The sequence below is a fragment of the Ralstonia sp. 25mfcol4.1 genome (assembly GCF_900104095.1).
Lineage (GTDB): Bacteria > Pseudomonadota > Gammaproteobacteria > Burkholderiales > Burkholderiaceae > Cupriavidus.
In genome coordinates this window covers 1-50,336 of record NZ_FNJO01000024.1, presented here as the reverse complement: position 1 = coordinate 50,336, position 50,336 = coordinate 1, and the positions used below count along the sequence as shown (strand labels likewise).

Here is a 50,336-nt window from a genome sequence, read left to right as displayed (position 1 = left end):
GGACGTGGCGCACCACGCCCCACAGTACGCCATCAGGAGCGAGCTTGGCGACTGGACGGCTGGCCTTGAGGCGTTGCGTACGGCAGGCTTGCGCGCTCATTGCGACATAGCCGCCACGGGCGGTGGCATTGCGGCGAAGCTCCCGCATCAGTGTCGAAGGCGCGCGGCCAAGCCTGCGAGCCATGGCTCGCAGGCTGACATCTTCGGCCTTCCAAATCTCGATGCGCATGCGTTCTTCAGGTTGTAGTTGTTGGTACTTCGTTCTCGTCATTAATCACACCTTACCGAATGGCAAGGTGTTGCACTTCAAATTTGAGGCCGCCCCGGCAAGACTCGTCCCCGGCGCTGCGACCGTCGGGCGCGAGGTAACGTCGGCCGGGTCGGACACGCGGAGCACCCTCAGGCAAGTTCAGGCTGGCCGGCGAGGACTTGTCGCTGGATGCTCGTGCAAATGGGTTAATACTTGATCTCCCGTTTTTGCTGGCGGCCTTCCTGCTTTGTGTCGCGCTTGTCTTGCCTGCATTGGGAGTTACTCTTCTGGTTTTCCGCTCTGCAATCGACCTTCTCCGATCGCGCTTCCTGTTTGGCGGCTTGGTTAGCGTTCCTGCCTTGTTGTCGCTCCTGCGACTGATTGGTGGCCAGGGCCGCGCCCGATAGTGTCAGAAGTCCCGTGGCAGCCAGGATCGCCACCTCCAACCTCCAGCGTCCATTTCCTGATTCGGTCATTGTCTCGCTCCCCTGCAGTGAGTGGAAAGGGTGGTCTAAAGGACCGCTAGAACAATGACCCGATGGTGTCACGCGCCGATATGGCGTCAATTGGACCTTGTGCCTACAGCTGGCAAGGTCCTTTTACGCACATCGCGGTGTGACTGAGACGGCCGATTCCATACCAACATGGTCAGGCGAATACCTCCGCTTCGTCGAGGGTACGCCCGGCAGCGTCCTTGGCAGCCACCATCGGCGTGCCGGAAAGCGGCCATTCGATGGCCACACGCGCGTCGTTCCAATGCAGTGAGCGTTCGTGCTCCGGGTGCCAGGTGTCCGTGGTCTTGTAGAGGAATTCCGCGCAGTCCGACAGCACGAGAAACCCGTGCGCAAATCCTTCCGGAATCCATAGCTGGCGTTTGTTTTCGGCGGACAACACCTCGCCGACCCACTTGCCGAATGTTGGCGAACTGCTGCGGAGGTCCACGGCCACGTCAAATACCGCACCCGACACGACGCGCACCAGCTTGCCCTGGGGATGTCGAATCTGGTAGTGCAATCCGCGAAGCACGTTCCGGGCTGACCGGGAGTGATTGTCCTGCACGAAATTGCGCCTCAGCCCGGTTGCGGCTTCGAACTCGATTCCGTTGAAGCTTTCAAAGAAGAATCCTCGCTCGTCGCCAAACACCTTGGGTTCGACGATCAGCACATCAGGAATCCGGGTAGGAACAAGGTTCATGGTCATGGCGCACCTCTAGGAGGATGTCTCGGACAACATTTGCTTCATGACGAGGATTAATCCGTCTCGCCAGTGCGGTAGATGCAGGCCGAACGTCTCGCGCAGCTTCGTCGTGGCAAGCCGGGAATTCGCGGGGCGACGGGCAGGCAACGGATAGTCGGCTGCGCCGATCGGCTGGATGTTCCTGGGATCGACTTTGAGTACTACGCCGCGCTCGGCAGCCTGCCTCAGTACTTCCAGTGCATAGGCATGCCAGTTCGTGTCCCCGCCAGCGGCAAGGTGATAGAGGCCGGCCGGGAACTCAGCACGGTGGCCCAAGAGCCAGTGTCGGGCCACGATGTGCGCGGTGACGTCGGCCACAAGGCCGGCAGGTGTGGGCGCGCCAAACTGGTCCGACACGATGCGTAGCGTGTCGCGGTCACGACCGAGTTTCAGCATGGTTTTCGCGAAGTTGCTGCCATACGCGCCGAAGACCCAGCTGGTGCGCAAGACAAGCGACGTCGCCTTGGTTGCGAGCACCGCTTCTTCGCCGGCCAGCTTGCTTTCTCCGTAGACCGATAAAGGATTGGGTGCGTCCGATTCGGAATAGGGGCCATCCGCCGTGCCATCGAACACGTAGTCGGTGGAGTAGTGCACGAGCAGCGCGTCAAGAGCGCTGGCCTCCTCGGCGAGGATGCCGGGTGCATCACCATTGATGGCAAATGCAAGATCGGCGTTGTTTTCTGCCTTGTCGACTGCCGTATAGGCTGCGGCGTTGACGATAGCGCTGGGCACGATGTCCCGCACGAGATCGCGCAATCGGGCGGAGTTGGTCAGGTCGCATGCCGCGTGGTCTAGCGCGATCACGCGGCCGAGCGGGGCAAGGCTACGGCACAGTTCAAAGCCAATCTGGCCGTTGCAGCCCGTCACGAGCAGCGTGGGCACGCTGAGGTGGTCACGCGGCATATTGCGTCTCCACCCACTTGCGATACTCGCCCGACACGACGTCACGCACCCATGGCTGGTGGTTGAGGTACCAGGCGACTGTTTTGGCCAAGCCGGTTTCGAAGGTTTCGGCGGGGCGCCAGCCCAGTTCGCTTTCGAGCTTGCGGGCATCGATGGCGTAGCGGCGGTCGTGGCCGGGCCGGTCCTTCACGAAACGGATCAGGTCGCGATAGGAGCCGGTGGTGCGAGGCTGCAGCGCATCGAGCTGGTCGCATAGCGCGTGGACGACTTCCAGATTCGTTTTCTCGTTCCAGCCGCCCACGTTGTAGGTGTCGCCAACGCGCCCGCGCGCAAGCACTTCGCGGATCGCGGCGCAGTGGTCGCCGACATAGAGCCAGTCGCGCACGTTTGCGCCATCGCCGTACACCGGCAGCGGCTGTCCGGCCAGCGCGCTTGCGATCACCAGCGGCACCAGTTTTTCCGGAAACTGGTACGGGCCATAGTTGTTCGAGCAGTTTGTCGTCAGGACGGGCAAGCCATAGGTGTGGTGCCAGGCGCGAACAAGATGATCGGAAGCGGCCTTCGACGCGGAGTAGGGGCTGTTCGGTGCGTAGCGGGTGGTCTCCGAGAACGGCGCGTCAGCGGGCGCCAAGGAGCCGAACACCTCGTCGGTGGAGACGTGCAGGAAGCGGAAGGCCGCCTGTTCGGCGTCGGGCAGCCCGCACCAATAGCCGCGCACCGCTTCCAGCAGCGTATAGGTGCCGCCGATATTGGTATCGATAAAGGCCGCCGGCCCCCGGATGGACCGGTCGACATGGCTTTCCGCCGCAAAGTGGATGACCGCGCGCGGGCGGTACCGGGCAAGCAGGCTGTCCATCGCCGCCCGATCGCCGATGTCGGCCTGGACGAAGATATGGCGTGCGTCGCCATCGAGTTCGTCCAGACTGTGCCGGTTTCCGGCGTAGGTGAGCTTGTCGACGTTGATGACGCGGTCGGGCTCGGCGGGATGGCCAGGATGGGCGGGCGGACGCCGCAGCCAGTCGAGCACGAAGTTCGCGCCGATGAAGCCGGCCCCGCCGGTGACGAGTATGGATGACATGTGATCCCCTGGCGCCGGTCAGCGGCCCACGATGCGGCGCGCCAGGGCCTTGGCGTAAGGTGGGGTAATTCCGGTCAGGATGTCACGGGCCGTCAGCGGAAAACGGGCGCCGGGCGCCGCCTGGAAGCGCGTCGTGTGAACGTCTGCCACCTCGTCCTCGGGGCGGCCGTTCGAATAGTAGTAGAGCGCGATCGAACGCCGCGAGACGCCTTGCGGGCAGGCCAGCGGCACGGGGTGGCCGTGCCAGGAACATTCGTTCGTATTGAAGACGACCAGCCGGTTGCCGATGGGCGCGATCTTCTGCACGCAATGCTGCACGCTCTCGTCCCACAGTTGCAGGTGGCCGGCCCAGCTATCCTCCCAGGTGTCGTTCAGGTAGAGCAGTACGTTCACCCGTCGGTCGAGCTTCCATTCAAGGTGATAGTTGTAGTCGATATGCAGGCCCAGATGGCCGCCGGGCAGCGTCTGGTGCAGCCCGCCGCCATGCAGGTGAGGATCGGGCACCAGCCCGCGCACGCCGGTCAGCGTCTCCAGGAACCGGATGAAGCCAGGGCCGTTCAGTTCGACGATCAGGGCGCGCAGCGCAGGCGGAATGGCATAGAAGTCCTGGATCTGGAGCTTGAGGTTTTCGGCAGCCGACTGATACTTGAACCAGATGCCTTCCTTCCGGCTCGGGAACGCGTCGCTGGCCTCGCGGTAGATGTCCGGGTCGAGGAAGTCGTCGATACAGGCATGCGGAAAGGGCGGGGCGGATTTGTACGGCTCGGCGAGTTCGTGCGCCATCCAGTCGAGTTTGGCCAGGTCAAGCAGTTCGTTACGCATGCTCAGCACTCCTCAGGTTGCGGTGGGATCCGACCCAGGGCTCGCCGGCCCCTGGTTCCGATACTCGGTGGGCGACAATGCAAACCGCTTGCGGAAGATCTTGCCGAGCCGGTCGCCGTTGCCCATGCCGCAGCGGCGGGCAACCTTGTCCACCGGCAGCGTTGTCTTGACCAGCAACTGGCAAATCATGTCGAGCCGCGTCTGCAACAGGTATTCCGACGGCGTCATGCCCATCGTGAACTTGAAGCGGCGCAGGTAATTGCGCTCGCTCATCGCGGCAAAGCGCGCGGCGTCGGCCACCGAGATGGGCTCCATGTAATGCTCGGCGATCCAGCGCGCCGAAGCCAGGATCTTGTTTGCCGTGGCGGTCGAGAGGTCTGGCGTGTCGTCGGTGTCGTAGGGCTCGATCTCGGGCATCGTCTCGCGGCGCGGATCGAGTTGCCTGGCAACCTCGTCGGCTACCTCGGGGCCCAGGTCTGCCTCGATCTGGGCGAGTGCCATGTCGATGGCCGACGGCATGATTTCCGGCGCATGGTCTGCGCCGCCCCGGCACCAGAAGACCGACGCGGCAGCCCCGGCACCCCCTTCCTGGCCGCTAGCCGCCTCGGCACGCGACACCCGTGGCGACTGCAGTTCGCGGCCCCACGTGCTGCGCTCCAGCGCCGACGCACTGACTTCCATGATGGCGCTGGTCACACGGGCATCGCGCTCGCTTGCTGGCTCGCGCTCGCTGCAGGCGATGAACACGGCGCCAAAGCCTCGCTGGCCCGCCGCATCGAGACCCTGGGTCCAGATACGCACCGACGACGAGCACGCGATATTGCCGCCGCGATACGACAGCAATGACAACTGGTAGAACGGGCGGCCGCTGCGTTGCAGTTCAAGCTCGTTGGCCACGCGGAAAGCCTCGGCAATGATGCCCGCCGTCAGGAGCGAGCATCCGTCGAACAACAGCAGACCAATGCGTTGCGTGTGGGTATGTCTGGCGATGGGAATAGGCCCCGGGGGCCGAGTCGGCACAGGCATCTCGACAAGGTGATCCATGGCGTGTCCACCCCTTGCGAAGGCGATTCGAAGGCGAATCTATTGCATTGCATCATATCCAACTTGCCGCGATGCACAATGGGGCGTGTCTGATTTTTCCGTGATGTTGGCTGATTGACGCGGGTGCCATTGAAAATGAATGAAAAAATGCGGCATACGCCGCAACACGATTATCAGATATGAATCAGTTTTAGTAATTGTTACGCCACGTCGGATCGTCCCGGCATGTGGATATGATAAAAATATCATGAAAATCAGAGGCTTCACTACCGTTGTGCAACGCTGTTGAAGCTCGGCCGCATTGCAGGGCATTCGCGCACCGGCGAAGGGAATCGTGCACGCATATATGCAAGACGGCGTGATGACATAATGCGCTTGTATCACCGGAAATACGTTTTAAAGCCGGTTTTTAAGTCGCATCGGTCAAATCTTCTGCATTATCGGCCATCGGGCAATTCGCGCATTCTTGCGCATCTATGCTTCGGTGCAGCAAAGCGGTTTCATGCCGTACGCGCTGCCCGAACAGGAGCCCAGGATGCCTATCACTGCCCCCGCCGATCTCCCTTCCCATGCCGCCGTCACCTCCGGCGACGTCCAGAGCGCGCTGCGGATCCGCCCCGTGGTACTGGCAGGAGGCTCGGGTACACGGCTTTGGCCGCTGTCCCGCAAGCACTATCCGAAACAGTTGATCGATGTGATCGGGCGCGACTCGCTGCTGCAGTCCACGGTGCGGCGCATGGCGGTGTTGCGCGACGGTCGCCACGCCGACGCCGCTGCGATCATCGTGTGCGGCGAGCCGCATCGGTTCATGACGGCGCAGCAGCTTGCCGCGTCCGGCACAGAGGCACAGATCGTGGTCGAGCCGGCCGGGCGCAACACGGCGCCGGCCCTGACACTGGCTGCGCTGCTGGCGACGGCGCAGGGTGAAGACGGCATCCTCGTTGTCATGCCAGCCGACCACGTCATCGCCGATACGGAGGCTTTCGGCTACGCCATTGCGCATGCCGCCCGGTTTGCCGAGCAGGGCGCCATCGTGACGCTTGGCGTGCCGCCCACCCGCGCGGATACCGGCTACGGCTACATCCGAATCGGCACGGCGCTGGGCGACGTGGCGCGCACCATCGACAGCTTTGTGGAAAAGCCTGCCTCCGAGCTTGCGCAGCAGTACGTGGCGTCTGGCGAGTACTGGTGGAACAGCGGCATCTTCGTCGTACGCGCCAGCACCTGGCTGGCGACGCTGCAGCGCCTGCAGCCCGACATGCATGCGGCGTGCGCCCGTGCGTTCGGGCAGGGTCGTCAGGACGGCCCGTACTTCCACCCGGACGCCACCGCGTTCGCGGCAATCCCTTCAGACTCGATCGACTACGCCGTCATGGAGCACGTGGCGCGCACCGACGGCGTGCAAGGCGTGGTGGTGCCGTTGGTGGCGGGCTGGTCGGACCTGGGCTCGTGGGACGCGGTATGGGATGCCATCGACAAGGACGGCGACGGCAATGCCGCGCGCGGCCGCGTGATGTACGAAGGGGCTACCTCGTGCTATGTGCACGCCGACGGCCGGCTGGTGGCGTGCGTAGGCACCACGAACCTGATCGTCGTGGAAACGCCCGATGCCGTGCTGGTCGTGGACCGTTCGCAGGTGCAGGGCGTCAAGGGGCTGGTGGAACGGCTTGCCAGGCAGCAGGGCAGCGAGGCCGAGAACCATCGCAAAGTGCAGCGGCCATGGGGCTGCTACGACTCGCTCGATCAGGGCGAGCGCTTTCAGGTCAAGCACATCGTCGTGCACCCCGGGGCATCGCTGTCGCTGCAGCTACACCACCACCGCGCCGAACACTGGACCGTGGTGCGGGGCACGGCGCGCGTCACGCGTGGCGAAGAGCAGTTCCTGCTGAGCGAAAACGAGTCGACCTATATCCCGATTGGCGTCACGCACCGTCTGGAAAACCCCGGGAAGCTGCCGCTCGAAGTCATCGAGGTGCAATCGGGCGCCTACCTCGGCGAGGACGACATCGTCCGCATCGCCGATACCTACGGGCGCTGCGCCTGAACATCGCGTCATCGTCCACCCCTTGGCTTACGGGAGAAGGCGCCATGCGCTTCATCAAATCACTGCTTGCCAGATCGGGCATCCTGCCCACGCGCTTTACCGCCGCATCGTCGGCCTTGTCGCCGGGCCTGGCCGGTAGCTTCGCACCGTCGCACGACGCCGGCCAGCGTTACGCCGGCGCTTACGGCCATGCCGCCAAGCGTGCGTTCGATGTTGGCGCGGCGCTGGTGCTGTTGCTCCTGCTGTCGCCGCTGATGCTGACCGTGGCCCTGCTCGTGATGCGCGACGGCGGTCCGTGCGTGTTCGGTCATACCCGGGTCGGGATGGATGGCCGCAAATTTCGTTGCCTGAAGTTCCGCTCGATGGTGCGCAATGCCGATGCGGTGCTCAAGGAACTGCTCGCCAGTGATCCGGCGGCACGCGCGGAATGGGAGAAGGATTTCAAGCTGCGCAACGACGTGCGGGTTACGGCGCTGGGGCGCTTTATCCGCAAGACCAGTATCGACGAGTTGCCGCAGCTATGGAACGTGGTGCGCGGCGACATGAGCCTGGTCGGGCCGCGTCCGGTGGTGGAAAAGGAGCTGGAACGCTACGGCGAGTCGGTGTCCTACTACCTGCGCGTGCTGCCCGGCATCACCGGGCTCTGGCAGGTCAGCGGACGCAACGATGCCGATTACGACAAGCGTGTGACGCTGGATGTCGCCTACGTCCGCAACTGGACCTTTGCTGGCGATATCGTGATCCTGTTCAAGACAATCGGCGTGGTGATCCATGGTCGTGGCGCATACTGACCTGCCCTGGCGCAAGCGCCTGGCTGCCGTCCTGCTCTGGGGGGTGGTACTGCACTTCCTGGGCGGCTGCGCCATGGCACCGGGCATGACTTTCAAGGCCACCGCGTCGGCGCCGCAGCCGGGCCAGGAAGCGTCGCAGCCAGCCGCGACGGTAACCAGTCTGCCGCCGATGCAGGGCGTGCAGTCTGTGTCGCGCGACAGTCTGGTCGAGATCGACAGCGCGCTGCTCGCGTCGCAGCGGGCGGCGCAACCCGATGGCGTGGCACCCGAGGTGCGCGCGCTATTCGACAAGCCGCGTCCTTACGTGCTGGGTCCAGGCGATGTGCTCAGCATCGTGGTCTGGGGGCATCCCGAACTGAACCTGCCTGCGCTGCAGGTGACGAGCGGCGTCGATACGTCGGGGTCGAATGCCGTGGTCACGGGATACACCGTCGACGCGCGCGGCAATGTTCAGTACGCCTTTGTCGGCATGGTGCCGGTTGCCGGCCTGACCGAGGCCGAAGCGCGCGAGCGCCTCACGCAGCGGCTGGCCGAGTATGTGCGAAATCCACAGGTGACGCTGCGCATCCAGGCGTATCGCAGCAAGCGCGTGTACATGGACGGCGCCGTGCAGCAGGCCGGCCTGCAGATCATCAACGACGTGCCGATGACGTTGCCCGAGGCCATCAACCGCGCCGGCGGGTTCAGCGCGGCGGCGGACCGGTCCTGGATTGCCGTCACGCGCGGCGAGCAAACGGCGCGCGTGAGTTTGCCCGATCTGATCGCGAAAGGCGCGAATCCGTCTGACATCCTGCTGCGCGATGGCGACCTCGTGCGCGTCTATGCCGCGACCGACAGCAAGGTCTATGTGATTGGCGAGGTGGCACGCAACGCCGCGCTGACGATGAACAACGGCAAGTTGAGCCTGAACCAGGCGCTGGGCGACGCGGGCGGCGTGAGCCAGTACTCGGGCGATGCGCAGCAGGTGTATGTGGTGCGCGGCAACGGCGGCACGCAGCCCCGTGTCTTCCATCTGGATGCCAGCACGCCTTCGGCGATGGCGCTGGCCGACGGGTTTGCGCTGCAGGCAAACGACGTGGTGTTCGTCGACACGTCATCGCTCGTGCGCTGGAGCCGGGTGGTCAACCTGCTCCTGCCGACCGCGCAGACCGCGACCGCAAGCCGGGCCCTGGCGCCGTAGGCCTTGCGAATTCCTGGAGACATTCGTCATGAACACCTCGTACCTGGCAAATCCGGCATATGACCCTGCGCCACGCCCGGCGGTGCGTGCCATGAACCCGCTGACGACGCTGGCGGCAAGCCGGTGGCTGATCGTGTGCACGACATCGGCCTGCCTGCTGGCCGGGATCGCCTATGCCGTGTTCACGCGCCCGGTCTACCGCTCGGACATGCTGATCCAGGTAGAGCCAAGCACCATCGAGAACCGTTCCACGTCGGGGGACCCGAAGCTTACGCCCGAGATCAAGCCCGACACGACGTCCGAGATCCAGGTCCTCAGTTCGCGCATGGTGGTGTCGCGTGCGGTGGATGCGCTCCGACTCCATCTCGACGTCACGCCGCGCTACCTGCCGGTGATCGGCTGGTGGCTGGCCGAGCGTGCCGAGGGCTATTCCCGCCCGATCGGCGGGCACGTCTATGGTAAGGAACGTATCGACGTCACTACGTTTGACGTGCCCGCGGCCTATCAGGGCCAGCCATTCACGCTCACGCTGGGCGAGCACGGTGCCTTCACCCTCGAGCTGTCCTCGACGTTCGGCGGCCCGGTGGTGTCGCTGCAAGGCCGCGTCGGCATACTGCTGCGCGCCGACACGCCGCGCGGGCCGCTGGCGCTGCTGGTACGCACTGCGGATGGGCAGGCCGGCGCCAGCTTCACGCTGAAACGCTATTCCGAGACCGCGACCACTGAATGGCTGCAGAAAACGCTGGCCATTGGCGAACGGGGCAAGCAGTCGAACATCATCGGCGTATCGCTGGACAGCGTCGATCCGGTCCAGGCTTCGCGCATCCTCAACGAAATTGGCCGGGAATATGTCGACCAGAACGTGCGCCGCCGCTCCGAGGAAGCGGACAAGTCGATCCGATTCCTGGACGAGCAGTTGCCGCAACTGAAAAAGCAGCTCGGGGAATCCGAAAGCCGCTACAACGCCTTTCGCGCCCAGCAGGGTACCGTCGATACCAGCCAGGAGGCCCGGGCGCTGCTGCAGCAAAGCGTGGAGGCAGAGACCCGGCTCGTGGACCTGCGTCAGAAGCGCCAGGAACTGCTGACGCAGTACACCGAGAAGCACCCGGCATTGCAGGCCATCGACGGACAGTTGCGCGAGGCGCAGGCCGCGTTTTCCGTCGTACAGGGACGGACGCGCCAGTTGCCGCTGATCGAACAGAAGGTGCTGCAACTGCAGCGCGACATGCAGGTGGACACGGAGTTGTACACGAACCGGCTGAACGCGCGCCAGCAACTGACGCTGGTGCGGGCCGGCAAGGTGGCGAACGTGCGGCTCATCGACCCGGCCACCCCGCCCGAGACACCGATCAAGCCCCGGCGCGGCGTGGCCGTGGCGGGGTCACTGCTGACGGGACTGCTCGTGGGCATCCTGCTGGCGATGGTGCGTCGCCGTATCGTGGGCACGGTGCAGGATCGCGAGGAGATCGAGATTGCCACGGGCATTCCCGTCTATGCGACGGTGCCGCGCAGCCGCCTGACCGGTCCGCTGGGCACGGCGCGGAGCCATCTGCGCGGCGGCCACGCGCAACTGCCCGACGCGGCCATTGAAAGCCTGCGCGCGGTGCGGACCACCCTGCATTTTGCGCTAAGCGACGCGCCCAACCGAGTGGTGCTGATCACGGGACCCACCGCGGGGGTGGGCAAGTCGTTCGTCGCGGCGAACCTGGCGACACTGGCCGGCGCGTCGAAGCGGCGTGTGCTGCTGATCGATGCCGACCTGCGTAATGGCGTGCTGCACAAGCGTTTCCGGGTCGATCGCGGACCGGGCTTGGCCGAAGTGCTCGCCGGCACCTGCGAGGCCGGCGTCGCGATCCGGCGTGACGTGGCGCATGGCCTGGACTTCCTGTCGACAGGCGCGCTTACGGCGGGCCCAAGCGAATTGCTGCTGCAGCCCGAGTTGTCTGCACTGGTCCAGCGGGTGGCAGCGCAATACGACATGGTGGTGCTCGACGGCCCGCCGCTGCTGCCGGTGGCCGATGCGCTGGTCCTGGGACGCCTTGCCGGCACGGTGTTCATGGTGGCGCGCCACCGGGTGACCACGGTCGAACAGATCGATGAAAGCACGCGGCGACTGGCCCAGGCGAGTGTCGCGGTACGCGGGGTGATCTTCAACGACTTCACCGGCACGCTCCATCGCTACAGCTACGCCTACGGCGCGACCGAAGGTCATCCCGGCACGCCAGCCTGATACGGAGAACCGCCATGGCGCACCTGCACCACAAGCGCATCACGCTGGTAACCGTCACCTACGGCGACCGCCTGCACTACTGCGCCGAACTGCTGCGGCGCAGCTTCGAGCACGAAGGCGTGTCGCACGCCATTGTCGTCAGCAACAACGCCACTGCTGATCTCTCACCGCTGGAGGCCGCCTGGGGCAAGCGCGTCACGATCGTGCGGCTCGCCGCCAACACGGGATCGGCCAACGGCTATGCGGTGGGCATCGCGCAGGCGCTGGAACGCGATACCACCGACTACATCTGGCTGATGGATGACGACAATGCACCGTGCGAGGGCGCGCTCGACGTGCTCTGCCATCAGCTGGACGTGCTCACGCGCAAGCACGGCCGTCGCCGCGCGGCGGTGCTCGGGTTCCGTCCCGATCACCAGGGCGACATCGCGGCGGGCGTGCCGGCGGGCCTGGCGATGCCGCCGCGCTCGAGCTACTTCGGCTTTCACGTGGGGCGCATCCCATACAAGATCTGGCGGCGTACGCCGTGGGGCAGACCACGACCCGACGCGATTCCAGAGGTGGTGCATCTGCCGTTCGCGCCGTACGGGGGGCTGCTGGGACATCGCGAGATGTATGTGGATCTGGGGCTGCCGGTGCCCGAGCTGGTGCTGTACGCCGACGATACGGAGTACACGTGGCGGCTGACGGCGCGTGGCGGATGCATTGCGTTGGTAACGGCCGCGCGGCTCGAAGACCTGGAAGGCTCCTGGAACGTCAAGCGCAACTGGAAAAACCACTTCGAATGCATGTTGCTGAGCGGTTCGGATTTTCGCGCCTACTACAGCAGCCGCAACCAGGCGTGGTTCGACCGCAACCACTGGTCCACGTCCGGACTGATGTACCGGCTCAACCGCTTCGTGTTCCTGCGACTGCTGCGCCTGTATGGCAAGCGCCGCAACGCCGGCGCGCGGCTGCGGCTGCTGGAGCGCGCAATTGCGGATGGCGAGGCCAGCCGGCTCGGCTTCCACGCCGACTACTCGCTGTAGCGCCACTCATCACGGAGGCCACCATGCCGGACCCTGTCGCATTGCCCGCGCTCACTGTTGTGATTGCCAACTACAACTATGCGCGGTACGTGGCGGGCGCCATTGATTCGGCGCTGGGACAGTTCACGCCCGTGCACGTCATGGTGATCGACGACGGCTCCACCGATGGCTCGCGAGCGATCATCGAGGGCTATGGCGGGCGCGTGGAAGCCGTGTTCCAGCGGAACGGCGGACAGGTAGCCGCGTACAACCATGCGCTAGAACGTGTGCGCACGCCGTATGTGCTTTTTCTGGATGCCGACGATACGCTGTATCCCGAAGCCGCTGCCACGGTCCTGGCGGCCTTTGCCAAGGGTGACCCGGTCAAGGTGCAGTACCGGCTCGATGTCATGACGGCCGATGGCGTGCCCACCGGCGTCCAGGTGCCGCAGTCGATTCACGCAGACGGATGCGGGCGGATGCTGCGAGCCGGATGGCTGTATCCGTCGCCGCCCGGCTCGGGCAATGCGTATCGCGTGGACGCGCTGCGCCGCATCTTTCCGGTGCCGGTGGGTGCAGACAACATGCATGGCGCCGATTTCTACGCGATCTACGGGGTGGCGCTGCTGGGCGACGTCGGCGCGGTCGAGATGGCGCTGGGCGGCTATCGGGTACACCGCTACACGCGCGGCGACGCGCAGGGCAGCGATCTGTCGCTCGCCAATGCCGAGGACGCGATGGCCGGTGCCCGGCAGTCGGCGCGGCGCTGGCAGATCCTGCGGGACCTTGCGAAGGATCGGCTCGGCATCGAACTGCCCCCGGGCGTGCTGGATTTCTCCCTGGAGAAGGCCCGGTTCGCGCAGCACGTGTATGGCGCGACGCTGGCGCGCCGGTGGCACTGGTTCCAGCACGAATCCGGGCGGTACTTCCATACCATCGCGGCCAATCCGTTCTGGAGCCTGCGCAAGAAGGTGGCGGTCGGATGCCTGACCACGCTTTGCCTGTTGCCGGTGGCGTCGTTCAGCAACCGTGTGGTGCGATACATCGCCAACCCGCTCGCGCGGGCCGGCCTCTAGGAGCGCACGCGATGCCAAAGACCATCGCCATCAATGGGCGCTTCCTGGGGCGGCGCGCCACCGGCGTCGACCGTTTCGCGCACGAGGTAGTGCGCGCCATCGACCGGCTGGTGGCCGACAATGATCGCACCACGGCCGGCCTGTCGTTCGAAGTGCTCGTGCCGCCTGGCGTGGACGTCGATTCGGGCGAGTTCCCACACCTGCGTGTACGGACGGTCGGGCATGTCATCGGGCGCCGTAGCGGTCAGCTTTGGGAGCAGGTCAGCCTGCCGCTGGCGGCGCGCGGGTCGCTGTTGTTGAACCTGTGCAATGCGGCGCCGTTGCTGTACCGGAACCAGGTGACCGTCATGCACGATGCGGCGCCGGTGCGCGTGCCGCAGGCGTATTCGCGGGCGTTCCGCTCGTGGTATCGGGTCATGGCGCCGTGGGTCGGGCGTGTGGCACGCAGGGTGCTAACCGTATCGGAGTTTTCGCGCCGGGAGATTGCGGACGCCTATCGCATCCCGGGCCGGAAGATCGGCGTGCTGCCACTCAGTGGCGACCATATGCTGCGCTTGCCGGACGTGACCGGTATCCGGCGCAAGTACGGGCTGTCGGATCGGCCCTATGTGCTGGCGGTCAGCAGCGCCAGCTATCACAAGAACTTCCGGCTGGTAGTGGAAGCCGTGGGCATGCTGCGCGGGGCCGACTATGACGTGGTGATCGTTGGCGGTTCGGCAAGCGTGTTCCGGCCGGTGCACAACGATGACGCGGCGCCGGTCACACGGCTTGGCTATGTCGACGATGCCGACCTGAAGGCACTGTTCCGCGATGCGGCCTGTTTTGTCTTCCCGTCGTTGTATGAAGGCTATGGCCTGCCGCCCGTGGAGGCCATGACGCTGGGCTGCCCCGTTCTCGCGTCGAACCTGCCTTCGGTGCGCGAGGCGTGCGGCACCGCTGCGCTCTATTTCCGGCCCACCAAGCCGGCCGAATTCGGCGAACTGCTTACGTATGTGATGCAGGACGGCACGTTGCGCGACGCGATGCGGCAGCGCGGCTACGCACATGTGCAGCGGTATTCCTGGCGCGACACCGCCGCGCGGCTACTTGGCGAGATATCCCCATGCCTTCCACAACGATGAACCCACGACGCGACACCGATGACGCCGACTTCGGCAAGGTCGCGGTCGTCCACGAATGGCTCGTCACGTATGCCGGTTCCGAACGGGTACTTGAACAGATCCTGAAGATATGGCCCGAGGCCGACCTGTTCAGCGTGGTCGATTTTTTTCCCGATGCCCAGCGCGGGGCGCTGCAGGGCAAGCATGCGACGACCACATTCATCCAGAAGCTGCCCCGCGCCCGCAAGTCGTTCCGGTCGTACCTGCCGCTGATGCCGCTGGCCGTGGAGCAACTCGACCTCTCCGCCTACGACCTCGTGATCTCGTCGAGCCACGCTGTTGCCAAGGGGGTGATTACCGGGCCGGGGCAGTTGCATGTCAGTTATGTCCATTCCCCGATCCGCTATGCATGGGACCTGCAGCATCAATACCTGAGCGAGTCGAAGCTGACGCGTGGCCCAAAGAGCTGGCTGGCGCGGGCCATCCTGCACTACATGCGGATGTGGGACCATCGCACCGCGCATGGCGTGGATGTGTTCGTCGCCAACTCCGCCTATGTGGCGCGGCGCATCCGCAAGGTCTATGGGCGCGATGCGGCCGTGGTTTATCCGCCCGTGGATATCGACCAGTTCAGCCTCTGCGAGCAGCGCGAGGACTTCTTCCTGACGGCATCGCGGCTGGTGCCCTACAAGCGGGTGAGCCTGATCGTCGAGGCATTCGCCGCGATGCCGGACAAGCAACTCGTGGTGATCGGTGACGGGCCGGACCTGGAGCGCATCCGCGAGATGGCCACCCCTAACGTGCGCATCCTGGGATACCAGCCAGCCGACGTGCTGGTGGCGCACATGCAGCGTGCCAAGGCTTTTGTGTTTGCGGCCGAAGAGGATTTCGGCATCGTCGCCGTGGAGGCCCAGGCCTGCGGGACGCCGGTGATTGCGCTGGGGCAGGGCGGGGCCCGCGAGACGGTGATCGACAGCCGTGATCGCGATTTGCGGACCGGCGTATTCTTTCCGCGGCAGACCGTCGAGGATATCGTTCGCGCGGTTTGCCGGTTTGAGGAAAGCGGACCATTCCAGCCGGCGGCGTGCCGCCGCAATGCGCTGCAGTTCTCGCCCGAGAGGTTTCGGCGGGAATTCCGGGCGCTGGTGCATGCGGCCATGATGCGGGATGCGGTGGCCGCGCCGTCTGCTGTACCGTCGGCACCCTCGATACCGGGCCTGCCGGCGGCCGCACCGCTGGTGGTGGCCTCGAACTGAGCGCGCCGATGACGATGCATGGCGCCTGTAACGCGTACGACGGCTACTGGTGGGATGATCCCGCGCGGCTGCTCCTGTGCTTCATCCTGCCACTGTATGGGCTTGTGTCGCTGGAACTGCTGGGCGACCAGAAGTCCATCGACCATATCTACTTCAGCGGTACCTATGCGATGGCCGGTGCGCTGTTCCTGCTTGCGATAGCGGTGGGTGCGCTGGGAGAGCGTGTGCTGGTCCCGCGCGATGCCGACGCGCCGGTGGCGCTGTCCGCGCTGGTGCTCGATGCGCTGTTCTGGCTGGCCTGCGTCGGCTACGTGGTGATGATGGGCGGCGTGATCGCCCGGCCGGCGGTGCTGCTTTCCTATTTGAACGGCGCCGCCAGTACCTATGACGTGCTGGAGCTGAAAGGGCGGGTGGTGGGCATCAGCACGCTGACCCAGGCTTCGGTGGCCTATGTGCCTCTTTACTTCGTCATCTTCCGCACCGCGCCTCGCGGCCTGACCCGCTACCAGGCCTACCTGTTCGTGCTGTTCGTGCTGACGCTTTTGCGCAGCTTCATTTTTGCCGAGCGGCTGGCGTTGGTGGAAGTGGTGTTGCCATGGGCCCTCATGATGGCGCGCTTCCGCTTGCGGCCGCCCCGCGGGTCGCTGCGCGCGGCGCTGCTGACACTCGGGCCGTTTGCCGCCATCCCGCCGCTGATCGGGTTCTTCATCGCGAACGAGTACAACCGGTCGTGGGAAACGTACTACGTCAACATCTACGACAACATCTTCGACTTCGCGCTGGAACGACTGGGTCTGTACTACTCGACGGCGATCAACAACGGTTCCGGCCTGCTGACGATCATGGGTTGGGGCACCGGGGCGCCGACGTTCACATTCGACTGGCTTATCCGGTTTCCGATCATCGGCGAGAGCTTCCGCCCGCTGGTTGGGGCGGACGATGGGTACAGCATGTTTCTCAACACCTTCGGGGATCCGGAGTTCAACAATCCGTCGGGCATCTTCGTGCATTTCTACGAGTGGGGCGATTTCGCCCTGCTGGAAGCCGCGCTGATGGGGTGGCTGCTGGGCCGCAGCTACGCGGGATGGCGTGCCGGCCATGGATTCTGGTGCTGTGCCCATGCTGTACTGCTGGTGTCGCTGATGGAGATCCTGCGCGTGCCGAACCTGTTCAGCGGCCGCAACTTCGTGCCGCTGGCGCTGCTGTGGCTGGTGTTCCGGTGCCTGGGGCGGCCGGCTGCCAGCGTGGCGCCCGCGGGCGTGCGCTCGCTATACGGTCGACCGAACGTGCCGACCGCCGGTCCGCGCTGAACCCAGGGCCCACTTCCGATGCCGCCTTCCATACGCTCCACCGCCACCTATCTGCTGCTGATCCAGGGCGGTAACTACCTGTTTCCGCTGGTGCTGTTGCCGTTCCTCGGTCACAAGCTCGGCGTGCGCGAGTTCGGCGTGCTGGCCTACTGCCAGGCGCTGGCGCAGTACCTGATCCTGCTGACCGATTACGGCCACAATCTCTCGGCGACACGGCTGGTATCGCTGCGGCGCGACGATCCGGCCGCTGTCGCGGCGGTGTTTTCGGCCACGATGGCGGCCAAGCTGCTGCTCACGCTCGGCGCGGCGGCGCTGTTGGCTGGCGCGTTGTGGTGGGCGCCGGACCTGCGCGAACATCGGGCCATCGTGGCCGCGGCGTTCGTGGGCGTGGTGGCCAACGCCGTGACACCGATCTGGCTCTACCAGGGCCTGGAGCGGATGAAGGTGCTGGTATTGCCGAACTTCGCGTCCAAGGCCATCAGTCTGGCCTGCGTGGTGGCATGGGTGAAATCGCCCGGCGACGCGGCGCTGGCCGCCCTGGGTATCTCCGTCGGCACGCTGATCCTGGCCGTCGCGGCCCTATGGGGCGTATGGCGCAGGGGACTGGCGACGCTGGTCAGGGTGCCGTTGGCAGCGGCCATGGCGTCGCTGCGCGAAGGCTTCCCGATGTTTCTGTCGCTGGTGTTGGTCAGCTTCTATGTGAACTTCAACGCGATCCTGCTGAACCATTTCCACGGTCCTGTAGCGGTGGGGCAGTTCTCGATGGCCGACAAGATCCGCATTGCCGGGCAGACGATCTTTACGGTCATCGGCACGGCGTTCTATCCGCGCATCAGCCAATACAACGTCACCGATCCACCGGCGGCGCGTGCGCTGATGCGTCGCGCGATGATAGTCGTCTTTGGCTGTTCGGGCGCGATGTTCGTTGCAGTGGAGCTGTTTGCCGGCGTCGGCATCCGGATGTGGCTAGGCGAGCCGTTCCACGACACCATCCTGCTGCTGCGGCTGGAGGGTGTGCTGCTGCCATTGACCAGCGTGGCATTCATTTTCGGCAACCTCGGCCTGATGGCATCGGGGCGGCACCGTGCCGTGCGAAATATCTATGCTGCCGTGACAGTCATGCACCTGACCTACGCGGTGCCTTTCGTGCTGTACATGGGCGCCCGGGGCACGGTCATATCGGTGCTGATCACCGAGGCCGTTGGGGCCATCGCCTTCTATCTCTGCTACCGGCGCGAGACCCCGACTCGCGTGCCGGCGCCCTCGCTGGTTGCACAGGAATCCCCCACTGCCAAGGAGATGCAGGCATGACGCGCAAAGGCATCATTCTCGCCGGAGGCTCCGGCACGCGGCTCTATCCCGTCACGCACTGCGTCTCCAAGCAGTTGCTGCCGGTCTATGACAAGCCGATGATCTACTATCCGCTTTCCACGCTGATGGTGGCTGGCATCCGCGACGTGCTGGTCATCTCCACGCCGCAGGACACGCCGCGCTTTGCGGCTTTGCTCGGCGATGGCCGGCAGTGGGGGCTGAACCTGCAGTATGCGGAGCAGCCGTCGCCGGACGGCCTGGCGCAGGCGTTCCTCATCGGCCGTGACTTTGTGGGGCGCGATCCCTCGGCGCTGATCCTGGGCGACAACATCTACTATGGGCATGACCTGGCCCGCATGCTGGTCCGCTCCAGCCGTCGCGAGGACGGCGCCACCGTGTTCGCGTATCACGTGCACGATCCCGAGCGATATGGCGTGGTGGAATTCGATGAGGACTTTCGAGCGCTGTCCATCGAGGAAAAGCCGGCGCAGCCGCGATCGAACTATGCGGTGACGGGGCTTTACTTCTATGACAACCGTGTTTGCGATATTGCCGCCGATATCCGGCCGTCGGCACGTGGCGAACTGGAGATCACCGAAGTCAACGCCCGCTACCTGGATGCCGGCAAGCTGACCGTCGACATCATGGGGCGCGGCTTTGCATGGTTCGATACCGGCACGCATGATTCGCTGATCGACGCCGCGCAGATGGTGGCGACCCTGCAGAAGCGGCAGGGCCTGATGGTGGCGTGTCCCGAGGAAATTGCCTACCGGCGTCGCTGGATCGACGAGGAGCAGGTCGCGCGGCTGGCCGCGCCATTGGGCAAGAGCCATTACGGCAAGTATCTGCAGCGGCTGCTGGCGGAATCGCCGCGCGTCAGGTGAGGCTGGCATGGGCAGCCTGTGTCGCAACGGTGTGCGCTGCCAGGCCCGCAGCGGCCTGGCAGGTCTTACCGCGCACGCCGTAGATAAGTCCGCACTTGAGGGAGGCGGCTCGCGTCCGCGCCGGCGGCCTGGATCGATCCCGCGCCGTTGCATCCTGACGGTGGCGGCAGGGGTGCGCCATCGAGCGTATTGGTGCCGCAGGTGAACTGATCGGCCGTGCAATTGCGGTACTGGAGCGCGATGGCCGCGCCGCCGATCGCCGCGAAGCGGTTGTTGCTGATGTCGGCCTGGCAGATATTGCCCTGCGCGCGATAGCCGTCAAAGCGCGTGCGCGTGACCTGGTTGCCGGTTACCTGCACGCGCGTCACGCTGCCGCTCCCGGTATTGATGTCGATGGCGGCGTGCCCCGTTGCCATACGGTTGTTGCCGGGCTCCGTGGCGTTCTGGTCATCGGCTATCGTGTTGCTGGCGATCAGCACATTCGTGGCGTCGGCGGTGCGATAGCCGTCTTCCTGCGCGACCATCACGGCGGCCGCCTTCTGGACGCCTTCGATCCAATTGCCGGCAACTGTGACATCGGCGCCCCCGACGACCGCCACGCCACGTCCCCAGGCGTTGCCGGCCAGGTAGTTGCTTGTGACGTAGATATTCCGGGTCTGCGCGTTGTCGCGCTGGTAGCTGACGATACCCACCATGTCGTCGCCAGTGGCGGTGACGGACGAATTCTGCACGAGCACGTCTTGCGAGCCGCCCGTGATGTGGATGCCATCGGCCAGCGTGCCGCTGATCTTGTCGCCAACCAGGGCGATGCCGACGCCGCGCGACACGAAGATGCCGGCGCTGGCGCCGCCTTCGATGGTCACGTCCAGTACCTGTATGCCCGTGCCATCGACAATCACCTTGGCCGACGTGGCGGATTCGAGCCGCCGCGAGCCTGTGCCCTTGAGCGTCACGCCTACCAGCGTCGAATTCGCGCCGGTGATCTGGATGGCCTGCTGGTCGGGATTCGACGCGACCAGCGTGGCGTCGTAGCCCGATATCGCGACCTGTTCGCGGCGCACCACGAGCACGCGGCCGACCATATAGGTGCCGGGCGAGAGCACCAGCCGTTGTCCGGGCTGGAGGTTGTCGAGCGCGGCCTGCAGGGCATCGGCCTGGTCCACGCCGCTGGCACCCGGCTGTACGATCACGTCGGCTGGCGCGCCAGTCGCCGGGGATACCGGCATCGACACGTGTGGCCATTGCGCCAGCAGGGCGGTCCCGCCGACGACGGCGGCAACGATCGCGGCGGCAATGCCGAGCCGGCGGCGCCTGGGGCGGCTGCCGGGCTTCATCTGCGGCCACCCGGCGTGGCCGCTACCGCATGGGTGACCGCTTCGCAAGGATGTTTCATCGCTGCTACCTTTTGCGTGCCCCGGGGCGGGTGCTGCGGGGATTCAAAGCAGCATACCGGCGTGCCGCGGCGCGCAGGTGGTGCGACAGGCGCCCAAAGGCATGTTGTCGGAAAAGGGCGATAGGTTGGCGGAAGCCAGAGGTGGCACCTGACCGTGAGCCGTTCTTCGCGTGTCTCCTGAGCGGGCATTCTCACGCCACAGACGGAGGGCCCCGCAATGCACTCGCCTGCATTCCTCGTATCAAGAAGCCGCCGCCCAGCGTCTCATTCCTATTCTGGTCGGCGCAGCGCACCCGCTGACCTACGCGTAACAGCCGCCGGCTCAGCGCGAAACAAATGTAATCGGATGTAAATATCGCGCATTGCGGCCCTTGTGGACGCATCCTGCGACGCTTCGCTTTGGTAGGATCGCGCTCTTTTCGCCAGCCCCTGTCGCCTGCCACCGTGAAACGCCGCTACCTACTGTTGCTTCGTGAGTCTTGCGCGCGGTGGCTGGCGCGACTCCAACCACTGGCAGCCATCGCGTCCGCGCGAGCCAGAGACATTCTCCAGAGTGGTCTGCATCGCTTGCGACACCAAACGCGACGCGGTGTCGTCCTGACGCTCGCCGCGTTGCCAGCGGTCTTTCTGCTGTACGCGCTCGCGCTCGTGCCATTCACGCCGAGTATCGGCGACATCCGAAAGGCTCGTGTCGATCAGCCAGCCCTGATCGTCTCGGCAGATGGCAAGCTGCTTGATGAATTCAAACCGGTCAATCGCGAGTGGGTGTCGCTCACGCAGGTATCGCCCTACATGGTGGCGGCCCTGATCGCAACGGAAGACCGTCGTTTCTACGAGCATCATGGCATCGACTGGAGACGTATCCTGTCGGCCGCACTGCATACCTTCTCCGGCGACCGGCAAGGTGGATCGACAATCACCCAGCAACTCGCGCGCAATCTATATCCGGACGGAATCGGGCGCGCGCCGACCCTCACGCGCAAACTGAAGGAAGCGATCACCGCATTCAAGATCGAGGCGGTGTATAGCAAGGATCAGATCCTTGAGACGTACCTGAACACGGTACCGTTTCTGTACAACGCATTTGGCGTGGAAATGGCCGCACGCACCTATTTTGGCAAATCGGCCGGCCAGCTCGATGTGCTGGAGAGCGCCACGCTCGTGGGCATGCTGAAGGCAAACAGCACCTACAACCCGATCTTGAATCCGGAGCGTGCGCTGCAGCGGCGGAACACCGTGCTTGGGCAAATGAGCAAGTATGGGACGCTCAAACCAGATAGTTACAACCGGCTGAAACGACAACCGCTGCGCGTGGATTTCGAGATGCAGACCGCACCCCTCGGTGCCGCACCGCATTTTTCCGCGCAACTGCGCAAATGGCTGATCGCATGGGCTGACCGTAACGGGTACAACATTCATGCAGACGGTCTGGTTGTGCGCACCACCATCGATTCCCGTTTGCAGGCGATGGCGACGCAAGCATTGGACTGGCAGACGAAGCAATTGCAGTGGATTGCGAACGGCGCCTGGAACGAGCGCACGGGCTGTTGGCCGGGAAGCGACCTGTTTCAGGCATTCATTCGACAGACGCCTGAATATCGCGCGGCACGGGAGGCCGGTCATTCGGATCCGGCGGCACTCAAGAAGCTCGGGACGGACCTGACGTTCGTGCGCGCGTTGTGCCGGAGCAAGACGCAGGTTCAGGCGGGCTTCGTCGCGATTGACCCACGCAACGGTGCAATCAAGGCGTGGGTGGGCAGTCGAAATTTCAGTGAAGTGCCATTTGACCACGTGCAGCAGGCCCGACGTCAGCCCGGTTCAACGTTCAAGCCATTCGTCTACGGCGCGGCGTTTGCAGACGGCGTACGGCCGAGCGATACGATCGTCGACCAGAACGTCGCGATTCCGTTGAACGGGCAGGGTGTCTGGCGCCCGACAGATGCTGAGCCGGCGAGTAACCGACCGATGACACTGCGCGACGCGCTCGTATATTCACGCAACCGCGTCACGGCTCAGCTCATGCAAAGGGAGCACCCCGAGAAGGTCGCGCGCCTTGCGCGGGCGATGGGTGTGCGTGAGAGCCCGCTTGACGCGGTGCCGTCCCTCGCCCTGGGGACGAGCCCGGTTACGCTCAAGGAAATGGTTTCGGCGTACGGGACGATTGCAAACCGCGGTGCTTACATGGAACCGCGTATGGTCACGCGCATCGAGCGTCGCGATGGCACGGTGCTGGCCGACTTTCCAAGCGCGTCGCCGGAACAGGCATTGGCCGCGGGCGCTGCGCAAACGCTAGTCGATGTCATGCGCGACGTCGTCAGCCGAGGCACTGGGGCAGATATCTGGCGGCGCTTCGGGATTCGTGCGGATGTGGCCGGCAAGACTGGCACTACACAGGACAACACCGATAGCTGGTTCATCCTGATGCATCCGCATTTGGTCGCGGGTGCGTGGGTGGGATTTGACGACGGGCGTGTGACGCTTGGCGACTACTGGGGTCAGGGGGCGCATAGTGCATTGCCGATGGTCGGTGCGTTCTACGATATGGCGCTGCGCGCGAGAGTGATTAATCCAGATGCACGGCTGGGCCCCGAAGTCAGGCCGCCTCGCCCATCTCATGCAAGACAGCATCGGCGATTCCTGTTCTGGAACTTCTGACCTGTCGCTGCATGACGTGAACGGCATGACGGCGGGACTGCAGTATTTCCTGGAGACGGCATCAGCTTTGCGCGGCCAACCCCTCGGTGGCTTGCGGGTAGGCTGACGACGTCGTTCAGAATGCCGTAAAGCGCCAGGACTTGTTGATCGCTACACCGTTGCGCGCGCCAGCGAAAGTCGCCGTGTAGGTGCCTGCCGCGATGGGCTGCGTGGGGAGGAGGAACACAACGCCGCGATACAGGCCCGTGTCCTCGATAGCCGACGCGAGCGACCCGGCCTTGGATTGCGCCGGGACGAGGATGCGAGCCGGTATGCGACTGCCACTCGGCCCCGTCAAGAAAAAGTTGGAGACTGTAAGTACGTCAGAGGGCTTCTCGACGTTGACGCGGAACATGATTGGCGTGCCGGCTCTGGTCAGATCCGGCGCAGGATTGGGCGTCTCGTCCCCAGGAATAAACAAACCGTAGACGGAGGCATTGTCAGCCGGGTAGTGCGCGCCAGTGCCGGGAGGTAGTTGTTGGCCACCCCATTGGGCAAGGCCGTAGCCGCCGGTTCCGGCTGCCGTCACCACGGAAAAATTCACGACGCAGTAATTGTCACGCATGGCGACGCCGATCATCTCCTGGTTGCTGGTAATCCCTTGCAAGTGGTAAACAGAGTTCGCCATCGAGGCAAGACAGCGGGAAAGGTCGCCGTTGTAGGCATTTTGTCCGACCCATTGGTGACGGGAGCCGCCGGCGGTGAGAACCTGCAGGTACGGGTCGGGACTGGTGAAACCTGGATTGCCAGGAATTTCGGTATGGCCTAGCACCGCATTGCGCTTCAAATACTCCAGGTGGTTCTCAGCCGCAGCATCCAGGGCAGCGTCTTGTCGCAACGGGCCGACTCCCATGGCGACACGGAGTGCATTGAGTGCATTGAAGAAATCGAGGCGGGCATCGGTTCGGGGGTAAGTGGACGTGAGCGTGTCCACCGTATGCGTTGAGGCGGGCGGCTTCTTCCCGATGATCGGCGCGCGTTGCAGGTGTGAAGAAGTTGTTGGCGGGGTTGCGCCAGCGCTACCGCTACCGGCGCAGGCCGCGATGAAAGTAAATATAGCGGCGACTGCAAAGAGAATCTGCTTCACGTTTTTTTTTGATGGTTCGGGGTCCGTACAAGCGGTGCCAAGAATGGTCGAGTGACCTTGGCAAATCCGCTTCCGGACGCTTAACGTGATAGGGGCGTGATCCGTGGACAGGCAGCGCGCGTGGCACGGCAAGCCGCGTGAAACGCGATGCGCGTCGCCAATCGTCCCTCGCCGGGCTATATATGTCGTGCCGTGCTATGTGCGTCCAGGTCCGACGCGCACGCCTTGCTTGTCTCGCTGAATGAGGGGCAGATGTCCATACGATCGCAGTCGAGCCACGGCTTGCCGGGCCGAAGTGGCGGCTTCAAGGTCGGACAAGGCTGCAGTCTCTATGCCGAAGGAGCCGCATCTGGGGCAGGCATATTTGTATCCCCGTAGCGCGGAAGATCGAATCCGCTCGGCGGCGGTACCGCATAGAGGGCAATTTGCGGGTTCTGGAAGCATGGCGTCGGGCGCAGTGGATACTGTATGGATATACAGTATAGCTGAGGTTAAGCGAAAGGGAAGTCCTTCGCGAATTGGCACGTCAGCGTCAGCCTTGGTGTGGCTTGAGCATGCGGGTTTCCAAGCGTTTCCTCTACGAGTCGATCAGGAAGTTTCTGCGCGACGCCGGCCTGCGCAGTTGTACGCCCCGGCAATCAATAGGGTTCGCCAATGAAAAAAGTACCATCGCGTCGGCCGAAGGCTGAACGGGGAAGGGCGTCCACGCGTGCGTGCCGCTGGCATGGCCAGTGCTTGCCATGTTCCATCCCGGTACCGGACGAACAAGGAGAAAAAGCATGGCTGACAGAACGCTGGACGGCCTGAAGGTGGCCATTCTCGTGACCGACGGATTCGAGCAGGTCGAGCTCGAGGAGCCCCGCAAGGCTTTGGACGCAGCAGGCGCCACGACTCAGGTCGTTTCTCCCAAGGACGGGGAGGTGAAAGGGTGGAAGTTCAAGGAGTGGGGCGATACAACGTCGGTGGACAGGCCATTGCGACAGGCGCAAGCTGATGACTTCGACGCGCTGCTCTTGCCGGGCGGAGTCATCAACCCCGATGCGCTGCGCATGGATGCGTCTGCGGTGTCGTTCGTGAAGGCATTCGTCGATGCGGGCAAGCCCGTGGCGGCCATTTGCCATGGACCGTGGACGCTGATCGAGGCGGGCGCGGTCAAGGGTCGCAGGATGACGTCGTGGCCGTCGCTGAAAACCGATCTGGTCAACGCTGGCGCCAATTGGGTCGACGAGGAGGCGGTGGTGGACGGAAACTTGGTCACCAGCCGCAATCCAGATGACATTCCGGCGTTCAGCCGGGCAGCCATCGAAACGTTCGCAAGTGCACGCCGCAAGTAGTCCGCTGGCGCGCCGCAGTGCGGACGCGTCCCGCTTCTTGCGTCGTCCAAGTCTCGTGCGACATGCATATCTGACGCAGCATGCACGATGCACGATACAAGCCGGTTGTTGGCCGGTTCCACCCTTATCCTGGCGAGGACAATGGCAAAAAACATGGTGCTCGTAACGGGCGCGCGCGGTTTCCTTGGCGGCTTCGCGCTGCGGCATTACGTGCGTGCTGGGTGGGACGTCATCGGGTTGGGTCGCGACGCGGCCCCCGGCGCCGAGCCGTTGCCGGCCAATGTGGCCTGGCACGCCGGCGAAGTGAGCATGAAAACGCTGAGATCGCTAGGCGTGCGCCCGAACCTGATCGTCCATTGCGCGGGCGGCGGCTCGGTGCCGCAGTCGTTCAGCAACCCGGCTGCCGACCTGCGGGACACGGTGGATGCCACGGCGGCAGTACTCGAATTCGTGCGCCAGCACTGCACGGAGTGCGTGGTGGTCTACCCTTCCAGCGCGGCGGTGTACGGCAACGCAGCCGCCGACCAGGTGGATGAGGACGTGCCAGTGTCGATCCGCGCACCGGGCTCGCCCTATGGGACGCACAAGCTCATGGCCGAGCAGCTATGCCTGTCGTATGCGCGCCATTTTGGCCTGTCGGTCGCCATCGTCCGGCTTTTTTCGATCTATGGCGAAGGCCTGCGCAAGCAGCTGTTGTGGGACGCGTGCCAGAAAATCGAACGGGGCGATCACGTCTATGGCGGCACGGGCAGCGAGTGCCGCGACTGGATGCACGCCGAGGATGCCGCGCGCCTGCTGGCAGCAGTGGCGCCTTACGCGCAGCCCGAATGTCCGATCTTCAATGGTGGGAGCGGCGAGCCCACTACGGTGCGGGATGTGTTGCAACTGCTGTACCGCGAACTCGGCGTCAACGCCGTGCCCCGCTTCTCGCAGCATCCTCGTCCCGGCGATCCGCAGAGCCTGCAGGCCGATATCAGCCGCGCGCTTGGCATCGGCTGGACGCCGTCGATCAGCCTGAAGCGCGGCATCGCCCGCTACGCCCACTGGTACGGTCAGGGCCACCACGAGACTGTCTGAATCGACCGCAGGCCCGTTCGGTAGTAATCGAAGTCCGACGACCGCGACATTTGACCTGACCACAGAGTGGTCTTGGGGCGCCCCGCTCATGGTCATGCCGATCGATTCCGCGGCGCTTTGACGCGACAAGCCCCTGGGCGGCTGTCAGGGCGCCGTTTTTGGGGTGGCATGCTGCACCAGAAATTGGTCCAGCCGGCCAGCAAAGGCCTTGCTGTCTTGTGGTCCATATGGCGCAGGCCCTCCGGTTTCGATGCCACAGGCCCGTAACTGGTCCATGACTTCACGCATCGTCAGGCGCTCCTGGATATTCTCCGGGCTAAACCAGTTCCCTCGGGGATCCAGCACGCGGGCGCCCTTCGCCAAGGCAGCAGAGGCCAGCGGGATGTCAGCGGTAATCACGAGGTCACCGGCGTTGGCCAACTCGACGATACGGTCGTCGGCGCTGTCAAATCCCGCGGGTACCTGCACGAGCTTGATGTACGGGGAGGGCGGTGTACGCAGGTATTGATTCGCCACTAGTGTCACGCATACGCTGACGCGTTGCGCGGCCCGATACAACATGTCCTTGACGACAACGGGGCAGGCATCGGCATCAACCAGTATTTGCATCGCGGGAGTTCCAGATGAGGAAGGCGGGGTACATCATGATAATGCCTTCAGGCACGCCTGCTAACCAAGCAGAAGCTCGCGCAGCCCAAGCCAGGCGCCTGGTCCGCCAATAAATCACTGTCCTCCAGGAGGACCGAGCGACGTCATGTTGACGCCGATATCGCGGTCCGCTCATCGCGGGGCATCTGTGCATCCCGCGTTAGACGGACCTGTCTTACAGACCGGCTGCGCCAGTCGGTGGTGACGGCTGCTGGACAGCCTGCCGCTTTCGGTCGATGTGGTAGGGCGTCAGCACTGCATGGGCCACCATGTCGAGCGCCGGGCGTGCATCACCATTCTTGTCAGTCCATATCTTCGGTGTGAGCGTGCCAGACAGGGCAACCGAATCTCCATCATCCAGCGCGAGCAGTGCCGCCCGTGCTTCGTCGCTGAATGCAATGACGTTGACGAACAGCGATTCGCCGTCGCCAGCGGGGGCGAGCACCTTCGTTGTGACATAGGCCTTGCCGCCTTGCCCTTGGCGCTCCGCGGACTTTCCGTAGACCCTGCCACCAATCAGACCATCAATCATTCTTTTCCTCACTATCCCGGGCGACTGCCGCGCGGGCCTCCATTGATCCTTCACCACTCCCGCCGGCGCGGGGGGACAGTCGTCGATCATCACGCCCCCTCCAGGGGGGTGGACCCGAATTCGGCGGCAGACTACCACGGCTCAAAGGATGTCTGGTCAACCGCGATCCCGTTCAGGTCAACGGCCGGTACTCCGGGTTTGCACCGCCACGATCGCCGCAGGGATGATCGGACGGTTGAATATGATGGAGGGGGCACTCAGTGTCCATCCGCGCCCGGTGCTTTCGATGGCGCTCCGCCGGCTACACTTACCGTGGCGTTTTGGAGGCACGTTTGGAAAGCTCACAGCGGCGCACTACCGTCGCCTATGCTCTTTGCAGAGACGCCCTTTTTTCACGAGGAGGGGATGATGGACAGAATCATAAAGAACAAGGCGGAGGTGCGAGCCATGGTCCGCGCGGCGCAGGACAAGATTGCGGTGTGCTCAAACACTTGCTTTGGAGACGTGTGTTGGCACCCTGCGGACTTGGACGGATGCAACTGGTCGATCTCGACCATGGAGGGCGACGCCAGTGCCGCCTGCCTGCAGGCGCTAAAGCCTCATATCGATGATTTGCGCGCGCGCTTCAACATTCGAGAAGAAGCGGAGCGACAGTGAATTTCCGCCTGTGAATGCTGGCTGCCAAATTGCCCGGGCGGGCATCTTCGACATGGTTACGCATAAGGATCGGCAATACCATCGATCTTCGGCCATTCACGGGTAATCCCGGTCATGCCTCTTCCGTAATGGCTTGCGAATGGTCGGGTGATTCCCTGCCATCCATCCTTCGAGACCGCCAACCAGGTAAGTCGCGGCGAAGCCCACCGCCTCGAGTAACGCCGCGCAGTCTTGACCGACTTGGTGACCGTGGACGCAATAGACGGTGACCGGACGATTTGCATCGAGCGTGGCGATCCAACTGCCCAGTTCGTCGGGATTTTGCCAGATTGCCCCGGCAATCATTTCTTCACTCGCGTCGAACGCTGGCTTGCGCCGCACGTCGATCAATTGGGGTGCGTCCACGGACCGCAGAGCTTCCGCAAGTTCCAGAGGGGAGGTGGCGTTTGGCATGGGAGTACCTGCTTCGATTAGTGTCGTACCGCAGTCGTTAATCGGCGGACGGCAGAACTCGCCCACTTATGCGACCGCCTTCGCGCCGTGGTTGGCAGCAACCAAGCGTCGCAGGGCGAGGGCAAAGAGAATTCATGCAGCCAGCTTAGTCGGCTGTATGGGTGTCTTCAATGTGGTAGCGACCTCTACAGAGTGAACGAGCCCGCCCTTACGCCCGCCGGCTGTTCAAGCCTGGCGTCCCGCAAAGCAGGGGCGGGTGGTACTGCCCGCCTCAGGTTACGGCGCTCACGAAGGCCTCAAACGCGCTGGGGTCCACCGGCGGACAGAAATAGTAGCCTTGCCCGTAGTCGCAGCCGGCAGCCAGCAGGATGTCGCGCTGCAACTCGGTCTCGACGCCCTCTGCAATCACAGAAATGCGCAGTGCATGCGCCATGCTGATGATGGCCCGACACAAGGCGACGTCGTCCGGGCCCCGCGTCAGCGAACGGATAAAGGACCGGTCGATCTTGATGTAGTCGATGTCGAGGCGCCGCAGGTACGACAAGGAGGAGTAGCCAGTACCGAAGTCATCGAGTGCAATCTCGATGCCGGCAGCCTGGAAGCGGGACAACTGATCCATGACATCGGCACTCTGCTCCATCACCGAGCCTTCGGTGATCTCAATGACGAGACTGCCGACGGGTACATTCCTGCGCTCGATCATGCCAGACCAGGACTCGGGCCCGCTCGCTGGCGCGGCGAACTCCATGGGCGATTTGTTAACCGAGATCTGGAAGTCTTTTCCCAACAGCGCCTGCCAGCGTACAAGCTGCTCCAACGCTTCCGCCAGGACCCAGCGACCAATATCGACGATGAGGCCGGATTCCTCCGCAACGGCAATGAAATCGGCCGGATGGATCGGACCGCGTACCGGATGGTTCCAGCGAATCAGGGCCTCGGCCTTGCACACCTTGCCCGTATGCAGGTCGACGATGGGCTGGTATTGCAGTGCAAACTGGCCAGCCGCCAGCGCCGCGCGCAGGTCCTGCGTAATGCGCAGGCGCTCTCTCTCCGCTTGGAGCAGCGCCTTGGTAAAGACCTTTGCGCGATTGCGCCCCTCCTTCTTGGCGGCAAACATCGCCTGGTCGGCGCACACCAGCAGCGCCTCGGCGTTGTCTGCGTCCTTGGGGTAAATGGCCACCCCAATGCTGGCCGACACTGCCACCAGCTCGCCCGCCAGCGTGTAAGGGGCTGCAATCCGCTCCAGGATCGCCTCGGCAATGCCCTCGGCGACGTCGGCATCGCCAACGGTAGGAAGGATCACCGTGAACTCGTCGCCGGCCAGCCGTGCCACGGTATCCGAATCGCGCACCGATGCCGTGATGCGGCGCACTACCTCCAGCAGCAATAGATCGCCCTGATCGTGGCCGAGGGTATCGTTGACCTCCTTGAATCGATCCAGATCGATGAACAACAGCGCCAGCGCTTTCTGATTGCCGCTTGAGCTGTCGATCTCCTGCCCCAGCCGGTCGAAGAAAAGTCGGCGGTTGGGCAAGTCCGTGAGCGCATCGAAATTCGCCTGGTGCCGGATGACTTCCTCCGCCTGGCGCTTCTCTGTCATGTCATGGATCAGCGCGACGCGGCGGCGCTCGCCATACGCGTGGGCAAGGTAGGTATCCACCGTGAGGTAGGCGGGAAACTCGGTGCCATCCTTGCGACGGATCGAAATTTCTCCGCTCCATTTGCCTGTGGCTTCCACGCTGAGCCGAAGGCGTTCAACCGCTAGCCCGGCGGTATGGCCTGTGCCGCCGATGCTATAGCCTGAGCGGCCCTTGATCTCCGCGACGGTATAGCCTGTGGCGGCGGAAAATGCCGGATTCACGTCGATGATAGTGCCGTCGAGAGACGTTACCACCATGGCCTCGCTGCTGGACGAATAGACCAGCGCAGCCAGCCGCATTTCTTCGATATGACGTCGGCGCTCCGCCATGGAGCGGCGCAGGCTGTAGTACAGCAAGCCCAGCAGCAGCGTGGAAGCGATGGCACTTGCCAAGGCAACGCGGCGATAGCGCTCGTAAGGCGCGAGCACCAGATCAATAGATTCGCCGACCACGAAGTTCAGCCCAAAATCCGGCATACGGGAATAGCCGAAGATTCGCTCCACACCTTCGGAGCCAGACACGGCCCGAAAACTACCAGCCAGCGGTGCGTCGCTGGCGAGGTATGGTCGGTTGCTGACAGCCTTTGCCAGCGAGCCCTCCAGGGATGGCACGCGCGCGAGAAGCTGGCCGGAATTCTTGATGACCGATGCCACTTCGCCATCGACAGATGTAAATGTCTGCGCAAAGCTGGCGAACTGCTCGGGGCTGACCGAGACCACGATGACGCCGTCGAAGCTGCCTGCGCGGAGGATGGGGCGCGTGAACTGGATCGACCATTTGCCCGAGACCTTGCCTTTCACTGGATCGCTGATGAACAGCATGTCTCGACCGCCGGCGTTCTGATGGACCTGAAAATGCTCGCGCTTGCTTAGATCGACCTTCTCGCCGGACTGGGGCGAACCGATGGACGAGTAGACGAGCAACCCATGCTTGTCGATCACTGCCACCTGGAACGACAGGTCTACCACCAGATTCTCGCGCTCGCGTACCAACTCGTTGAACCCCGGCTGGCCGACCAACCAACTGGCGCGAAGGTCGAGAAGAAATTCGGACAGTCGCAGGATGCTGGATTTCGAGTACGCACCGAAGGCCCGGGCCTCCGCCTGGGTACGCTGAGCGGCGTCGTGCAGCAGGCGGTCGCGCTCGGTCACGAGCTGAATTGTCGCGAATGACCATGTCGCGATCAGCCATGCTGCCGCTCCCAAATTCAATGGGGAAAGGACTTGGCGCAAGCTTTGCAGCGCCTTGCCATATTGAATGGTCGAGCGTTCTGGCATCAAAGGGGTATTGCTGCGCAGCAAAGAATCGGCATCGATAGCAGGCTAGTCGAGGTCAGCGAACCCGACAAGCACACGCTCCTTGGTCCTGTACTCGCCTGCGGCAAAAGACACGGGTGCGCCTCATGCATCACGTTTAATTTGTCGCACGCTCGACGCGTGACGAGATGGAAAATGGAATTTCCCACAATAACGGCAATTGGGGCGCCCACTGAAGCGAGCCCCGGCGGGGTCGTTGGACCGATGTGCGATGCTGCGTGCACCATTACGTGCCGCGTCTGCAACTGATCGTGCGTAGCTATCTTTATCCGAAGACGGCCTTAGCTGCCGTGGCGGGACAAGGACGACCGATGCCTGGTCTGACGACCTTGGGTGCAGCGATTTTGTTCGAAAGTGTGCGCAGCGTAAAAGCGCGTGAGAAAAAGCGGGGCGGCGCATCACTCCACAATTGTCACGCCGCATTCCTGTGCGACACCTAGCAATGTCTGCAGGTCCACGGTGCCGGCGGGGACGGCTTCGTCGATTTGCGCAAACAGCCGTGACGCGTTGCCACCATGGCTGGTCACCGAGATCATTTCGCCGCCGCCTGGGCCGAACCGGAAGTAGTGGATGGTCTGGGCTGGCACATGGACAAATGTGCCAGGGCTCGCAGTCAGAACCTGTTTGCCGTATCCGATCTCTATCACCCCTTTGGTCACGTAAAACGATTCATCCCAATCGTGGCAATGAGGAGGGGGCCCGCTACCTTCCTGCCCTTGTTGGAGGAAGACTTCGTATCCCTGCGTGGCCGCACTGGACGCCAGCACCGTGATTTTTTCGCCTACGACATTGAAGGCACGCGGATATGCCGCAGGAGTGACAGCAAACGGTTCCGGTTTCATGCTTGGCTCCCGTCAGGTTTCAATATCCCGGTCAGCGCGAGTCCGTGGGGGACATGTGCTGAGTGTAGGCGACGCATATTGCCAAGGACAGACATGCTTCAAAACACCGGGTTCTGACGCGGCCATGAGGGATGCGGCGCATCAGCGACAGCGTCGGTGCAAATAGGACGTCCCGTGACTGTCGGAGCGGTGCCGGCGCGGGCCAAATTCCTCGACACGATGGCAAGTTGGCCAGGCCTGAAGCGCGGCGCATTGCGACGCGCGAGCGTTTTCCGTCGACGCCAGGTATGGCCCTCGATCGGCTGGCCCTTTCCCGTCAGCCAGGGTGTGAGGGCAGCGATTTCAAAACAGCAGGGCAAGCCATACGCACCACAGTGGTGATATATTACATATCACCACTCCAATGATGCCTCGTTTCCGTCATGTTCGATCCTTCTCTGCTAGGCCGAATGACCTTTACCCATGCCGAGCCGTCACTGCCGTCCTGGGGGCCAGGTCATCACCGGCTTGGGATTGCCGATGAGCGCGATGCTGTGCTGTACGTACCCGCAGGGCTCGGCAACGCGCCGGTGCCATTGCTGGTCATGTTTCACGGCGCAGGCGGCTTTCCGGAAAAGGTGTTGCCGTTCATCGAGCCGCACGCGGACGCGCACGGCTTTCTGGTGCTGGCGCCGCATTCGACCTTTCCCACGTGGGACATTGTCATTGGCGGCAACGGGCCCGACTTGCAGCGCCTGCAGCAGGCGCTGGCGGCTGTCTCGGCTCGGCATCGGATTCGCCATGATCGACTCGCGTTCGCAGGGTTTTCGGATGGCGCGAGCTACGCGCTTTCCATCGGCATCACCAACGGCGATATTGCCAGCCATGTCATCGCTTTCTCCGGCGGGTTCATGTCCATATTCATGCAGGAAGGCACGCCCAAGGTCTTTATCGCGCATGGGCTGGCCGACGAGCAACTGCCCGTGCAGAGTAGTGGCCGCACCAATGCCGCCAAGCTAAAGGCCGCCGGCTACGACGTCGAGTATGTTGAATTCAACGGCATGCATGCGGTCCATCCGCCGGTTGTGGCCGAGGCCATTCGTTTTTTCCTGGCGTAGCGGGGATTTGCCGCTAACGGAGTGCAACCCATGAATCTCGAGATTCCGCAGTCCCTGATTCACCCCCTGCTTGCAATGGTGCAAGCCGAGTCCCCGCTGGCCCGCGAACTCAAGGAGCATGGCATCTGTCATGGCAGCATGTCAGTGTCAGTTCGCCTGTTTGACGCGCAAGCGCTGAATTCGCTGTACACGCTAAGCAAGGCGCAGAACGAGCGCGAACTCCTGTTCCAGATGCTTGCGCTGGATAACATCTACAACGCGCCGCAGGCACGCACCATTCCCAGCCTGGAATTGTTGGTGGCAGGACTCGTCGCCTATCTGTCCCGCGATGTCATCGACGGCTGGCTGTATCAGCGCAGCCGCGATGGCGTATTGGTGCCGTGATTGGTCCAGCGCATTCGCCACGTAGCCCCCGAGCAGGGCATGCCCTACGTTGCCATCGAAATGCTGGCGAATACCATGCTGTCCGCCAATTCGGAATTGACCGATCCCGCACGGCGCAGGGCGGGCATGACGACTTCGATCATCGTCACGGGTGACGAGATTGTCGACCGTACCATCCCGCAACTCCTCGCCGATTTTGGATTCTTCAAGGAATGCGCGGAGTTCCGGCAGGAATACGAACGGCATGCAAAGCTCTTTGTGCGCTACCAGCGCAGCTTCGGCGCGCAGTACATCGCGACGGGGTTCGCCTTTACGGTCGAAGGCAAGGGCGCCGTTACGCTAGCGCGCCTTGGTGACGGCGTCATGGCCGCGCTGCATTAATGACGAGGAACGGCTCGAGCGCCGTTTCGAAGTGAACTGCGACGCAGAGTTCTGGCGCAAGGCCGGCGTTGCCAAAGGCTTCGAAAAAATACCCCTGCACGGCTACGTGCACCTGTTCCATCTGGAATGGCACCGGAACATCTGGGTGCATGTCCAACACCTGAGCGAATACCGGTACCGACCGGAACTGCGCGACAAGCTGGTGCTGCCGGACCACCACCGCGACCTGATCGACATTCTGACCTCGCACATGGACGTCCTGGTTCAGGATTTCGTGCAGGGGAAATCGGGAGGCACGACCATCCTCTGCCAGGGTGCGCCCGGTCTTGGTAAGACATTGACTGCAGAGGTGTACGCGGAAGTTGTCGGCAGGCCGCTTTACCGCGTGCATTCCGGTCAGTTGGGTACGACCGCTGCCTCGGTCGGCGCGAGCCTCATGGAGATTCTGCGCCGGGCCATGTCCTGGAATGCGGTCCTGTTGCTCGATGAGGCCGATGTCTATATTCGCCGGCGCGGCAACGACCTGGAGCACAACGCAATCGTTGCGGAATTCCTGCGCACGCTGGAGTATTTCAGCGGACTGTTGTTCATGACCACTAATCGTACTGGCGATGTAGATGATGCCATCCTGTCGCGCTGCATTGCCACCATGCAGTACGAGACGCCGGGCAGGCAAGATGCCGCGCGGCTGTGGCGCCTGCAAGCCGACCAGTGCGGCGCGACACTGAGCGACGAAATGGTGGACGTATTGATCGCTGCCTATCCGAAAGCGAGCGGACGCGACATCAAGGAGTTGATGAAGCTTGCCACCCGCTATGGCAAGGCGAAGCAGACCGCGTTATCCGAAGATGTATTCAGGCTCTGCGCCCAGTTCCGCGCAATTGAGCCAATACGATGACGTCCGGGATCAGCAACGCCTATTTTCGAACGCCGCCCGTCCGTGCGCGCCGTATCACGGTGAATGAGCACGAGGCTGCCGCAGCCGACACGAAACGCCGCGACACTTGCGATCACGGCAGGTTGTCGGGGCAACTGTTCGTGTCAGGCGCCGGCGCGCCGGAGGGGACCTTGAAGCGGTTGTACCCCCATAGATACTGCTGCGGGAAACGCCGGATCATCTCCTCCATCTCCGCATTGATCCATGCCGCCTGGGCTTCAGCGGTCTGCGGCAAGGGGCCTGCGAGGCGCTTTACATGCATGCGCCAGCCACGGCCACCTGGCAAACGCTCGCCGGCGGCAATGATGAGCGGCGCGCCGGTCTGCGCCGCGAGCTTGCACGGCAGCGTCATGGTGTAAGCCGGCCGGCCAAAGAATGGCGCCCACACCCCGTCGCCCTTGGGCGCGTGATCGGGCAAGAGGCCGACGGTTTCGCCTTGACGCAACGCGCGTACGAAGCAGCGCACGCCCTGAGACGTTGCAGGAACCGCCTTCAGGTTCGAGGTCTCACGCACCATTTCAAGCAAATGGCGTAGTTGCGCCTTGCGATGCGGTCGAAACATGATGGTCAGCGCGATGCGCTCTGCGGCGTAACGGGCCGCCAGTTCGAAGCATCCAAGGTGCGGCGTCAGCATGATGAGCCCGCGACCTTCCGTCAGGGCCTGCTGGATGATCGTCCAGTCATCGCAGATGACCTGGTCCAGGCTGGCCTGGCTGCGATACCACACGCGTGCCAGCTCAGTCATCATCGCGCCGGTCTCACCTGCGGCCCGGCGGGCGAACGCCGGTTCGGAAAAGCCGGCCTGGGCGGCATTCTTCTGGAGGTGCTGCCGGTATCGCCCCGGGAGGGTATAGACAAGTCGGCCCAGGATACGCCCCGCCGCATGGGCGACGGGCAAGGGCAGCGCAGCGAAAAGCTGTATGACGGTGGGCAGCACACTTCGTGAGGAAGATCGATCGCGATGCATGGTCTCCTTGTGGAAGAGTCAGGGACTTACCGGGTTGATGCGCTGTGGTCGTACAGCGCGGAAAAAAATTATGTGTAAGGGGGCGGAATAGTCGGTTTGGCGCCCAATCTTCGCCCCAGGCTTGTCGCTTCGGCGTCTGGGTAAGCGTTGCTGGCCGCCGCGCTTCGCGTCGCGCCGGCGCCAGATCGCGTCCCAATCCAAACCGCGCAATGTGCCAAAACTGATAGGCGCTGATCGTAGCATGCACCGCTGACAAGGCCGCCGTCCGCCGAAAGATCGCGGCGATGAATGGGCCAAGTGCCGAACACGCACGGTCGCACCCCAACTCTCTTGGACAGCGACGCGACATCTCCGGGGTAACGATAGGCTCCCTGACCGCAAAAAGCGGAGTAGAGTGGGCATCGGATCTGACAAAGACCGAAGAGCGTGTCATGAATGCATACCTGCAACGGGTCGGATGGAGCAGTCACCAGTGCTTGCTCTAGCTGCCTTGCCCGTCGTATTTGGACAAACAATCGTCGGTCATTAGCGAGGAGTTCAGGCATGAACAGCGTCGCCGCATCATCCAGTTTTTTGTGCAAGCTGCCGGGCACAGGCGCCGGCATTGCTTACCATGTCGCCGTCAGCTTTATCGATGCAGGCCAACCGTCGGGCGTCAATTTCACCAGCTTTGTTGGTGAGGGCAGGAGGTCATTCGGGGTGTCGACCGAACCAGCCGCGCTCCAGGGCGCGTTTGCCTCCAACTGCGAGGCGTTGTGCCGCCTGGCGATCGGACAGGCCATCCGGGACCATCTGTACGAGAAAACCAGAGAAGGCGAAGCTGTACTGGATCTGGAGGCCGTGCCTTGGGACGGCGAACTTCGCCCCGTTGGAGCGGGTGTTCGCAGAGGCACGCTATGACAGAGCCTCCGGTCTGGCGTGAGCGCCTGCGCCGGAGCCTTGGCGCTAGATGCTGAATTCGGGGTTGCCGTAACGCGCCAGCAACGACTCGATCAGTGCCATATCCCGGGTTTGTGGCGTCCGGTCTTCGATGGCGCGTGATGGACCGCAGTAGGTCGCGGTCACGTGGCGGCGTACCGTGAGGACGCCAGCATCTGGCGGAGCGATGTCGACCTTCGGCCATGGGGTGTGCCGGTAACTGCCGGCAACCCATCCGCCCGGCGTCAGATGCAGTTCTTCCCATTCTTCGCTGTTCGACATTGCTTGCTCTCCTGTAGTCGGATCGAGGGCGTTCACCAAAGTGGCCTGTCTGAGGCTTGCGAAGCGAGGCTGCAGCCGATCAGGACTTGTGGCGATAGTTGATGCGGCCCTTCGAGAGGTCGTATGGCGACATTTCGAGCGTGACGCGGTCACCGGCAAGAACACGTATGCGATTCTTCTTCAGCCGCCCCGACGAATACGCCCAGACCTCGAAGCCGTTTTCCAGAATGACGCGGAAGCGGTTGTCCGGCAAGACTTCCGAGACCTTGCCGCCAAATTCTACGAGCTCTTCTTTAGCCAAGGTCGCACCTCGCTGTGGCGGGGGTGTTACGCGGCTGCGTCATCCGATTGCGTGCATGCGCTGGCTGCTGAAGTCGCATGCGGACGGCGGCGCTTTCGCCTGCGCGGCGGGCCGCCTGCTTGGCCTTGGATTCGGAGTGGTGCGTGGTATGCCGCATCGAGACGTTGGCGACAACGCGCTCGGCACCGTTTCGATACTCCGAGATCATGTAGTTGGCAAACCAGACGCCCGGCTCTTGTTGGATGGGGTACACCGAAACGGTGTACGGAGTGATGTTTGTATTCAAATTGGTCCTGTTCAGAGGCACTCAAGCTGGTAGCGTCACCGAACACCACGCGGTATATGCGATGTGCGTTCAGGCAACTGCCGGAGGCCAATGGAAAAAAACAGTGTCGCGTCTCGCTCGTCGGCGCAGGCGGAAAACTGGTGTGAGATGGACCGTGCCTTCGCTAGCCGACGCTTCGGAATATGCGCGGCTGTTGCGGAGCGGATGTGCCGCCGGTCAAATATGGTTGCGGGCGCCTGTCACCACTGAAAGTGTGGCGCATACGCCCGAAAGGCCGCTAATGCTCTTCTACTGATGATGTCTTGCGGCCGGCGCTCTGGCGTCGAGGAGTTTCGACGCATGGCCAGGACGTCATGATACCACCATTGGGGACTCAGGGCCGGCGCGCCATGAAGGCCGGCATCCGCGTCTCGTGTTTTCGGATGACGGAGCGGACGCGTTTCGGCATGCGTTGTGCCGAGTAAGGGAAGGGTACAGAAGTGGCATCGCTGCGTCAGTACCCTGGTACGCCAATGTGAGGTGGTCTGCCCGTGTCCCGGACAGAAGGCGCGTCACTTGCGCGGACGGATGGTGGCTATGGCAAGACCCGCTCCCGCAAATGCGCACACGGCACAAACCAGCGCGACGGCGCGCAGCGCGTCGTTGATGGCTCTGGCATCGGCCGGGGCAATGGGGGGCGACGGCGGGGATGTACGGTCGCCTTCCGCTAACGGCCCGGCCTGTTCGCCTGGCTCCAGTAACGCGGCTCCCGGGCGTGCGCCTTGAGAAAAATGTCGCGCGTCGATCCCTGCCGACACGGCGGCCTGGTGCGACCAAACGAACACGATGCCGAGCACGGCGATTGCCAACAGGCTCGCCACACGGGCAACAGCGTTGTTGATCCCTGACGTAACGCCCACGTGCTCGCCCGGCACGGACTCCAGGACAGTAGCCGTGAGTGGCGCGACTGTGATCGTCATGCCGGCGCCCAGCACGACCAATGCCGGAAAGAACCCGATCCAATAGCTTCCGTGGACAAGCGGAAGCGCAAGCATCGCGAACCCAAGACAGGCAACGCATGGGCCGGCGCTCAGCAGGATCCTCGCGCCGAAGCGGTCGGCCAGGCCACCGGTGAAGCGGGAAAACAGGCCGATAATCACCGGGACCGGAAGCAGTGCTGCGCCGGCTTCGATTGCCGTATAGGCATGTGCGCGTATTAGCGTGAACGGCAGGAAGAACAGTACGCCGCCAAGGCCGAAATAGAGCAGCAGCGTAACAAGATTGGCGCCGACAAAATCGCGTGAGCGAAAGATGTCGAGCGGCATCATGGGGTGATGGCCGTCTGCTTCGATTTTCACGAAAGCGGCCAGAACGAGCACGCCAGCGCCGATTGTGCCCAGTACGGTCCAATCCGTGAAGCTGCGCGCTGACGCTTCGGTCAGGCCATAGGCCAGGGCGCCGAGCCCTGCTGTCGCCGTGAACGCGCCGGACCAGTCGAGTGCCTGTGGCGCGTCGAGTTTGTGGCTGTTCGGCACGGACCACACTGCCAGCGTGATCGTTGCCGCAGCAAGTGGGACATTCAAGAAAAATATCGCGCGCCACGACAAGGTATCGACAAGCCAGCCGCCCGCCACCGGCCCCACCGCCGACGTGATTGCACCGACGGCCGACCACGTGCCGATCGCCCGTCCGCGTGCCTCGCCTTCGTAGACGGCACCGATGATCGCCAGACTACTCGGCACGAAAAGCGCCGCGCCAATACCCTGCCAGACGCGCGCAGCGATCAACCACGCCGCACTGGGCGCAAGCCCACAGGCGATCGACGCCAGTGTGAAAAGCCCGATGCCAGCGATAAAGACCGTGCGACGGCCGAGCTTGTCTCCCATCGAACCGCCGACCAGTACCAGAGAACCTAGGAATAGCAGATAGGCGTTAACGATCCATTGCATGTCGGTGATGCTTGCGCCAAGTTCGCTTTGTATCGTGGGCAGCGCGACGTTGACGACGGAGCCGTCGATGAACGCCATGCTGGAGCCAAGGATCGTGGCGGCGAGCGCCAGACGCTTGCGCCGGCAAGGCCGGTCAATCGCCGTAGGCTGCGCGCGGATGACAAGATCGTCGCATGGGCTGGCCTGGGCAGCCATGAGGTGGCCAGCCTTGGCGCTTGCAAGGCGGCGGCTGTCGGGTAGGTCCGGGTTAGTCAAGTTCCATCCCGTCGGCGGTTATCTATCCAAGGTCTGACGGAAAGCTGGCCCGGCAGGCATCGACTAGCCGCTTGGACAGCTTCGCGCGTTCGCCGGGATCGGTTGCCATGGCCTCGCGCATCCCGTCGGCCAATGCCTCGATCGGGACGGCCGCGGGCAGGCCGGCAGGGCTCCAGGTCGACCAGAAGGCGGTTTGCTTCGAGGTCTGCGGCAACTCCCGTGGTCGCAGTAGTCCCAGGCACGGCAGGGCATAGGCGGCGGCTACGATGCTGCCATGCAGACTGCTCCCGATAAAGGCTCGGCTGCGGGCGATGACCGCGCAGATATCCCATAAGTTCAGTGAGGTAAACAGCGCTATCGATGGGTCGTGCCTCAACGCCACAAGCCGCCGGTAGCAGCACAGATCGTCATGCCACGGTGCTGCGCCGGCGCGGAAGAGCACCACGCCGAACCCCGTGGACTGGGTGATGCGCTGGATCTGCGAGGCCAACTGCATGAGCGTCTGGTCGTCGCCGAACTCCGCGGCGAACTGCACCGCGATATAGCCACCCGGAAATGCGGACAACAAGGCGGCCAGCTTGCTGCGGCGGCATCGCGCTTCGATTTGCGCGCCGAATAATTCGGCCACCATGACGGCCGGGTCGGGTGCCAGAGCGCTTGTGACGCCGCAAGCGGACAATATGGCCTGGGTGTGTTGATCCCGGACGCTGATGTGCGTGGCCGATTTGAGCTTCACAACAACTTCGGCGCGCATCGCCGGCGCAGTGCGGTCGAGATCGAAGCCGCCGACGGCCTGGTAGGCGACGTGCCGGGCGTTGGCGAACAGTTGCGCCGGTAGCAGATATGGCACTCGATCTGTGACCCCCAGCAGCGCCTGGGCCCAGGCCGTCCGCTCTTGCATTTTTGTGTCGAGCTGGGCGATGACGGATCGCGCTGCCGCTGTCGGCAGTAACATCACGGCCGCTTCCCAGGCACTGCAGGTCAGAATTTCACCGCCGACGTGGAGGATGTCGACAGGGCTGTCGCCCACGGCCGCGGCAAGGCGCGTGATGGCCTCGATCCGATGGCCACCGTCGCCCCGCAGGTCGCGTTGCACCAGACCGGCATATGTCAGCTGACGGCGTGCGAACCTATGCGCCACGATGTGTGGCAGCAGCAGGTCGCCAAAATTGTGACGATCAAAGGCCCCGAACAGGATCAGGGGGCAGTCGCGATGCATGAGGATGTCTTCAGCGATCGGTATGCCTATTTATAGGTGACGCGACGCCCGCGTTGTGGGGCGACAGGACAGGCGCCGCAAGCCTGCCAAACGGGCGTAGCCACTTCGCGGACCACATACCCACCGTTCAATGCAGGCTATATGTGCTTCTTAAGGCACGTTAGCGCAAAGAAAACGGCGGCCCGCTTCCTGTCCTCACAGCGCGCATCGGACCGCACACGCAGACGTATCAGTAAAGCTGATGGATTCCATCAATATTATTCGGTTTTCTTTTTGACCACCGTCAAGCAGAGTCTCGGCAAAAGGAATCCCACACATGAATGCCCGAGCGCCCCTCACTACGCTGGCTCTAGCCGGTGCCTGGCCACAGCCGTCTTTTGTTTGCACCGCCTCGGGCGCCTCCGTACCGTATGTAGAGGCGGGCAGCGGCGAGCCGATGGTATTCGTACACGGGTCGCTGTGCGACTACCGCTATTGGGAACCCCAGCTCGCTACGCTGTCGAAGCGATTCCATTGCTTCGCTCCCAGCCTCGGCCACTATTGGCCGCAAATCGAAGCGTTCGGTCGCGGCGACTTCAGTTGGCAGGCCCATGTTGAAGAAGTGGCGGAATTCATCGAGGCGCTGGGTCTAGGGGCGGTACATCTGGTAGGCCACTCGCGTGGTGGCTGCATTGCTTTTCATCTGGCGCGCAACTATCCACATCTGGTGAGAACGCTCACGCTCGCCGATCCAGGCGGCCCGTTGCAGGCAACGCCGAATGCATCGGTCGGCAGCTTGCCGCCTTCCGTTCATGCGCTGCGAGCGAAAGCGTCGGCGCTGATCGAGCAAGGGGAATTTGATGGCGGGTTGACGATGTTTGTCGACTCGGTAACCATGCCGGGCTTCTGGAACAAGAGTTCACAGAGCTTCCGTGGCATGGCCCTCGATAATGCGCTGACCCTGCCGAAGCAGCTACGCGACCCGTTGCCTGCCTACACTCGCGAAGACGCCGCCGACATTTCGTGTCCAACCCTGCTGATCGATGGGCAGAAAAGTCCGCGCATGTTTCGTAATACAGTCGAAAAGCTCCACGAATGGATCCGGGGCGCGGGGCGGCAGACGATTGCCGGCGCCTCTCACGGCATGAATATCGCCAACCCAAGTGCGTTCAATCGGGCAGTTGCCGCATTCGCTGGCTAGCGGCACCCGTACTCAGCCGCCAGGGCAGGCAATTGCCGACATCGGGTATTCTCCGCCGTGCATTTTGTTTGGCTTTGTGAGGAAGTTGTGTCGCGCAGCGGTTGGGTGGTGGCGATTGGGCCACTTTTAGGGTTGTTCATTGTGAGTTTGGGAAGCGGCTTCATGTCTTCCCTCACGTCTCTCCGGCTAGATGCCGCCAGTGTTTCCGCAACGATGATCGGCGCCATTTCGTCGGCGTATTTCGTTGGGCTGACCCTTGGCGCGGTGACCAGCGATCGTCTGATTTCGCGGATCGGCCATATTCGCTCGTATAGCAGCTTCGCCTCCCTTGTCGCGATTACCTATCTGCTACAGGGCTTGTTTGCCGATCCCTGGGTTTGGCTCGTCCTGCGGCTCGTGAACGGCTGGGCGATGGTGGGCATCTACCTCGTCGTGGAGAGCTGGCTGTTGCTCGTTGGGGATACGAAGTCCAGGGGGCGGCTGTTGGCGATCTATATGATCGCCCTCTACGGCTCGATCATGCTCGCGCAGATGAGTCTCGGCGCCATGGGAACCGTGTCCGAGAGCGTGCCGTTCATGGTGGCCGGCGTACTCGGATCGATGGCCGTGCTGCCCATGGCCGTGCTACCGAAGACTGCGCCAGACGTGGTGCAGGCCGAGCCATTGATGCCGCAGGATCTCGTTCGCATGACGCCCGCGGGCGCAATCGGCAGCTTTGGATCCGGCGTGGGCATCGCGGCGGTCTACACGTTACTGCCGATCTACCTGCAACGAGAGGGCATGAGCGTTGCCCAGGTTGGTCAATTGATGGCAAGTGCCATTTGCGGCGCCATGGCACTGCAATACCCGGTAGGTCGGTGGTCCGACAGGCAGGACAGGCAGACCGTACTGCTTGCCCTGAGTGTGGGATGCGCAGCCGTCTCTCTGGCCGTGCTGATCCTGCCGAGTTATCCGCCCCTGCTCATGGTGTTGATGTTCCTCATCGGAGGCGGCATTTTCGCGATCTATCCGGTGGCGGTCAGTCACTCGGCCGATCGTGCAGAGGCGAGCGAACTCGTACGCGTCATTCAGGGCATGCTCCTGATTAACTCTGTAGGTTCGGCCATCAGTCCTCTGATTATCTCGCCGCTCATGAATCGGTTAGGTGCCAGCGGGCTGTTCTGGGCGTTTCTCGTCCTTCACGCGGGTTTGGCCTCCTTCTTCCTATGGCGACGCAATCGCCATCCTTCGCCGACATCGTCGGCACCATTCGCGGCAACGGCGCAGATGACTCCCATTGGGGCGGAAATCCGTGTCACGGAGGCATTGGCGCAAGCCATCTCCGAGGCGGGACCGGAGGAAGCTGTCTCGTGATCTTTCCGTCGCGGCGGCTAATCCGTCAGGAACCTTTCGAGCCGGATGAACTCTCAGGCAACGTTCCCTTTACCCAAGCCACCGGCGCCCCCTGGATCGGCGCGTGTGCCTAGTGTCGTCCGCCCTTGATTGGCAAACATATGACCGAGTTAATGCTAACGGCCTTGGCTGCAGCCAGGGAAGTCCGCGCCTTCCACCGGCAAATGCCGAGCAACGTCACGGGACGGTGCCAGTTGACCCAGCGGTTTCCGACATGAACAGCAAGCAGCGCCGCAAAGCATACCGAAATAGTCCCTATCAGATCGAGTCGACATGGACGTTTCGGGGTGCACCCGTGACCGTTACCCGCATTGCAAGCCCCACTGCCGTCATTGTCGAATTCGAAGGGGCCGGGGCGCGTACCCATGTTCCGACGCGAGCGTTGGAGCCGCGGGTCCGGCGCGCGGGCACTGTGGGCCAGTGAGCGAGACGCCTGGCAACACTAAACGTATCGCTGTCGATGAGCATGCAGGGTGATTGCGGCCGACCGGCTCTTACTCGAGCTTGGCGCCCGACCGCTCCACGATGGGTTTCCACGCCTTGTATTCCGATGTCACGAGATCGGAAAACTGTTGCGCGGTCATGAGCTTGGGCTCGGCACCTTGCTCGTGGATGGCGCGGATGACGTCTGGCTTGGCGAGCACCTTGTTGACCTCGGTGCCAATGCGTTCCACGACATCCGCAGGCGTCTTGGCCGGCGCGAAGATGCCGTACCACGTACTCACGTCTACGTTCTTGTAGCCGCTTTCCGCGACAGTCGGCACGTTGGGGAGCGACGTGCTACGGGTGGCCGAAGTTACCGCCAGCGCGCGCAGCTTGCCAGCCTTGACCTGTGCCAGCGCGGAGGGCACCGAGGCCACCATCAGGTCCACGTTACCGGCCATGGCGTCCATCATCGCCGCGTTGGACCCCTTGTAGGGAACGTGCAGCAACTTGATGCCAGCCGCCTGGCTGAAGATCTCGGCAGCCAGATGGATGGTCGTCCCGTTGCCCGGCGATCCATACTTGATGGATTCCGGGTGCGCCTTCGCGGCGGCTACGACGTCGGCCAAGGTCTTGAAGCGCGAGTTGGCTGACGTGACGATGGCGATGGGCGTGTAGGCGACGTGGCTGATGGCAACGAGATCGCGACCCGGCACATAGGACACCGACTTATAGAGCCACGGTGCGACTACCAGGTTGTCTTTCTGACCCATGACAAGTTCGTAGCCGGTGGGCGCAGCTCGAACGATCTCCGCGATGCCGAGTGTGCCGCCGGCCCCGGGCTTGTTGTCGGGGACAAAGGTCCATTTCGTGTCCTGCGACACCTGATTGGCCACCAGGCGGGCGAGAATATCGGTACCGCCGCCCGGCGGGAACGGAATCACCAGCCGGATGGGCTTGGTGGGCCATTGGGCGTGGGCGGATTGAGCGTTTACGGGCGTGGTGGTGAGACCACAGGCCACCAGCATGGCGGCCAGCATTGCCTTCAGCATTGCAAGGATCCTTGTGAAACGAATCCTGAGCCGAACGTTCGCCGTCTTTTGGCGCGGGCTGATGGAGGGTAGGTGATGACGCCGCTGCTCACGCGTTCATTTCGCGCTGCGGGTGGCACAGGCGCGCAGATTCGAGACATCACTTCAGACAACAGGAATTCGGGTAAATAGATGCGGTCCGAATTATACCGGCGAAGCGGCACCGGCCACCCGAAAAACCAGCCTGGGGCAGGCCGGCTTCAGCGTTTCTCGCTTATTTTCCCTGAAACATATTCAGGACGTGTTGTCCTCCCGCGACTTATGCTGGGCGGCCATCTGTTCCTGTTGGGCCGGCGGCACGGGCTCGTAGTGGCTGAATTGCATTGCGTAGTGACCGTGGCCGCCCGTAATGCTGTTCACACGCGATTGGTATTCGTTCAGTTCGGATAGTGGCACCTGTCCCATAACGGTGACGTTGTTGCCAGCTGCGCTCCGCGTGCCGCGGACCTGTCCGCGTTTGGTCGACAGGTCGCTGATGATGTCGCCCATTGCCGCTTCTGGTGTTGTCACTTCGATATCCACGATCGGTTCGAGTACGCTGGGCCTTGCCTTGAGCACGGCGTCGACAAAGGCCTTGCGCCCCGCCACCGCGAAGGCCACTTCCTTTGAATCGACGGAATGGCTCTTGCCATCGAACACGGTGACGCGTACGTCCTGCATGGGAAAACCTGCCAGCGGGCCGCTGTCGAGAACCTGGCGAATGCCTTTTTCGACGGCGGGAATAAACTGGCCCGGAATAGCGCCGCCCTTGACCGCGTCGACGAATTCGAAGCCCGTGCCACGCGCCAGCGGCTCGACGCGGAGGAACACCTCGCCGAACTGACCGGCGCCACCGGTTTGCTTTTTGTGGCGGTGGTGGCCTTCCGCCTTCCCGTCGATGGTTTCGCGATAGGCGATCTTCGGTGGCCGTGTTACGACATCGAGCTTGTAATGTTCGGTCAGGCGCTCCAGCGCACAGCGCAGTTGGAACTCGCCCAAGCCAAGCATGACGGTTTCATTGGTGCCGGCTGGGTGCTCGATGCGCAGGCACGGGTCGCCCGCGGTGAGCTTCTGCAACAGTTCCGACAGGCGCTGCTCGTTGCCCCGCCGTGCAGGCTCAATCGCGAGGCCATAGATCGGCGTTGGAAAATCAAGCGGAAGCAGATGGATATTGCCGTCCTCGGTGGCATCATGCAGCACGGCATCGAAAGCAATTTCGTCTACCTTCGCCACGGCGCAGATATCGCCCGGCCCCGCGTGCGCGACTTCGACGCGCTCCTTTCCCTGCAGCATCAAGAGATGCGCCACCTTGAACGGCTGCCGCCCATCACCGATATAGAGCTGACTGTCACGCGTGACCGTGCCTTGGTGGATGCGAAATACAGCCATTTTACCAAGGTAGGGGTCGATCGTGATCTTGAAGACATGGGCAAGCACATGTTTGTCCGGATCGGGTTCGGCCCGAACCGTTACCTTGTTCTCACCCACCGTACGGAAAAACAGCGGTGGATTCCCCTCGGTCGGATCAGGCAGCAACCGCACAAATACCTCGAGCAATTCGGCGATGCCGGTACCGTTGGTTGCCGAGGTGAAGCAGATTGGCACCAGATGCCCTTCGCGGAGTGCTCGTTCGAACGGGGCGTGCAGTTGTTCCGGTGCGATTTGCTGGCCTTGCTCGAGATACAGTTCCATCAGTTCTGGATCCATCTCGACGACTTGATCGACGAGCGCCTCATGAGCTGATGCCACGGAAAGGAAATCGGCGTCGCCCGCCGGGTTGAAGAAGCAATCCACGACCTGGGTAGCTCGCCCGGCTGGAAGATTGATGGGCAGGCATTCTTTGCCGAACGCTTCCTGAATGTCGGTCAGCAGCGCGGGAAGATCGACTTTTTCTTTATCGATGCCGTTGACAATAATCATCCGGCACAGGTTCCGCGACTGTGCCCACGCCATCATGCGACGCGTCGTCATATCAAGGCCGGTCTGCGCGTTGATGACGATGGCGGCAGTCTCGACCGCGGCCATCCCGCTCATCGACAGGCCAGAGAAGTCGGGATAACCGGGCGTATCGAGCAGGTAGATGCGGGTGTCGCGGTAGTGGAGATGGGCAATCGCGCTGGTAAGCGAATGCCGGTATTTGTGTTCGAGCGGATCGAAATCGCAGACCGTCGTGCCGCGCTCGACACTGCCGGGGTTGTGCAGTGCACCACCCTTGTGAAGCAGCGCCTCGATCAAGGAGGTCTTTCCGCCTCCGGCGTGCCCCAACAGGGCGATCGTACGAATTGCTTTGGGACTGTAAAGCATGGTTCGCCCCCGTCTGCCCGTGGCTGTTCAACCATTATTGGCGAGGCAGGTCGCAAACGCCATACGCGGCGCGACTCCCGCAACCCATCGTATCCCGGGGCCTGGGATTCGGTGGGCAAGATCTTATGCATTCACGTTCGGGCCGGGGCGGCACCGTGACAGAAGATGGATAGAGGGTTGACCGTCCGGCATCCGACGTTGGCGCTTTTTTCCCGTCGGGTTCCCGGCGAATGTTCGGTAGGTAACATAACCCGAACGGGTGGCAGCGTAGGCTCTCTTCCCTGTGGTCGCCGACGCAACATTACAGGCGCTGGCCGCTAATTCGTTTCGTTCCCGCTGTGTCTAAGGTATGGGGGGTAAATATGAGCGAGAATGTCGTTGCAGATTTTGGCTGGTCGACCGGGGAGGGGCCAGAATCATGCGGCTACCTCGCACCCTGCGTGCTGGAGATATTGAGGGGTTTGCCAGTCGGGCGCGTGCTGGACCTTGGGGCTGGAAACGGGGCACTCTGCGGCGAGTTGGCCAACGCAGGATACAAGGTCGTGGGCGTTGAGTACGATCTTCATGGCGTGCGATTGGCGAAGCAAGCTCATCCCGGCATCCCGTTCTACAATTTCGGCGTGCAGGATGACCCGTCGCAATTGCTGGAACAAGAGCGGAAATTCGACGCGGTGGTATCGACCGAAGTGATCGAACACCTGTTTTCCCCGCATTTGCTACCAGCCTACGCTGAACGATGCCTTAATACAGGGGGCTACCTCATTATTTCCACGCCGTACCACGGCTATTTGAAGAACCTCGCGTTAGCCCTGTTTAACAAATGGGACGCGCATCATACGACGCTCTGGCACGGGGGTCACATCAAATTCTGGAGTTCCAAAACGCTCGCGGCGCTGCTTTCGGTCAATGGCTTTAAAGTTATCCAGTTTCATGGTGTCGGCCGAATGCGGTACCTGTGGAAAAGCATGGTGCTCGTAGCCAAGAAGGTCTGAGGACCAAGGCACTTGTTGCAAACCGCGACGCATATCCGAGCGACGTCTTGAGTCAGCGTTCGCCGACTGAGACTGAACTCGAAAGCGGCACGTGCACGAACGTTCTTCCGGCGCGGAGGTGTCGTGCGCGATTCGCCACTCAGATTCCTGCTGTTCCGATGCATATGCTTGCGGACCGCCCGACTGGGAAGCTACCTCCAGGTACCTTGGGCGATGGTGGGGTGCGTCACTCGGCGCCCGCGCCAACGGAGTGACCGAACACGCCTTTGCCGGTGCCGCATGGTTCCCGCTGTAGGTGGATTACCAGTTACGCTTTCGCGTGCGACGAGTGTTCAATGCGTTTCTTTTGAAAAAGGCTTGCAAGCGCGGCGTGGAAGCATTAATATTCGCTCCCCGCTGCTCTGCAGGTCTGCGCCTGAAGGCGGCCGGGGGAGAATATCGGAAAGTTTTCTGCCGAGTAACAACAGGCGGCAGCAAAAAAGAAATTCTCCGAAACGCTTGACGAATTAGGGAAAACCCTTAATAATCTCGTTTCTCCGCTGCAACGAAAGACGCAGCGACAGCGAACGGCAAAGCCGGTTGCTGGGGTTCTTTAACAAACAAACAACCGATAAGTGTGGGCGCTTGATGGCGAACGCCACGGGGCTTTGGCTTCGTGATGCTTCAAAAGTTATCAGTGCTCGCACAGTAAAACATGTTGGTTTGCGTCGCGAGACGCGAGCCAGTCAGTTTTCTGAGAGTGAGCGACCGCTCGAAAGAGCGAGGTGCTTCGGCACCACACAGAGATTGAACTGAAGAGTTTGATCCTGGCTCAGATTGAACGCT

General features: G+C 62.9%; 40 protein-coding genes and 2 pseudogenes. 21 read left to right on the top strand and 21 right to left on the bottom strand.

Annotated elements, in window-relative coordinates:
- From BLQ58_RS27255 to BLQ58_RS27225, 7 genes are all read right to left on the bottom strand, one after another.
- Positions 1 to 271, bottom strand: a 271-nt coding sequence (locus tag BLQ58_RS27255) for a helix-turn-helix domain-containing protein (protein ID WP_139186183.1), incomplete at its 3' end; no start/stop codon positions are given.
- 185 nt (positions 272 to 456) lie between these two features.
- On the bottom strand, positions 457 to 726 hold the full coding sequence (locus BLQ58_RS27250; RefSeq protein WP_092603494.1) for a hypothetical protein: 270 nt from the start codon (positions 724 to 726) through the stop codon (positions 457 to 459).
- 172 nt (positions 727 to 898) lie between these two features.
- Positions 899 to 1,450, bottom strand: coding sequence for a dTDP-4-dehydrorhamnose 3,5-epimerase (gene rfbC, locus BLQ58_RS27245; RefSeq protein ID WP_092603492.1), 552 nt, complete (start codon positions 1,448 to 1,450; stop codon positions 899 to 901).
- 9 nt (positions 1,451 to 1,459) lie between these two features.
- Entirely contained in the window at positions 1,460 to 2,389 is a 930-nt protein-coding gene (rfbD, locus tag BLQ58_RS27240; RefSeq protein ID WP_092603490.1) for a dTDP-4-dehydrorhamnose reductase, read from the bottom strand.
- Positions 2,379 to 3,467: a dTDP-glucose 4,6-dehydratase gene (rfbB, locus tag BLQ58_RS27235; RefSeq protein ID WP_092603488.1), complete on the bottom strand. Its 1,089-nt coding sequence runs from the start codon at positions 3,465 to 3,467 to the stop codon at positions 2,379 to 2,381. Before rfbB ends, rfbD begins: the two co-directional genes overlap by 11 nt.
- 18 nt (positions 3,468 to 3,485) lie before the next feature.
- A complete protein-coding gene (locus BLQ58_RS27230; RefSeq protein ID WP_092603486.1) occupies positions 3,486 to 4,289 on the bottom strand; it encodes a 2OG-Fe(II) oxygenase in 804 nt (267 codons plus the stop codon).
- A 12-nt stretch (positions 4,290 to 4,301) separates the two neighbouring features.
- Positions 4,302 to 5,333, bottom strand: coding sequence for a GlxA family transcriptional regulator (locus BLQ58_RS27225; protein WP_092603484.1), 1,032 nt, complete (start codon positions 5,331 to 5,333; stop codon positions 4,302 to 4,304).
- 535 nt (positions 5,334 to 5,868) lie between these two features.
- Between BLQ58_RS27225 and BLQ58_RS27220 the strand changes: the two genes are divergently transcribed.
- The 11 genes and pseudogenes from BLQ58_RS27220 to rfbA all read left to right on the top strand — a co-directional run bounded on the left by BLQ58_RS27220 (position 5,869) and on the right by rfbA (position 19,522).
- Positions 5,869 to 7,377, top strand: coding sequence for a mannose-1-phosphate guanylyltransferase/mannose-6-phosphate isomerase (locus tag BLQ58_RS27220; RefSeq protein ID WP_092603506.1), 1,509 nt, complete (start codon positions 5,869 to 5,871; stop codon positions 7,375 to 7,377).
- 197 nt (positions 7,378 to 7,574) lie between these two features.
- Positions 7,575 to 8,168: pseudogene (locus tag BLQ58_RS27215) on the top strand (sugar transferase); the annotation flags it as partial.
- A gap of 73 nt (positions 8,169 to 8,241) precedes the next feature.
- On the top strand, positions 8,242 to 9,348 hold the full coding sequence (locus tag BLQ58_RS27210) for a polysaccharide biosynthesis/export family protein (RefSeq protein WP_254776206.1): 1,107 nt from the start codon (positions 8,242 to 8,244) through the stop codon (positions 9,346 to 9,348).
- Between the two features lie 28 nt (positions 9,349 to 9,376).
- The gene (locus tag BLQ58_RS27205; protein WP_092603478.1) at positions 9,377 to 11,578 is read left to right on the top strand and encodes a GNVR domain-containing protein; all 2,202 of its coding nucleotides are present in this window, start codon (positions 9,377 to 9,379) and stop codon (positions 11,576 to 11,578) included.
- Positions 11,579 to 11,592: 14 nt separating this feature from the next.
- Complete coding sequence (locus BLQ58_RS27200) at positions 11,593 to 12,606, top strand: glycosyltransferase family protein (RefSeq protein WP_092603476.1); 1,014 nt, start codon at positions 11,593 to 11,595, stop codon at positions 12,604 to 12,606.
- 41 nt (positions 12,607 to 12,647) lie between these two features.
- Complete coding sequence (locus BLQ58_RS27195) at positions 12,648 to 13,661, top strand: glycosyltransferase family 2 protein (protein ID WP_092603504.1); 1,014 nt, start codon at positions 12,648 to 12,650, stop codon at positions 13,659 to 13,661.
- 11 nt (positions 13,662 to 13,672) lie between these two features.
- On the top strand, positions 13,673 to 14,782 hold the full coding sequence (locus BLQ58_RS27190) for a glycosyltransferase family 4 protein (protein ID WP_092603474.1): 1,110 nt from the start codon (positions 13,673 to 13,675) through the stop codon (positions 14,780 to 14,782).
- Entirely contained in the window at positions 14,764 to 16,017 is a 1,254-nt protein-coding gene (locus tag BLQ58_RS27185; protein WP_092603472.1) for a glycosyltransferase family 4 protein, read from the top strand. Before BLQ58_RS27190 ends, BLQ58_RS27185 begins: the two co-directional genes overlap by 19 nt.
- An 8-nt stretch (positions 16,018 to 16,025) precedes the next feature.
- The gene (locus tag BLQ58_RS27180; RefSeq protein WP_175460025.1) at positions 16,026 to 17,327 is read left to right on the top strand and encodes an oligosaccharide repeat unit polymerase; all 1,302 of its coding nucleotides are present in this window, start codon (positions 16,026 to 16,028) and stop codon (positions 17,325 to 17,327) included.
- 18 nt (positions 17,328 to 17,345) lie between these two features.
- Positions 17,346 to 18,638: an oligosaccharide flippase family protein gene (locus BLQ58_RS27175; protein ID WP_092603470.1), complete on the top strand. Its 1,293-nt coding sequence runs from the start codon at positions 17,346 to 17,348 to the stop codon at positions 18,636 to 18,638.
- Positions 18,635 to 19,522, top strand: coding sequence for a glucose-1-phosphate thymidylyltransferase RfbA (rfbA, locus tag BLQ58_RS27170; protein WP_092603468.1), 888 nt, complete (start codon positions 18,635 to 18,637; stop codon positions 19,520 to 19,522). Before BLQ58_RS27175 ends, rfbA begins: the two co-directional genes overlap by 4 nt.
- 65 nt (positions 19,523 to 19,587) lie before the next feature.
- Here the strand turns inward: rfbA and BLQ58_RS27165 are convergent, their stop codons facing one another.
- Positions 19,588 to 20,856: a right-handed parallel beta-helix repeat-containing protein gene (locus BLQ58_RS27165; protein ID WP_254776204.1), complete on the bottom strand. Its 1,269-nt coding sequence runs from the start codon at positions 20,854 to 20,856 to the stop codon at positions 19,588 to 19,590.
- 503 nt (positions 20,857 to 21,359) lie between these two features.
- On the opposite strand from BLQ58_RS27165, the gene BLQ58_RS27160 reads away from it, so the two are divergent.
- Positions 21,360 to 23,570 (top strand): penicillin-binding protein 1A, encoded by a 2,211-nt coding sequence (locus BLQ58_RS27160; protein WP_092603466.1) that lies wholly within the window; start codon positions 21,360 to 21,362, stop codon positions 23,568 to 23,570.
- 115 nt (positions 23,571 to 23,685) lie between these two features.
- Here BLQ58_RS27160 and BLQ58_RS27155 read toward each other — a convergent pair whose 3' ends face one another.
- Complete coding sequence (locus tag BLQ58_RS27155) at positions 23,686 to 24,696, bottom strand: CAP domain-containing protein (protein WP_092603464.1); 1,011 nt, start codon at positions 24,694 to 24,696, stop codon at positions 23,686 to 23,688.
- Between the two features lie 779 nt (positions 24,697 to 25,475).
- On the opposite strand from BLQ58_RS27155, the gene BLQ58_RS27145 reads away from it, so the two are divergent.
- Both BLQ58_RS27145 and BLQ58_RS27140 read left to right on the top strand, forming a co-directional pair.
- Positions 25,476 to 26,030, top strand: coding sequence for a type 1 glutamine amidotransferase domain-containing protein (locus BLQ58_RS27145; RefSeq protein WP_092603460.1), 555 nt, complete (start codon positions 25,476 to 25,478; stop codon positions 26,028 to 26,030).
- 153 nt (positions 26,031 to 26,183) lie between these two features.
- Positions 26,184 to 27,107, top strand: a complete 924-nt coding sequence (locus BLQ58_RS27140; protein WP_175460024.1) for an NAD-dependent epimerase/dehydratase family protein — start codon at positions 26,184 to 26,186, stop codon at positions 27,105 to 27,107.
- A gap of 144 nt (positions 27,108 to 27,251) precedes the next feature.
- Here BLQ58_RS27140 and BLQ58_RS27135 read toward each other — a convergent pair whose 3' ends face one another.
- Positions 27,252 to 27,716 carry a YaiI/YqxD family protein gene (locus BLQ58_RS27135; RefSeq protein ID WP_092603456.1) on the bottom strand — a complete coding sequence of 155 codons (465 nt, stop codon included), beginning with the start codon at positions 27,714 to 27,716 and terminating at the stop codon, positions 27,252 to 27,254.
- 214 nt (positions 27,717 to 27,930) lie between these two features.
- Positions 27,931 to 28,287 carry a single-stranded DNA-binding protein gene (locus tag BLQ58_RS27130; protein WP_092603454.1) on the bottom strand — a complete coding sequence of 119 codons (357 nt, stop codon included), beginning with the start codon at positions 28,285 to 28,287 and terminating at the stop codon, positions 27,931 to 27,933.
- 405 nt (positions 28,288 to 28,692) lie between these two features.
- Between BLQ58_RS27130 and BLQ58_RS27125 the strand changes: the two genes are divergently transcribed.
- A complete protein-coding gene (locus tag BLQ58_RS27125; RefSeq protein WP_368086178.1) occupies positions 28,693 to 28,944 on the top strand; it encodes a hypothetical protein in 252 nt (83 codons plus the stop codon).
- 96 nt (positions 28,945 to 29,040) lie between these two features.
- Here the strand turns inward: BLQ58_RS27125 and chrE are convergent, their stop codons facing one another.
- The 3 genes from chrE to BLQ58_RS27110 all read right to left on the bottom strand — a co-directional run bounded on the left by chrE (position 29,041) and on the right by BLQ58_RS27110 (position 33,195).
- Complete coding sequence (chrE, locus tag BLQ58_RS27120; RefSeq protein WP_092603452.1) at positions 29,041 to 29,397, bottom strand: rhodanese family chromate resistance protein ChrE; 357 nt, start codon at positions 29,395 to 29,397, stop codon at positions 29,041 to 29,043.
- A 271-nt stretch (positions 29,398 to 29,668) separates the two neighbouring features.
- Entirely contained in the window at positions 29,669 to 32,314 is a 2,646-nt protein-coding gene (locus tag BLQ58_RS27115; RefSeq protein WP_092603498.1) for a bifunctional diguanylate cyclase/phosphodiesterase, read from the bottom strand.
- Positions 32,315 to 32,751: 437 nt separating this feature from the next.
- Positions 32,752 to 33,195: a cupin domain-containing protein gene (locus tag BLQ58_RS27110; RefSeq protein WP_029051600.1), complete on the bottom strand. Its 444-nt coding sequence runs from the start codon at positions 33,193 to 33,195 to the stop codon at positions 32,752 to 32,754.
- A gap of 422 nt (positions 33,196 to 33,617) precedes the next feature.
- Between BLQ58_RS27110 and BLQ58_RS27105 the strand changes: the two genes are divergently transcribed.
- Positions 33,618 to 34,292, top strand: a complete 675-nt coding sequence (locus BLQ58_RS27105) for an alpha/beta hydrolase (RefSeq protein WP_029051601.1) — start codon at positions 33,618 to 33,620, stop codon at positions 34,290 to 34,292.
- 30 nt (positions 34,293 to 34,322) lie between these two features.
- Positions 34,323 to 35,955: pseudogene (locus BLQ58_RS27100) on the top strand (AAA family ATPase).
- 112 nt (positions 35,956 to 36,067) lie between these two features.
- Here the strand turns inward: BLQ58_RS27100 and BLQ58_RS27095 are convergent.
- The gene (locus tag BLQ58_RS27095; protein WP_029051602.1) at positions 36,068 to 36,931 is read right to left on the bottom strand and encodes a lysophospholipid acyltransferase family protein; all 864 of its coding nucleotides are present in this window, start codon (positions 36,929 to 36,931) and stop codon (positions 36,068 to 36,070) included.
- A gap of 573 nt (positions 36,932 to 37,504) precedes the next feature.
- On the opposite strand from BLQ58_RS27095, the gene BLQ58_RS27090 reads away from it, so the two are divergent.
- Complete coding sequence (locus tag BLQ58_RS27090) at positions 37,505 to 37,861, top strand: hypothetical protein (RefSeq protein ID WP_092603448.1); 357 nt, start codon at positions 37,505 to 37,507, stop codon at positions 37,859 to 37,861.
- Positions 37,862 to 37,906: 45 nt separating this feature from the next.
- Here the strand turns inward: BLQ58_RS27090 and BLQ58_RS27085 are convergent, their stop codons facing one another.
- The 4 genes from BLQ58_RS27085 to BLQ58_RS27065 form a co-directional block, all read right to left on the bottom strand.
- Positions 37,907 to 38,161, bottom strand: a complete 255-nt coding sequence (locus BLQ58_RS27085) for a translation initiation factor 1 (protein WP_092603446.1) — start codon at positions 38,159 to 38,161, stop codon at positions 37,907 to 37,909.
- A gap of 79 nt (positions 38,162 to 38,240) precedes the next feature.
- A complete protein-coding gene (gene infA, locus BLQ58_RS27080) occupies positions 38,241 to 38,462 on the bottom strand; it encodes a translation initiation factor IF-1 (protein ID WP_092603444.1) in 222 nt (73 codons plus the stop codon).
- Between the two features lie 837 nt (positions 38,463 to 39,299).
- Complete coding sequence (locus BLQ58_RS27070) at positions 39,300 to 40,871, bottom strand: MFS transporter (RefSeq protein ID WP_049816007.1); 1,572 nt, start codon at positions 40,869 to 40,871, stop codon at positions 39,300 to 39,302.
- Positions 40,872 to 40,953: 82 nt separating this feature from the next.
- Positions 40,954 to 42,150: a polysaccharide pyruvyl transferase family protein gene (locus tag BLQ58_RS27065; RefSeq protein ID WP_092603442.1), complete on the bottom strand. Its 1,197-nt coding sequence runs from the start codon at positions 42,148 to 42,150 to the stop codon at positions 40,954 to 40,956.
- A gap of 316 nt (positions 42,151 to 42,466) precedes the next feature.
- Here BLQ58_RS27065 and BLQ58_RS27060 point away from each other — a divergent pair, with 316 nt between their 5' ends.
- Both BLQ58_RS27060 and BLQ58_RS27055 read left to right on the top strand, forming a co-directional pair.
- Positions 42,467 to 43,330, top strand: a complete 864-nt coding sequence (locus BLQ58_RS27060; protein WP_029051718.1) for an alpha/beta fold hydrolase — start codon at positions 42,467 to 42,469, stop codon at positions 43,328 to 43,330.
- Positions 43,331 to 43,387: 57 nt separating this feature from the next.
- Positions 43,388 to 44,683, top strand: a complete 1,296-nt coding sequence (locus tag BLQ58_RS27055; protein WP_368086177.1) for an MFS transporter — start codon at positions 43,388 to 43,390, stop codon at positions 44,681 to 44,683.
- Positions 44,684 to 45,216: 533 nt separating this feature from the next.
- Here BLQ58_RS27055 and BLQ58_RS27045 read toward each other — a convergent pair.
- Complete coding sequence (locus BLQ58_RS27045; RefSeq protein ID WP_029051599.1) at positions 45,217 to 46,197, bottom strand: Bug family tripartite tricarboxylate transporter substrate binding protein; 981 nt, start codon at positions 46,195 to 46,197, stop codon at positions 45,217 to 45,219.
- A gap of 273 nt (positions 46,198 to 46,470) precedes the next feature.
- Positions 46,471 to 48,519, bottom strand: a complete 2,049-nt coding sequence (gene fusA / locus BLQ58_RS27040; protein WP_029051598.1) for an elongation factor G — start codon at positions 48,517 to 48,519, stop codon at positions 46,471 to 46,473.
- 362 nt (positions 48,520 to 48,881) lie between these two features.
- Between fusA and BLQ58_RS27035 the strand changes: the two genes are divergently transcribed.
- Positions 48,882 to 49,511 (top strand): class I SAM-dependent methyltransferase, encoded by a 630-nt coding sequence (locus tag BLQ58_RS27035; RefSeq protein WP_029051597.1) that lies wholly within the window; start codon positions 48,882 to 48,884, stop codon positions 49,509 to 49,511.
- Positions 49,512 to 50,336: the final 825 nt, after the last annotated feature.

What these genes read in the sequence shown, in the direction of transcription:
- BLQ58_RS27250 (WP_092603494.1), bottom strand. Translation starts at nt 726, where the DNA reads ATGACCGAATCAGGAAATGGACGCTGGAGGTTGGAGGTGGCGATCCTG.
- rfbC (WP_092603492.1), bottom strand. Translation starts at nt 1,450, where the DNA reads ATGACCATGAACCTTGTTCCTACCCGGATTCCTGATGTGCTGATCGTC.
- rfbD (WP_092603490.1), bottom strand. Translation starts at nt 2,389, where the DNA reads ATGCCGCGTGACCACCTCAGCGTGCCCACGCTGCTCGTGACGGGCTGC.
- rfbB (WP_092603488.1), bottom strand. Translation starts at nt 3,467, where the DNA reads ATGTCATCCATACTCGTCACCGGCGGGGCCGGCTTCATCGGCGCGAAC.
- BLQ58_RS27230 (WP_092603486.1), bottom strand. Translation starts at nt 4,289, where the DNA reads ATGCGTAACGAACTGCTTGACCTGGCCAAACTCGACTGGATGGCGCAC.
- BLQ58_RS27225 (WP_092603484.1), bottom strand. Translation starts at nt 5,333, where the DNA reads ATGGATCACCTTGTCGAGATGCCTGTGCCGACTCGGCCCCCGGGGCCT.
- BLQ58_RS27220 (WP_092603506.1), top strand. Translation starts at nt 5,869, where the DNA reads ATGCCTATCACTGCCCCCGCCGATCTCCCTTCCCATGCCGCCGTCACC.
- BLQ58_RS27210 (WP_254776206.1), top strand. Translation starts at nt 8,242, where the DNA reads ATGGCACCGGGCATGACTTTCAAGGCCACCGCGTCGGCGCCGCAGCCG.
- BLQ58_RS27205 (WP_092603478.1), top strand. Translation starts at nt 9,377, where the DNA reads ATGAACACCTCGTACCTGGCAAATCCGGCATATGACCCTGCGCCACGC.
- BLQ58_RS27200 (WP_092603476.1), top strand. Translation starts at nt 11,593, where the DNA reads ATGGCGCACCTGCACCACAAGCGCATCACGCTGGTAACCGTCACCTAC.
- BLQ58_RS27190 (WP_092603474.1), top strand. Translation starts at nt 13,673, where the DNA reads ATGCCAAAGACCATCGCCATCAATGGGCGCTTCCTGGGGCGGCGCGCC.
- BLQ58_RS27185 (WP_092603472.1), top strand. Translation starts at nt 14,764, where the DNA reads ATGCCTTCCACAACGATGAACCCACGACGCGACACCGATGACGCCGAC.
- BLQ58_RS27180 (WP_175460025.1), top strand. Translation starts at nt 16,026, where the DNA reads ATGACGATGCATGGCGCCTGTAACGCGTACGACGGCTACTGGTGGGAT.
- BLQ58_RS27175 (WP_092603470.1), top strand. Translation starts at nt 17,346, where the DNA reads ATGCCGCCTTCCATACGCTCCACCGCCACCTATCTGCTGCTGATCCAG.
- rfbA (WP_092603468.1), top strand. Translation starts at nt 18,635, where the DNA reads ATGACGCGCAAAGGCATCATTCTCGCCGGAGGCTCCGGCACGCGGCTC.
- BLQ58_RS27165 (WP_254776204.1), bottom strand. Translation starts at nt 20,856, where the DNA reads ATGAAGCCCGGCAGCCGCCCCAGGCGCCGCCGGCTCGGCATTGCCGCC.
- BLQ58_RS27145 (WP_092603460.1), top strand. Translation starts at nt 25,476, where the DNA reads ATGGCTGACAGAACGCTGGACGGCCTGAAGGTGGCCATTCTCGTGACC.
- BLQ58_RS27140 (WP_175460024.1), top strand. Translation starts at nt 26,184, where the DNA reads ATGGTGCTCGTAACGGGCGCGCGCGGTTTCCTTGGCGGCTTCGCGCTG.
- BLQ58_RS27135 (WP_092603456.1), bottom strand. Translation starts at nt 27,716, where the DNA reads ATGCAAATACTGGTTGATGCCGATGCCTGCCCCGTTGTCGTCAAGGAC.
- BLQ58_RS27130 (WP_092603454.1), bottom strand. Translation starts at nt 28,287, where the DNA reads ATGATTGATGGTCTGATTGGTGGCAGGGTCTACGGAAAGTCCGCGGAG.
- BLQ58_RS27125 (WP_368086178.1), top strand. Translation starts at nt 28,693, where the DNA reads ATGATGGACAGAATCATAAAGAACAAGGCGGAGGTGCGAGCCATGGTC.
- chrE (WP_092603452.1), bottom strand. Translation starts at nt 29,397, where the DNA reads ATGCCAAACGCCACCTCCCCTCTGGAACTTGCGGAAGCTCTGCGGTCC.
- BLQ58_RS27115 (WP_092603498.1), bottom strand. Translation starts at nt 32,314, where the DNA reads ATGCCAGAACGCTCGACCATTCAATATGGCAAGGCGCTGCAAAGCTTG.
- BLQ58_RS27110 (WP_029051600.1), bottom strand. Translation starts at nt 33,195, where the DNA reads ATGAAACCGGAACCGTTTGCTGTCACTCCTGCGGCATATCCGCGTGCC.
- BLQ58_RS27105 (WP_029051601.1), top strand. Translation starts at nt 33,618, where the DNA reads ATGTTCGATCCTTCTCTGCTAGGCCGAATGACCTTTACCCATGCCGAG.
- BLQ58_RS27090 (WP_092603448.1), top strand. Translation starts at nt 37,505, where the DNA reads ATGAACAGCGTCGCCGCATCATCCAGTTTTTTGTGCAAGCTGCCGGGC.
- BLQ58_RS27085 (WP_092603446.1), bottom strand. Translation starts at nt 38,161, where the DNA reads ATGTCGAACAGCGAAGAATGGGAAGAACTGCATCTGACGCCGGGCGGA.
- BLQ58_RS27070 (WP_049816007.1), bottom strand. Translation starts at nt 40,871, where the DNA reads ATGGCTGCCCAGGCCAGCCCATGCGACGATCTTGTCATCCGCGCGCAG.
- BLQ58_RS27065 (WP_092603442.1), bottom strand. Translation starts at nt 42,150, where the DNA reads ATGCATCGCGACTGCCCCCTGATCCTGTTCGGGGCCTTTGATCGTCAC.
- BLQ58_RS27060 (WP_029051718.1), top strand. Translation starts at nt 42,467, where the DNA reads ATGAATGCCCGAGCGCCCCTCACTACGCTGGCTCTAGCCGGTGCCTGG.
- BLQ58_RS27045 (WP_029051599.1), bottom strand. Translation starts at nt 46,197, where the DNA reads ATGCTGAAGGCAATGCTGGCCGCCATGCTGGTGGCCTGTGGTCTCACC.
- fusA (WP_029051598.1), bottom strand. Translation starts at nt 48,519, where the DNA reads ATGCTTTACAGTCCCAAAGCAATTCGTACGATCGCCCTGTTGGGGCAC.
- BLQ58_RS27035 (WP_029051597.1), top strand. Translation starts at nt 48,882, where the DNA reads ATGAGCGAGAATGTCGTTGCAGATTTTGGCTGGTCGACCGGGGAGGGG.